This window comes from Geodermatophilus sp. SYSU D00698 (assembly GCF_054050335.1).
This window is the reverse complement of the sequence record NZ_JBJGZD010000030.1, coordinates 1-47,903: the sequence shown is the minus strand read 5'-3', so window position 1 is coordinate 47,903 and position 47,903 is coordinate 1. Positions and strand designations below refer to the sequence as shown.

At 77.0% G+C, this 47,903-nt stretch carries 51 protein-coding genes and 4 tRNA genes; 20 read left to right on the top strand and 35 right to left on the bottom strand.

Annotation, left to right across the window (positions count from 1 at the left end):
• Positions 1–390 (top strand): alpha/beta fold hydrolase (locus ACI8AB_RS20770; RefSeq protein WP_456951678.1); only part of this gene is annotated, 390 nt, incomplete at its 5' end.
• Positions 391–399: 9 nt separating this feature from the next.
• Here the strand turns inward: ACI8AB_RS20770 and ACI8AB_RS20765 are convergent.
• The 4 genes from ACI8AB_RS20765 to ACI8AB_RS20750 form a co-directional block, all read right to left on the bottom strand.
• Positions 400–1,791, bottom strand: a complete 1,392-nt coding sequence (locus tag ACI8AB_RS20765) for a neutral zinc metallopeptidase (RefSeq protein WP_456951677.1) — start codon at positions 1,789–1,791, stop codon at positions 400–402.
• Positions 1,792–1,985: 194 nt separating this feature from the next.
• Positions 1,986–2,915 carry a hypothetical protein gene (locus tag ACI8AB_RS20760; protein WP_456951676.1) on the bottom strand — a complete coding sequence of 310 codons (930 nt, stop codon included), beginning with the start codon at positions 2,913–2,915 and terminating at the stop codon, positions 1,986–1,988.
• Positions 2,915–3,181 carry a hypothetical protein gene (locus ACI8AB_RS20755; RefSeq protein ID WP_456951675.1) on the bottom strand — a complete coding sequence of 89 codons (267 nt, stop codon included), beginning with the start codon at positions 3,179–3,181 and terminating at the stop codon, positions 2,915–2,917. Before ACI8AB_RS20755 ends, ACI8AB_RS20760 begins: the two co-directional genes overlap by 1 nt.
• Before the next feature lie 618 nt (positions 3,182–3,799).
• Positions 3,800–4,411 carry a hypothetical protein gene (locus tag ACI8AB_RS20750; protein ID WP_456951674.1) on the bottom strand — a complete coding sequence of 204 codons (612 nt, stop codon included), beginning with the start codon at positions 4,409–4,411 and terminating at the stop codon, positions 3,800–3,802.
• Positions 4,412–4,796: 385 nt separating this feature from the next.
• Between ACI8AB_RS20750 and ACI8AB_RS20745 the strand changes: the two genes are divergently transcribed.
• On the top strand, positions 4,797–5,165 hold the full coding sequence (locus ACI8AB_RS20745; protein WP_456951673.1) for a GNAT family N-acetyltransferase: 369 nt from the start codon (positions 4,797–4,799) through the stop codon (positions 5,163–5,165).
• A gap of 7 nt (positions 5,166–5,172) precedes the next feature.
• Positions 5,173–5,673, top strand: a complete 501-nt coding sequence (locus ACI8AB_RS20740; RefSeq protein WP_387988295.1) for a VOC family protein — start codon at positions 5,173–5,175, stop codon at positions 5,671–5,673.
• A 10-nt stretch (positions 5,674–5,683) separates the two neighbouring features.
• On the opposite strand, the gene ACI8AB_RS20735 is transcribed toward ACI8AB_RS20740, so the two are convergent.
• From ACI8AB_RS20735 to ACI8AB_RS20685, 11 genes are all read right to left on the bottom strand, one after another.
• Complete coding sequence (locus ACI8AB_RS20735) at positions 5,684–7,150, bottom strand: serine/threonine protein kinase (RefSeq protein WP_456951672.1); 1,467 nt, start codon at positions 7,148–7,150, stop codon at positions 5,684–5,686.
• A gap of 72 nt (positions 7,151–7,222) precedes the next feature.
• The gene (locus tag ACI8AB_RS20730) at positions 7,223–8,359 is read right to left on the bottom strand and encodes an FAD-dependent oxidoreductase (protein WP_456951671.1); all 1,137 of its coding nucleotides are present in this window, start codon (positions 8,357–8,359) and stop codon (positions 7,223–7,225) included.
• Entirely contained in the window at positions 8,356–9,138 is a 783-nt protein-coding gene (locus ACI8AB_RS20725) for a hypothetical protein (protein ID WP_456951670.1), read from the bottom strand. Before ACI8AB_RS20725 ends, ACI8AB_RS20730 begins: the two co-directional genes overlap by 4 nt.
• The gene (locus ACI8AB_RS20720) at positions 9,135–10,082 is read right to left on the bottom strand and encodes an ABC transporter ATP-binding protein (protein ID WP_456951669.1); all 948 of its coding nucleotides are present in this window, start codon (positions 10,080–10,082) and stop codon (positions 9,135–9,137) included. The genes ACI8AB_RS20725 and ACI8AB_RS20720 overlap by 4 nt, the downstream gene beginning before the upstream one ends.
• On the bottom strand, positions 10,079–10,324 hold the full coding sequence (locus tag ACI8AB_RS20715; RefSeq protein ID WP_387988290.1) for a helix-turn-helix domain-containing protein: 246 nt from the start codon (positions 10,322–10,324) through the stop codon (positions 10,079–10,081). The genes ACI8AB_RS20720 and ACI8AB_RS20715 overlap by 4 nt, the downstream gene beginning before the upstream one ends.
• Entirely contained in the window at positions 10,324–10,818 is a 495-nt protein-coding gene (locus ACI8AB_RS20710) for a DUF2975 domain-containing protein (protein ID WP_456951668.1), read from the bottom strand. Before ACI8AB_RS20710 ends, ACI8AB_RS20715 begins: the two co-directional genes overlap by 1 nt.
• Positions 10,819–10,991: 173 nt before the next feature.
• Positions 10,992–11,423: a heavy metal-responsive transcriptional regulator gene (locus ACI8AB_RS20705; RefSeq protein WP_456951667.1), complete on the bottom strand. Its 432-nt coding sequence runs from the start codon at positions 11,421–11,423 to the stop codon at positions 10,992–10,994.
• 63 nt (positions 11,424–11,486) lie between these two features.
• Positions 11,487–12,608 (bottom strand): hypothetical protein, encoded by a 1,122-nt coding sequence (locus ACI8AB_RS20700; RefSeq protein ID WP_456951666.1) that lies wholly within the window; start codon positions 12,606–12,608, stop codon positions 11,487–11,489.
• Between the two features lie 10 nt (positions 12,609–12,618).
• Positions 12,619–13,815 carry a hypothetical protein gene (locus ACI8AB_RS20695; RefSeq protein WP_456951665.1) on the bottom strand — a complete coding sequence of 399 codons (1,197 nt, stop codon included), beginning with the start codon at positions 13,813–13,815 and terminating at the stop codon, positions 12,619–12,621.
• The gene (locus tag ACI8AB_RS20690; protein WP_456951664.1) at positions 13,812–14,324 is read right to left on the bottom strand and encodes a hypothetical protein; all 513 of its coding nucleotides are present in this window, start codon (positions 14,322–14,324) and stop codon (positions 13,812–13,814) included. The genes ACI8AB_RS20695 and ACI8AB_RS20690 overlap by 4 nt, the downstream gene beginning before the upstream one ends.
• Positions 14,324–17,740, bottom strand: coding sequence for an ATP-binding protein (locus ACI8AB_RS20685; RefSeq protein WP_456951663.1), 3,417 nt, complete (start codon positions 17,738–17,740; stop codon positions 14,324–14,326). The genes ACI8AB_RS20690 and ACI8AB_RS20685 overlap by 1 nt, the downstream gene beginning before the upstream one ends.
• Positions 17,741–18,007: 267 nt before the next feature.
• Between ACI8AB_RS20685 and ACI8AB_RS20680 the strand changes: the two genes are divergently transcribed.
• Positions 18,008–19,072 carry a DUF2332 domain-containing protein gene (locus tag ACI8AB_RS20680; protein ID WP_456951662.1) on the top strand — a complete coding sequence of 355 codons (1,065 nt, stop codon included), beginning with the start codon at positions 18,008–18,010 and terminating at the stop codon, positions 19,070–19,072.
• 173 nt (positions 19,073–19,245) lie between these two features.
• Here the strand turns inward: ACI8AB_RS20680 and ACI8AB_RS20675 are convergent, their stop codons facing one another.
• The 3 genes from ACI8AB_RS20675 to ACI8AB_RS20665 all read right to left on the bottom strand — a co-directional run bounded on the left by ACI8AB_RS20675 (position 19,246) and on the right by ACI8AB_RS20665 (position 20,440).
• The gene (locus ACI8AB_RS20675; RefSeq protein WP_456951661.1) at positions 19,246–19,659 is read right to left on the bottom strand and encodes a VOC family protein; all 414 of its coding nucleotides are present in this window, start codon (positions 19,657–19,659) and stop codon (positions 19,246–19,248) included.
• Positions 19,656–20,282: a dihydrofolate reductase family protein gene (locus ACI8AB_RS20670; protein ID WP_456951660.1), complete on the bottom strand. Its 627-nt coding sequence runs from the start codon at positions 20,280–20,282 to the stop codon at positions 19,656–19,658. Before ACI8AB_RS20670 ends, ACI8AB_RS20675 begins: the two co-directional genes overlap by 4 nt.
• Before the next feature lie 85 nt (positions 20,283–20,367).
• Positions 20,368–20,440 (bottom strand) — tRNA-Lys (locus ACI8AB_RS20665).
• Between the two features lie 460 nt (positions 20,441–20,900).
• Between ACI8AB_RS20665 and gvpJ the strand changes: the two genes are divergently transcribed.
• Both gvpJ and ACI8AB_RS20655 read left to right on the top strand, forming a co-directional pair.
• Positions 20,901–21,269 (top strand): gas vesicle protein GvpJ, encoded by a 369-nt coding sequence (gene gvpJ, locus ACI8AB_RS20660; RefSeq protein WP_456951659.1) that lies wholly within the window; start codon positions 20,901–20,903, stop codon positions 21,267–21,269.
• 76 nt (positions 21,270–21,345) lie between these two features.
• A complete protein-coding gene (locus ACI8AB_RS20655) occupies positions 21,346–21,699 on the top strand; it encodes a phage holin family protein (protein ID WP_387988279.1) in 354 nt (117 codons plus the stop codon).
• Between the two features lie 493 nt (positions 21,700–22,192).
• Here ACI8AB_RS20655 and ACI8AB_RS20650 read toward each other — a convergent pair whose 3' ends face one another.
• The 4 genes from ACI8AB_RS20650 to ACI8AB_RS20635 all read right to left on the bottom strand — a co-directional run bounded on the left by ACI8AB_RS20650 (position 22,193) and on the right by ACI8AB_RS20635 (position 24,700).
• The gene (locus ACI8AB_RS20650; protein ID WP_387988278.1) at positions 22,193–22,324 is read right to left on the bottom strand and encodes a hypothetical protein; all 132 of its coding nucleotides are present in this window, start codon (positions 22,322–22,324) and stop codon (positions 22,193–22,195) included.
• A gap of 178 nt (positions 22,325–22,502) precedes the next feature.
• Positions 22,503–23,360, bottom strand: coding sequence for a hypothetical protein (locus tag ACI8AB_RS20645; RefSeq protein WP_456951658.1), 858 nt, complete (start codon positions 23,358–23,360; stop codon positions 22,503–22,505).
• Between the two features lie 22 nt (positions 23,361–23,382).
• Positions 23,383–24,264: a Rieske 2Fe-2S domain-containing protein gene (locus tag ACI8AB_RS20640; protein ID WP_387988276.1), complete on the bottom strand. Its 882-nt coding sequence runs from the start codon at positions 24,262–24,264 to the stop codon at positions 23,383–23,385.
• A 10-nt stretch (positions 24,265–24,274) separates the two neighbouring features.
• On the bottom strand, positions 24,275–24,700 hold the full coding sequence (locus ACI8AB_RS20635) for a VanZ family protein (protein ID WP_456951657.1): 426 nt from the start codon (positions 24,698–24,700) through the stop codon (positions 24,275–24,277).
• A gap of 183 nt (positions 24,701–24,883) precedes the next feature.
• Between ACI8AB_RS20635 and ACI8AB_RS20630 the strand changes: the two genes are divergently transcribed.
• From ACI8AB_RS20630 to ACI8AB_RS20615, 4 genes are all read left to right on the top strand, one after another.
• Positions 24,884–25,363 carry a GtrA family protein gene (locus tag ACI8AB_RS20630; protein ID WP_387988274.1) on the top strand — a complete coding sequence of 160 codons (480 nt, stop codon included), beginning with the start codon at positions 24,884–24,886 and terminating at the stop codon, positions 25,361–25,363.
• Between the two features lie 118 nt (positions 25,364–25,481).
• Complete coding sequence (gene wrbA / locus ACI8AB_RS20625) at positions 25,482–26,084, top strand: NAD(P)H:quinone oxidoreductase (RefSeq protein ID WP_387988273.1); 603 nt, start codon at positions 25,482–25,484, stop codon at positions 26,082–26,084.
• 95 nt (positions 26,085–26,179) lie between these two features.
• Positions 26,180–27,697 (top strand): metallophosphoesterase family protein, encoded by a 1,518-nt coding sequence (locus ACI8AB_RS20620; RefSeq protein WP_456951656.1) that lies wholly within the window; start codon positions 26,180–26,182, stop codon positions 27,695–27,697.
• Positions 27,698–27,720: 23 nt separating this feature from the next.
• Positions 27,721–28,044 (top strand): hypothetical protein, encoded by a 324-nt coding sequence (locus ACI8AB_RS20615; RefSeq protein ID WP_387988271.1) that lies wholly within the window; start codon positions 27,721–27,723, stop codon positions 28,042–28,044.
• A 4-nt stretch (positions 28,045–28,048) separates the two neighbouring features.
• Here ACI8AB_RS20615 and ACI8AB_RS20610 read toward each other — a convergent pair whose 3' ends face one another.
• Positions 28,049–28,708: an AMIN-like domain-containing (lipo)protein gene (locus ACI8AB_RS20610; protein WP_456951655.1), complete on the bottom strand. Its 660-nt coding sequence runs from the start codon at positions 28,706–28,708 to the stop codon at positions 28,049–28,051.
• Positions 28,709–28,823: 115 nt separating this feature from the next.
• Between ACI8AB_RS20610 and ACI8AB_RS20605 the strand changes: the two genes are divergently transcribed.
• From ACI8AB_RS20605 to ACI8AB_RS20590, 4 genes are all read left to right on the top strand, one after another.
• A tRNA-Glu gene (locus ACI8AB_RS20605) sits at positions 28,824–28,896 on the top strand.
• A 24-nt stretch (positions 28,897–28,920) separates the two neighbouring features.
• A tRNA-Asp gene (locus tag ACI8AB_RS20600) sits at positions 28,921–28,994 on the top strand.
• 26 nt (positions 28,995–29,020) lie between these two features.
• Positions 29,021–29,094: transfer RNA gene (locus ACI8AB_RS20595), tRNA-Phe, on the top strand.
• A 29-nt stretch (positions 29,095–29,123) separates the two neighbouring features.
• On the top strand, positions 29,124–29,615 hold the full coding sequence (locus ACI8AB_RS20590) for a GNAT family N-acetyltransferase (protein ID WP_456951654.1): 492 nt from the start codon (positions 29,124–29,126) through the stop codon (positions 29,613–29,615).
• Here the strand turns inward: ACI8AB_RS20590 and ACI8AB_RS20585 are convergent.
• Together ACI8AB_RS20585 and ACI8AB_RS20580 are read right to left on the bottom strand one after the other, a co-directional pair.
• Positions 29,576–30,574 (bottom strand): hypothetical protein, encoded by a 999-nt coding sequence (locus ACI8AB_RS20585; protein WP_456951653.1) that lies wholly within the window; start codon positions 30,572–30,574, stop codon positions 29,576–29,578. The genes ACI8AB_RS20590 and ACI8AB_RS20585 overlap by 40 nt on opposite strands.
• A 148-nt stretch (positions 30,575–30,722) precedes the next feature.
• Positions 30,723–31,406 (bottom strand): phosphodiesterase, encoded by a 684-nt coding sequence (locus ACI8AB_RS20580; protein WP_456903542.1) that lies wholly within the window; start codon positions 31,404–31,406, stop codon positions 30,723–30,725.
• A gap of 132 nt (positions 31,407–31,538) precedes the next feature.
• Here ACI8AB_RS20580 and ACI8AB_RS20575 point away from each other — a divergent pair, with 132 nt between their 5' ends.
• Positions 31,539–31,754, top strand: coding sequence for a hypothetical protein (locus tag ACI8AB_RS20575; RefSeq protein ID WP_456951652.1), 216 nt, complete (start codon positions 31,539–31,541; stop codon positions 31,752–31,754).
• Positions 31,755–31,817: 63 nt separating this feature from the next.
• Here ACI8AB_RS20575 and ACI8AB_RS20570 read toward each other — a convergent pair whose 3' ends face one another.
• The 5 genes from ACI8AB_RS20570 to ACI8AB_RS20550 form a co-directional block, all read right to left on the bottom strand.
• Entirely contained in the window at positions 31,818–33,326 is a 1,509-nt protein-coding gene (locus tag ACI8AB_RS20570; RefSeq protein WP_456951651.1) for a class I adenylate-forming enzyme family protein, read from the bottom strand.
• Between the two features lies 1 nt (position 33,327).
• Positions 33,328–34,305 carry a phosphotriesterase family protein gene (locus tag ACI8AB_RS20565; RefSeq protein WP_456951679.1) on the bottom strand — a complete coding sequence of 326 codons (978 nt, stop codon included), beginning with the start codon at positions 34,303–34,305 and terminating at the stop codon, positions 33,328–33,330.
• Positions 34,306–34,398: 93 nt separating this feature from the next.
• On the bottom strand, positions 34,399–35,919 hold the full coding sequence (mftG, locus tag ACI8AB_RS20560; RefSeq protein WP_456951650.1) for a mycofactocin dehydrogenase MftG: 1,521 nt from the start codon (positions 35,917–35,919) through the stop codon (positions 34,399–34,401).
• Entirely contained in the window at positions 35,916–37,217 is a 1,302-nt protein-coding gene (locus ACI8AB_RS20555) for a class I adenylate-forming enzyme family protein (protein WP_456951649.1), read from the bottom strand. The genes mftG and ACI8AB_RS20555 overlap by 4 nt, the downstream gene beginning before the upstream one ends.
• Positions 37,214–38,080, bottom strand: coding sequence for an MBL fold metallo-hydrolase (locus ACI8AB_RS20550; RefSeq protein ID WP_456951648.1), 867 nt, complete (start codon positions 38,078–38,080; stop codon positions 37,214–37,216). The genes ACI8AB_RS20555 and ACI8AB_RS20550 overlap by 4 nt, the downstream gene beginning before the upstream one ends.
• Positions 38,081–38,139: 59 nt before the next feature.
• Here ACI8AB_RS20550 and ACI8AB_RS20545 point away from each other — a divergent pair, with 59 nt between their 5' ends.
• A complete protein-coding gene (locus tag ACI8AB_RS20545; protein ID WP_387988261.1) occupies positions 38,140–38,676 on the top strand; it encodes a hypothetical protein in 537 nt (178 codons plus the stop codon).
• Between the two features lie 59 nt (positions 38,677–38,735).
• Here ACI8AB_RS20545 and ACI8AB_RS20540 read toward each other — a convergent pair whose 3' ends face one another.
• Positions 38,736–39,893: an MFS transporter gene (locus ACI8AB_RS20540; protein WP_456951647.1), complete on the bottom strand. Its 1,158-nt coding sequence runs from the start codon at positions 39,891–39,893 to the stop codon at positions 38,736–38,738.
• Positions 39,894–39,986: 93 nt separating this feature from the next.
• Between ACI8AB_RS20540 and ACI8AB_RS20535 the strand changes: the two genes are divergently transcribed.
• Positions 39,987–40,910 (top strand): LysR family transcriptional regulator, encoded by a 924-nt coding sequence (locus ACI8AB_RS20535; protein WP_456951646.1) that lies wholly within the window; start codon positions 39,987–39,989, stop codon positions 40,908–40,910.
• Here the strand turns inward: ACI8AB_RS20535 and ACI8AB_RS20530 are convergent.
• The gene (locus ACI8AB_RS20530; protein WP_456951645.1) at positions 40,897–42,216 is read right to left on the bottom strand and encodes a M23 family metallopeptidase; all 1,320 of its coding nucleotides are present in this window, start codon (positions 42,214–42,216) and stop codon (positions 40,897–40,899) included. The genes ACI8AB_RS20535 and ACI8AB_RS20530 overlap by 14 nt on opposite strands.
• A gap of 217 nt (positions 42,217–42,433) precedes the next feature.
• Between ACI8AB_RS20530 and ACI8AB_RS20525 the strand changes: the two genes are divergently transcribed.
• Positions 42,434–43,498 carry a Glu/Leu/Phe/Val family dehydrogenase gene (locus ACI8AB_RS20525; protein ID WP_456903550.1) on the top strand — a complete coding sequence of 355 codons (1,065 nt, stop codon included), beginning with the start codon at positions 42,434–42,436 and terminating at the stop codon, positions 43,496–43,498.
• 188 nt (positions 43,499–43,686) lie between these two features.
• Positions 43,687–43,908 carry a DUF3073 domain-containing protein gene (locus ACI8AB_RS20520; protein ID WP_456951644.1) on the top strand — a complete coding sequence of 74 codons (222 nt, stop codon included), beginning with the start codon at positions 43,687–43,689 and terminating at the stop codon, positions 43,906–43,908.
• A 72-nt stretch (positions 43,909–43,980) separates the two neighbouring features.
• On the opposite strand, the gene purM is transcribed toward ACI8AB_RS20520, so the two are convergent.
• Entirely contained in the window at positions 43,981–45,045 is a 1,065-nt protein-coding gene (purM, locus tag ACI8AB_RS20515; RefSeq protein ID WP_456951643.1) for a phosphoribosylformylglycinamidine cyclo-ligase, read from the bottom strand.
• Positions 45,042–46,625, bottom strand: coding sequence for an amidophosphoribosyltransferase (gene purF, locus ACI8AB_RS20510; protein WP_456951642.1), 1,584 nt, complete (start codon positions 46,623–46,625; stop codon positions 45,042–45,044). Before purF ends, purM begins: the two co-directional genes overlap by 4 nt.
• 161 nt (positions 46,626–46,786) lie before the next feature.
• On the opposite strand from purF, the gene ACI8AB_RS20505 reads away from it, so the two are divergent.
• Positions 46,787–47,128 carry a hypothetical protein gene (locus ACI8AB_RS20505; protein WP_456951641.1) on the top strand — a complete coding sequence of 114 codons (342 nt, stop codon included), beginning with the start codon at positions 46,787–46,789 and terminating at the stop codon, positions 47,126–47,128.
• A gap of 18 nt (positions 47,129–47,146) precedes the next feature.
• Here the strand turns inward: ACI8AB_RS20505 and ACI8AB_RS20500 are convergent, their stop codons facing one another.
• Complete coding sequence (locus tag ACI8AB_RS20500; RefSeq protein WP_456951640.1) at positions 47,147–47,770, bottom strand: MBL fold metallo-hydrolase; 624 nt, start codon at positions 47,768–47,770, stop codon at positions 47,147–47,149.
• Positions 47,771–47,903: the final 133 nt, after the last annotated feature.

Here is a 47,903-nt window from a genome sequence, read left to right as displayed (position 1 = left end):
TCGCACATGCGCGCGCGCGGGCGGCACCGCGACGGCGGGTGGGCGCGGCGGAGCGCGCCGACCAGCTGCGGGGGGGCGGGCCCCCCCGCCCCCGAGCGGGCCGCCCGGGCGCTGCACGCGCACGAGCGCACCGGCCCGCGGCGCGGCTACTACTACCAGCTGGCCGCGAGCTCGGGCTGGAGCAGCCTGCCGTTCCTCTCCCTGGTGCGGCAGCCGACGCTGGTGGTGGCCGGTGACGACGACCCGATCGTCCCGCTGGTCAACGCCCGGATCATGGCGCGGCTGATCCCCGACGCCCGGCTGCACGTGTACCGCGGCGGGCACCTGGCGCTGGTCACCGAGGCCGACGAGCTCGCGCCGGTGGTCGAGGACTTCCTCGACACCGACTAGAGCAGGCGCCTAGAGCCCGCAGGCGTCGCCGCCCTCGACGAAGCCCTGCCGGAAGGAGTCGACCAGCTCGAAGCCGGACAGGCCCGACTCCGGGACGACGGTCGGCTCGGTGGCGTACCGCAGCAGCACCACCGCCGCCTCGTCGACGTCGCCGGGCGAGAGGTCCAGCGGCGCGCCGTCGAGCGCGCCGAGGTGGGCCTCGCGGGCCAGCCAGCCGGTGGCGCACACCGCGCTGGTCACCGCCTCCGGGTCGTCCACCGACAGCCCGCGCTGCTCGCGGACGGCCAGCGCGTAGGGCAGGCCGAGCAGCGTCGTCACGGCGAAGTCGCCGACCTCGTGGAAGGCCGGCTCGAGCAGGCCGGCGGCGTCGTAGCGGACCGAGCCGTCCCCGGGACAGAACTGCAGGTCCAGCTCGGCGCCCTCGCCGGTGCACACCGCGCCCGCGCCGTCGGCGGCCCGGACCTCGGGCGCGGCGAACGGGCCGCCGAGCGGGCCGGTGCCCGGGAAGCCGCGGGTCAGGGCCTGCTGCCAGAACCCGGCCAGCACGTCGTCGGCGCCGTCGACCACCGCGCGGTAGGACCGGTCGCGCCCGCCCGGGCGCGGGAGGACCTCCTCCTGGGTGAACACGCGGGACCCGTCGAAGGCGGCGCAGGCCCCCGGACCGTCGGCGTAGCCCTCCTGGAAGGCCGACAGCTGGTCGAACAGCGACCCGTGCGCGTCCTCGGCGTCGGGCGGGGTGCCGACGGCGTCACCGAAGTACAGGTAGCCGAGCAGGTACGGGTCGAGCTCCTTGGGCCGCACGGCGAAGTGCTCGGAGTGCCCGGTGACCACCCACTTGGTCCACGCGCCGGCGAAGCACTCGGCCTGCGTCTCCGCGACGATCGAGGGGTCGTCGAGACCGGCCTGCGCCTGGACGGCGTGGCTGATCTCGTGCGCCATGATCTCGGCGACGATGAACGGCCCGTAGTCCCCGACCAGGTCGGCCAGCCAGGCCCGGTCGTAGACGACGACGTCGTCGTCGCCGCAGTAGAACGCGTTGTCGGCGAGGTCGTCGACGTCGTCGGGGAAGCAGACGCCGTCGGGCAGGGCGGCGGGGTCGGTCTCGGCGGGGTCCACCGACCAGAAGCCGCCCTCGATCGGCCCGAACCGCCCACCGAACACCTCCGGGTAGGTCCGCTCCCACCAGGCGAGGACGTCGGCCACCGCGTTGCGGGCCACCCGGTCGGCCGGGTCGCCCTCCTCGGCCAGGTGCACCCGCACCTCGACGTCGGTGGCGTCGGTGGTCGCCGTCCCCGTCGGGGAGGCCGTACCGGGGACGACGGAGGTGCAGCCGCCCGCCAGCACCCCCGCCACCAGCAGGACGCCGGCGGCCGGGCGGCGCGGGCGGGCGGCGGCGGGCATCGTGGCAGCGAGGCTCCCCGGCGGCGACCCCGCGGTCAACGGCGCCGCGCGCCGGGCCGGGGCGCCGGCACCGCCCGCGGCGCGCCGTCGCTGCGCGGGGCGGGCACGCCCGCCGCGACGACGGGTCGGGGGCGGGCCGGGGGCGGGCGCCGGCCCGGCACGGTCCCGCACGGCCCCGACCCGCCATCCGCCGGTCAGTCCCCGAGGGGGTGGGTGCGGATCGCGGTGACCAGGGAGCAGCCCTCCGGCCCGAACGGGTCGACGACGAAGCCGAACTGCACGAGCACGTCGGCGAGCAGCGCGTTCATGGTCCGCTGCACGGCCGTGTCCAGCGCGGCACCGCGGACCTGCTGCACGCTCATCCGGTCGTGCTGGCGCCAGCTCACCAGGACCCCGCCGTGGGTGGTCTCCGGCGTCAGGCACACCCCGCCGGCGGCGGCGGTCCCCGGGTCGGTGGCCGAGCAGTCGTGCAGCGACAGGCCGGCCTCGACCAGTGCGGCGGCGACCTCCACGACCAGTGTGGTCAGCGCGTCCTCGTCGGTGAGCAGCTCGTCCCAGTCCTCGGGCAGCCGGTCGAGCTGGGTGCCGAGCTCGGTCAGCCACGCCCGGTCCTGCGGCGAGGGGCGCCGGGCGACGGTGCCGTCCTCGCGGAGCACGCCGTGCACGGTGCGGACCGCGCCGTCGAGCTCGCAGGCCACGGCCGCCCAGTCCGCCTCCACCCGGTCGTCGAACGGCCCGGCGAGCGCGACGGGCCGGTCCCCGGTCCCGTCGGCCAGCCACCACGCCGTCGGCGCGCCGGCCGAGGCGCTGCGCCGCCCGGCGGGGTGGGTCGCCAGCCCCACGGCGGTGCGGGCCGGGGTGGCCGTCGCGACGGCGCCGGCCGCGGCGGTCTCGCCGCCGCCGGTCGGCAGGGCCGGCACCGGGGCCTTGAGCAGGACGGGGACGGTGTCGTCACCGCCCGCCGCGACCGGCGCGGGCGGGCCGGCCGGCGGCTCCCGCCGGCTCGCGGCGTTGCGCTCGAACTCGTAGCGGGCCGTCGAGCTGCGGCCGAGCGCGACGACCAGCCCGGCCGTCGCGAGGAACCCCAGGACGGCGACCACCGGCCAGAGCAGGACGGCGGTCATCACCACGCGCACCAGGACCGCTGCGGACCGGCGCCCCAGTCGGCCGCCCGTCGCACCCAGCCGCGCACGACCGCCACCGGGTCCACCGGCACGCGGACGGCGGGGCCGGGGAGGGCGGGGGCGTCGAGGGCGGGGGCGTCGGCGGGCCGGCCGGCGTCGGACTCGAGGCCGAGCAGGTCGAGCAGGTCGGCGATGCCGAGCCCGTCCCCGGGCGGTAGCGGGGACGGGGAGGTCCGGCGGGGTGCCGGCAGGGTGGGCGCGCTCACGGTGTTCCTCCTGGACGACGTCCCGGCCGGGGAAGTGCCGGGGACACCGAGAGCATCGGGCCCGGGCGCCCCGCGGGACCCCTGCTGGACACGGCTCCCGCGGCGGCGTCACGTGATCGTTGTGTGCGCCCGTCCGCGGGGGTGGTGACCGTGGGCAACCGACGACGTCTTGTCGACTCGCGGTGCGTCCCCCCGCGTGGACGGCGCCCGCGTCCGGTCGGTGATCCCGGGCGGCGGCGTGTCGGGCGCGGTCAGCCCCGGGTGGCCGTCTCGCAGGGCGCGCCGCTGCTGTCGCAGGTGGTCCACTCGCCGGTCGGGCGGCCGCGGTCGGACCACCCGGAGCACAGCTCCGTCCCGTCGAGGCGGAACCACTCCCCGCAGCCGTCGGGCTGCCCGCCGACGACGTGCCCGCGGGCGCGCAGGGACCCGTCGCGGTGCCGCTCCGCGTGCGGTCCCTCGGTGGACCCGGCCTGGGGGCGTCCGCCTCCGTCCTCGCCGTCCCGGGTCGCGCGGAGCCTGCGACGGGGTCCGGCGGACGGCGGGACCCGGGAACGACACCGGGACGCCGTCGGTGTCGACGGCGTCCCGGGAGGGCGTGCTGTGTGGCGCGTGCGGCGCTTACTCGGCGTAGCGGACGACGTGTCCGCCGGCCTCCTCGCCGAGCGGCGTGACGTCGAGGCCGCGCAGCCAGAGCACGTCGGCGAGCGCGCGGTTCATGACGGCCTGCACCGAGATGTCGGCGACCAGGCCGTGCACCTGCTCGACGCTCATCCGGTCGTGCTGCCGCCAGCCGACGACGACGCCGTCGAGGGCGGGCTCGGCGCTGACGCAGGCCCCGCCGAGCGCGGCGCCGTCACCGGCGGCGTCCCACAGCGGCAGGCCGGCCTCGACCAGTGCGGCGGTGACCTCGACGACCAGGGTGGCCAGCGGGTCCTCGTCGGTCAGCTCGGCGTCCCAGTCCGCGGGCAGCCGGTCGAGCTGGTCGCCGAGGTGGCCCAGCCAGGCCAGCTCCTGCGGGGAGGGGCGGCGGTGCAGGCCGCCGTCGGGCCGCAGGACGCCGTAGACCGGCCGGGCGTCGCCGGCGTGCATCGAGGCGGCCCAGGCCGCCTCCGACCGGTCGGGGAAGGGACCGTCGACGAGGCGGTCGCGTCCCTGCCCGTCGTCGACGACGAGCCACCAGCCCAGGCGTGCCTGGCCGTCGACCCTGATCTCACTGCTGCGGAGTGCCACTGGTTCCACCGTTCATCCCGTCCATGGGGCCGCCGCGGGGGAAGCGCGACGGCGGCCGCGCCCACCGGGTGAGGGCGGAGCGGGTGGCAGAAACGTAGGGGCGCGGCGCGCGGCGCGGGCCCCGGTGCGGCGCTCGCGTGACACGGCGTAGTCGGATCGTTGCGAAGGCCACCGACACGGACGGTGACCGGCTCCTCCAACCGCCCACATGTCGACCGTTCCGCGCTCACGCGTGCGTGGGGATGTGCCGAAACCGCACGACGACGCCGTTTCGGCTCAACCCCCGGCGCGTCCCGGCGGTGGCGCAGGCGGACCGGGACCGCGCCCGGCCGGGATGCGCGATCATCCCCGGGACGAACGGAGGAGACCCGTGACCGACAGACCCGTGACCGACAGACCCGTGACCGACGGCGCACCGGTGGTCGTCGACGACACGGCGGCCAGCCGCTTCGAGGTCCTCGTGGACGGCGCGGTCGCCGGCTACGCCGAGTACCGGCGGACGGCGTCGGCGCTGTCGTTCACCCACACCGTCGTCGACCCGGCCTTCGAGGGCCGCGGGCTCGGCTCCGTGCTCGCGCGCGGCGCCCTCGACGCCGCCCGCGAGGCGGGTGCGCGGGTCCTGCCGTTCTGCCCGTTCATCCGGGGTTACATCCGGCGGCACCCGGACCACCTGGACCTCGTCCCCGCCGACCGCAGGGCACAGTTCGGGCTGGCGCCGGCCGCCGACCACCCGACCCCCGACGACCCGAGGTGAGACCCCGATGACCGAGACCCGCGACCTGAGCGCCCTGGAGGCCGAGCGCGACCGCATCCGCGCCGCGCACCTGAAGCCGGCCGGCGAGCGCCCGCCCTCGACCGCCCGCGGCCTGCACCACACCGCGCTGATCAGCAGCGACGTCGAGCGGACCGTGCGCTTCTACCAGGAGGTCCTCGGCTTCCCGCTGACCGAGCTGGTCGAGAACCGCGACTACCCCGGCTCCTCGCACTTCTTCTTCGACATCGGCAACGGCAACCTGCTCGCGTTCTTCGACTTCCCCGGCCTGGACGTCGGCCCCTACGCCGAGGTGCTCGGCGGGCTGCACCACATGGCCATCAGCGTCGAGCCCGAGCGCTGGCACGAGCTGGTGCGGCGGCTCACCGACGCCGGGGTGCCGCACGAGGTGCACAGCGGCGTCTCGGTCTACTTCCGCGACCCCGACGGCGCCCGCATCGAGCTGATCGCCGACCCGCTCGGGGAGATGTACGGCCTGTCCGTGCTCTGAGGCCCGGGCGTCAGTCGTCGCCGCCGTTGCCGTTCCCGCGGCCCCTGCCGTTGCCGTTCCCGTTCCCGTTCCCGTTCCCGTTGCCGTTCCCGTTGCCCTCGTCGTCCCCGCCCTCGTCCTCCTCGTCCTGCACCGGGGGCGGCGTGGCGTAGGTGACGGTGACCGTCGACCCCACGACGACCGGGCCGGTGGGGTCGACGGCGACCACCTGCCCCTCCGGGACGTCGCCGGTGACGACCGTGCCCGGCTGCACCTGGAGCCCCAGGGCGACCAGCTCCGCCTGGACGTCGGGGAAGGGGCGCCCGACCAGGGCGGCGGCCACGACGTCGACCGTGGGGGGCGGCGCGGGCTGGGTCGTGGTCGGGGCGGACGGCGACGGGGCCGAGGACGAGGTCACGGGCTGCGCCGCGGACGGGGAGGACGACGGCGCCGCGGACGGGGAGGGGTCCCCGCGGGTGCCGAGGACGACCGCCACCCCGACGACGGCGAGGACGAGCAGCGCGAGCGCACCGGCGAGCAGCCGGCGGCGCCGCGGCCCCTCCCCGGGGACGTCGGAGGGCGCCGTCGCGTCGGCCGGGAGGACGGTCGTCTGCTGCGGGGCCGCGACGGGGAGGACGAGCGTGGCCGACGACGCGCCCGGGGCCGGCCGGCCGGCGAGCACCGCGTCGACGGCGTCGCGCAGGGCGGCGCCGTCGGGGAAGCGGGCTGCCGGGTCCTTGGCCATCGCCCGCTCGACCAGCGCGCGGACGTCCGCCGGCACGTCGGCCGGCAGCGGCGGCGGCTGCTGCTGGACGTGCATGAGGAGCACCTGCACCGGGCTCTCGGCGTCGAAGGGCACCCGTCCCGTGAGGCACTGGTGGGCGACGACGCCGAGGCCGTAGACGTCGCTGGCGGGCGAGGCCTTGGCGCCCTGCACCTGCTCCGGGGAGATGTACTGGGCGGTCCCCATCACCTGCCCGGTCTGGGTCATGTGGACGCTCGACGCCGACCGGGCGATCCCGAAGTCGGTGATCTTGACCCCGCCGTCCGGCACGACGAGCACGTTGCCCGGCTTGACGTCCCGGTGGACGACGCCGGCGGCGTGCGCCGTGGCCAGCCCCGCGGCGGCCTGCCGCACGATGCGCAGCGTCTCCGTCGCGTCCAGCCGGCCGGCGCGGGCGAGCACCGCCGACAGCGGCTCCCCGGCCACCAGCTCCATCACGAGGTAGGCCAGCGGCTCGCCGTCCGGGCTGACCGTCTCGCCGTAGTCGTGCACCGCGGCGATGTGCGGGTCGGACAGCTGCGCCGCGTGCCGCGCCTCCGCACGGAAGCGCTGCAGGAAGGACGGGTCGCCGGTGTACTCGCTGCGCAGGACCTTCACCGCCACCGGCCGGTCGAGCAGCGCGTCGTGCCCCCGCCAGACCCGTCCCATGCCGCCGCTGGCGAGGACGGAGTCCAGCCGGTAGCGGCCGCCCAGCAGGTCGCCCGTCGGGCGCATCGGTCCTCTTCCCCCTCGTCGTCCGGTGGCCGGTCCCCCGGCCGCCGGACGCCGCGGCGGGGACGACCGGCCTCAGGAGACGGTACGTCGCGCGGGGTCGGGGAAGGAGCGGTCCCCGAAGAGCACCCGGCGTGCCGCGGCGCGCCCGGGCGCCGTGCGCAGCACCGGGAAGGCGGCCGCCGCCATCGCCGGGGTGCGCACCGCCGCGAGCCCCCGGCGCAGCAGCAGCCGGCCGCGGAACGCGGCGCGCAGCGCGGCGCCGTCGTAGTGCCGCAGCGCGTCGGCCCGGCCGGTCCGCAGCGCGTCGTCGAGGACGTCGGCGGCGTGCCGGGACAGCCGCAGGCACGGGTCGAGGCCGCCGGCGGTGAGCGGGGAGACCGCGCCCGCGGCGTCGCCCACGAGCAGCCCGTCCGCGCAGCCGATCCGGCGCAGCAGGCCGCCGACCGGGATCGGCCCGCCGCGCCGCTCCACCTCGCCCGGCCGGCCCGCGGGTAGGCCCGGCGCCCCCGTCGCGAACCGCCGCAGCGCCGCGCGCACGCCGTCCGGGAAGCGGGCGGCGTACCCGGCGACGCCGACGTGGGCGTGCCGGCCGTCGTCGACCACCCAGGCCAGGTAGCCGGGGGCGAGCGAGGGGTCGAGCACGCAGTGGAACGTCGGCGGTCCCCCGCCGTCCGCGACCGGGAACACCTCCTCGGCGCCGACCAGCAGGTGCGTGTTGCGGTCCAGGCCGAGGTCGCGGGCGACGGCGGACCGGGCGCCGTCCGCGCCGACGACGAACCGCGCCCGCACGCGCGCGACCCCGTCCGGGCCGGCCAGCAGGGACCCGCCGTCCGCGCGCCCGGCGTAGCGGGTCCCCAGCGCGAGCCGCACGCCGGCGTCGGCCGCCTCGCGGGCGGCGGCCGGGTAGAGCGCCCCCATGTCGCCCACGCGGTACTCGTCGCGGTCGCTGTCCAGGACCACCGGCCGGCGCCGGTCCGGCGGGTACAGCACCACCCGCCGGATCGGCGGGCCGAGGCAGTCCGGCGGCAGCGCGAAGTCGTCGAGCGTCTTGCGGACGAAGATGCCTGTGGTGCGGATCGCGCCGTCCAGGCGCCGCCGCCGGTCGGCCAGCAGCACGTCGTGGCCGCGGCGGGCGAGCAGCGTGGCGGTGTGCAGGCCGGCCAGCCCGGCGCCGACGACGAGCACGTCGGCGGTGTCGCGGGCGCTCACCGGTCGGCGTCGGCGCGGACGAGGCGCAGGAGGCCGAGCAGCAGCGCACCGGCGGCCCAGGCGAGCAGCACGGCGACCGACGACGCCCGCGTCATCCCCGGCACCTCCCCGCCGAGCAGGAGGAACGCCGCCCCCGACCCGGGCAGCACCTCGGCGACCGCCGCCGACCAGCCGGCGCCGACCGCCGGGAGCAGCAGCGGCAGCACCAGGAGCAGGAGGAAGGCGGCGACGAGGGCGCCGGCCGTGCTGCGCAGCAGGAAGCCGAGCCCGGCGGCGAGGGCGGTGCCGGCGGCGAGCACGAGGGCGACGTCGGCGAGCACGCCCGGGCCGTCGTCCCAGGACAGGGTGATCTCCGGGTGCGGCGCGGCGAACGCGGCCATGGCGCCGGCCAGCGCGATCGCCACCCCGAGGACGGTGGCGACGGCGACCGGCACGAGGGTGCGGGCCGCCAGGAGGACCCCGCGGCGCGGCGTCCACTGCAGGGTCGGGACGATCCCGCCGGTGGCGTGGTCGGACGTGACCGCGAGGAGGACCAGCGTGAGCAGCGCGAACTGCGCGGGCAGCACCGGCACGGCCACCGCCGCCCAGGCGCCGCTCCCCGACGGCGGGTCCGCGGCCGCCTCCGCGCCGGCGACGGCGTCGATGCCGGCCGTGGTCACGGCGGCGGCCGCCAGGCACCACCAGGTGGCGCGGACGGTCCACAGCCGGGTCCACTCGGCGGCGGCGGTGCGGGCGAGCAGGCGCCCGGTGCCCACCCCGGGGACCGACGGCGCGGTCACCTGGCCCCCTCCGGCGTCGCCGCGACCGGCCGGCCGGGGTGCTCGACGGCCTCGCCGGTGAGCGCGAGGCCGGTGAGCGCGAGGTAGGCCTCCTCCAGCGAGGCGGCCGTCTCGGACAGGTGGTGCAGCGGGATGGCGGCGACCGCGGCGAGGTCGCCCACCTGCGCGGCGGTGCCGCCCTCGACCTGCAGCTCCGCTCCCCCGGCCGGCTCGGCGGAGAGGCCGTGCCGCCGGAGCAGCGCCGTCAGCGCCTCCGGCTGCGGGCTGCGGACCCGGACCCGGGGCCGCCCCGGCCCGCGCAGGAGCTCGTCGGTGGTGACGTCGGCGACGAGGCGGCCGCGGCCGATGACGACCAGCCGGTCGGCGATCGCCTGCACCTCGCCGAGCAGGTGGCTGGAGACCAGCACGGTGCGGCCCTCGTCGGCGAGCCCGCGCAGCAGCCCGCGGATCCAGCGGACGCCGTCGAGGTCCAGCCCGTTGACCGGCTCGTCGAACAGCAGCACGCGGGGGTCGCCGAGCAGCGCGGCCGCGATGCCCAGCCGCTGGCGCATGCCGAGCGAGTACGCGCGGATGCGGCGGCGCGCGGCGCGCTCCAGGCCGACCTGCCCGAGCACCTCGTCGACGCGGCGGGCCGGGATGCCGTTGGTCCGGGCCGCCACGCGCAGGTGGTCGCGCCCGGTGCGGCCGGGGTGGACGGCGCCGGGGTCGAGCAGGGCGCCGACCTCGCGGAGCGGCTCGGTCAGCTCCGCGAACCGCCGTCCGCCGACCAGCGCCGTCCCCGCGGTCGGGCGGTCCAGGCCGAGGACCATCCGCATCGTCGTCGACTTGCCCGCCCCGTTGGGGCCGAGGAAGCCGGTCACGGTCCCGGGCACGACGTCGAAGCTCAGGTCGTCGACGGCGAGGACGTCGCCGTAGCGCTTGGTCAGGCCGCGGACCTCGATCACCGCGAGGCCTCGTGCGCCGGCTGCGGGGCCTCCTGCCCGTCGGGCACCCACTCCAGGATGTCCCCGGGCTGGCAGTCGAGCACCCGGCACACGGCCTCGAGGGTGCTGAAGCGGATCGCCTTGGCCCGCCCGTTCTTGAGCACCGCGACGTTCGCCGGGGTGAGCCCCACCCGCTCGGCGAACTCGCCCACGCTCATCTTCCGCCGGGCCAGCTCGACGTCGAGACGCACGACGATGGGCATCAGATGACCGCTTCCATGTCGGTGCGCAGGACGGTGGCCTGCCGCAGCAGCGCCCGCATGACGACCACGAGCAGCCCGACCACGGCGCCGACCAGCAGCAGCACGACCAGCAGCGCGGGGAGCACGGGGTCGTCGCTCACCTCGTCGACGACGAAGTAGTAGGAGCAGACGAAGGCGCCGAGGAGCATCAGCCACCCGGCGGCCATCGCGCCGACGATCGCGTCCACCCACGGCTGGGAGCTCGCGCTGAAGATGCGGTCGGCCGTGACCAGCGTCAGCAGCTGCCAGGTGCAGACGATGACGACCTGGACGCACGCGAGCGCGAGGACCAGGACCGTCCACATGACCCAACCCACGACCGTCTGCTCCAGAGACGGGTCGGCGACGTCCGGCACGAGCTCCGGCACGGCCCGGAGCTGGGCGGCGGCCAGCGCGGCGAACACGACGACGAGCAGGACCCGCAGGGGCACGACCACCCGGTGCATGCGTGACATGCATCGACTCTCGCGCATGATCCATCGAATGTCGATAGACAGTTGTCGACGGACGAGAGGTCGGTCGGCTGTGGAGAGCGCACCGGTCCCGGGCCCGGCCGCTCTCGCGTCAGGCGCGCGCCGTCAGCAGCAGTCGCACGTCTCGTCGCAGCAGTCGTCCTCGATCGGGTCGCTCACGGTTCGTCACCTCCCCTCGCGGACGGGCACCAGGTGCCGGGGCTGGGCGGCGGGCACTGCGCCGAGGGCAGGGCGTCGGCCATCGCCCGCATCTCCGTGCGCAGGGCCACGAGGCGGGCGATCTCGGCGTCGACCTCGTCCAGCCGACGGCGCAGCAGCTGCTCGGCCGGCTCGCAGGGACACGTCCCGGTGTCGCGCACGGCCAGCAGGGCGCGGATGTCGGACAGCCGCAGGCCCAGGCGCTGGGCGCCGCGGATGAAGTGCAGCCGGTCGACGGCGCCGGCGTCGTAGCTGCGGTAGCCCGCCGCGGTCCGCTCCGGCTCCGGCAGCAGGCCGACGCGCTCGTAGTAGCGGACGGTGTCCGTCGGGACCCCCGCCGCGGACGCCAGCTCGGCGACGCGGAGCCCGCGGACGGCTGTCGCTGTCATGCGGCCGACGCTAGGCCTGTGACCCGGGTCCAGGGTCAAGCCCGGCGCCCGGCGGAGGAGTCCTCAGCCGGCGAGGGTGCGGCGCAGAGCCGCCGCCAGGGTCCCCGCGTCGAGCGTCTCGAGGGACCCGGGCACACCGAGCAGCGCCCAGGTCAGGACGCTCCGCTCCTCGGGCGTGAGGTCCCGGCCGAGGACGGGGACCAGGAGGGGCGCGGCGACCTCGTCGACCACGATGTCCCGCCCCCAGAACGGCAGCGGGACCGCCGGCAGGACGGCCGCCCCGTGCCGGGCCACCGCCGCCTCGGCGGCCGCGCGGAAGTGGAGGTCGTCGTAGCGGCCCAGCCGGTGGGCCCAGTCGTCGCCCCGGGCGACGCTGCGGCGCCGGCGGCGGATCGCCGGGTGCGCGACGGCGTCCAGGGACTCCGCCTCCCGGTCGGTCTCCCGCACCTCGTCCCGGGGCAGCGCCGCGGCCAGCAGGCGCAGGGCGCCGGCCACCGCGGGGGCGGCCAGCACGGCGGCGGTGTCCTCCAGCAGCGAGGCGGCGTTCCGCCACTCCGGCGCGCCGGGCGCGGCGGTCGACAGCAACGCGACCAGCCGGTCCCCCGCCCGGACCGGGTCCTCGGCGATCCCGAGGAACCCGGCCGCGCCCTCGACCGCCACCTGCACCCAGCCCCGCCGGTCGGCGAGGTACCCGCGGGCCGCCTCGACGCGCCCGGCCTCGTCGAGGCCCGCGGCCAGCCGCGCGGCGACGTCGGCCCGCGCGGCGGCGAGGGCACGCTCGCGCCGGAGGTCCGGGTCGTCGTCGCGGGCGAGCCGCAGCGGTGGCTCACCGTGCCGCGGGCAGTCCCGGTCGAGGCCGGTGAAGACGCGCCGGTCGGGGGGCGCGTCGGCGTCCCGGTACCAGGGGCCGAAGGGGCCACCGGGCCAGTCGGCCGGGTCGAACCGGCCGCCGCCGGTCGTCAGCAGCGGTCCCGCGCCGGGCTCCTCCTCCCAGCCGGCGAGGACGCCGTCCACGACGTGCACGTGGCCGCCCGTGTGCATCGCGACGGTGTAGGTGCCCGTGGGGCCCAGCCCGCCGCGCGGGAGGCCGACCCGGTCGCCGACGTGCAGGTACCGCAGGCCCTTGCCCCACAGCTTGACCTGCTCGTAGCGGTCCCCGTGGTGCACGGTGTCGTACGTCCCCATGTCGCTCCCGTCAGCGGCGGCGGAACCGGTCGAGCAGGGCGCCCAGGTCGGGCTCGTCCCCGGGCAGGTGCACCTCGGTGACCTCGCGGGTGCCGCGCCGGTGGTGCCCCGCGACCGGCATGCGCTTCAGCCCGCCCTCGAGACGCCAGGCCCGGGCCGCGGCGAGCAGGTGGTCCTCCTCCGCGGGGTCCCAGCTGCTGGTCAGCACGCGCACCTCGTGGCCGCCGTCCCCCAGCTCCTCGGCCGCGGCCAGCAGCAGGAGCGTGTGCATGTCCAGCGGCCGGCTGCCGGAGCGGTCGCAGGCGAAGCGGGCCTCGGTGACGCGCGTGGCCGCCCGCCGGTAGACCCGCCAGGGGGTCGCCCAGACGAAGGCGCGGCGCTGACCGCCGTCGAGGCGGCCCGTGGTCAGCAGCCGCCGCAGCCGCTCCTGCACCTCCGCGAGCTCGGCCGCGTCGGGCTTGCCGTCCTCGCCCCGGCGGACGCCGAAGGCGGCCAGCTGCGCGGCGCGGACCAGGGTGGACGACAGCACGACGAGGACGTCGTCGGGAGCGCCCGCCCGCGGCAGCCGGCCCTGGAGCAGCGTGACGGCGCCCTGCAGGGACAGGAGGTGGACGGTGCGCCCGGCCGCCGGGTCGGGCAGGTCCCGCCCGACCCGGTCGGTGGGCTCGTGGGGCCGCGGCTGCTCCGGTGGGCCGTCGAGCAGCGCGAGCCCGAGCCGGCCGGCGGCCTGCTGCAGGTCGTGGTCGCGGGTCACGAGGACGGCCTCGTGCGCGGCGGCGGTCAGGACCCGGACGACGTGCGCGATCTCGAAGTCGGCGTCCCCTGGCACGCACCGCGTCGACCCGGCGGCGGCCTGCATCAGCTCCGGGTCGCCGCTGTCCTGGCAGAGCCGGACGACGTCGGCGCGGGTGAGCATCGCCCGGCGGGCGCGCGGGATCCCGAACAGCTGACCGGGGTCGGTCAGCGCCAGTGCGGCCCGCTGCTGCGTCTTGTACGCCGACTCGTCCCCCTGCAGGAACCGGGTGGCGGCCACGCGTGCCATCTCGGCGACCACCCGCCCCGGCAGGACGACGGTGCCGTCCTCGCCCAGCCACGCGGCGACCCGTTCGCGGAAGTGCCCGTGCCAGCGCCGGCCCTCCAGCACCGCGCAGGTGTCGACGACGGCCTTGCGGCTGGAGGGTGACGAGGTGAGCAGCGCGGCGGTCACCGCTCCTCCCCGACCAGCACGTCGTCGTCGGCGCCGGCCTCGAGGTCCTCGTCGGCGCCGAGCAGCGCCCGGCGCAGCGCCTGCTGCTCGAACAGGTCGCGGAAGTCCAGGAAGGCGTGCTCGGCCTGCCGCACGACGTCGACGATGTCCACGTCGTCGTTCTTGTGGGTGTACGAGCTGGGCGAGACGAGCTGCCGCCCGCGCTGGGCCGCCAGGAAGTCACCTCCGTCGATCCGGCCGCTGTAGTAACAGATCGGCAGTGCCGGCCCCCAGGGGTGCGCCGAGCGGAGCAGCTCCGTCAGGTCGAACCCGGTGCGGCCGTCCGGCCGGTCGAAGTCGTGGTCGACGACGAGCACGAAGGGCTCCGTGCGCTCGAGGAGCGCCCGCGCGGCCGCATCGATGTCGTCGTACGTGTCCACCGTCCAGCCCTCGTACTCCAGCAGCTGCCGCAAGGGGTCCAGCAGCTCGTGCTTGTCGTCGACGACGACGACGGGCAGGCCTGCGCTCATCACATCTCCTCCACTCGGGCGCCGCGGTGGGCGGCTCTGGCGTTGCGGCGCGCCGCGGAGGGCAGGCGGAAGCAGAAACGGCTCCCCTCGGCGACGGACGTGTCGATCCACAGCTGGCCGCCGGACTGGCGGACCATGTTCTCGGTGACCCGGAGCCCGATCCCGGCGCCCTGGCCGGGCTGCCCGGGGATGGACCAGTTGGCCACGTTGTCGGGCAGGTCCTCGGGGACGCCGTCCCCGTGGTCCCGCACCGAGAGCACCACCCACCCGTACGGGGCCACGGCGAGGTCCTCGCGGGTGGACTCGCCGAAGGTCGCGAGGATCTCGACGACGCGTCGCTCGTCGCCCTTGCGGCGGGTGTGGGCCTTGATCGCGTTGGACACGAGGTTGTGCAGCGCGAACTGCAGCAGCGTCGCGTGGCCGCGCACGGCCATGCCGCCACACCCCTCGCGGTCCAGCAGCCGGACCTCGGTGTGCGCGGCGACGGCCTCGGACTCCAGCTGCTCGACCACCGACTCCACGGTCGCGAGCACCGGGACGGCGCCTGCGGAACGCCGCTCGAGGTCGGCGGCGGCTGCGATCTTCGCGATGCTCCGCTGCTGCAGGTTCTGCGACCGCCGCAGGGAGGCCACGACGTCGTCGAGCGCGGCGAGGTCCCGCTCGAAGTCCGTGGCGACCTCGTCGGGCAGTCGCCGGCGCAGGTTCCGCGTGACCGCCCGCAGGAGCTCCGTGCTGGCCCGGCTACCGCGCAGGTGGTTGGCCAGCTCGTGCTCGAGCAGGGAGTTGTAGGCGGCGAGCTGCGCCGTCGTCCACACCGGCCCCTGCTCGGCCGCGGCCGGCGCCTCCGGGCGCTGCGTGGTGAGCAGGCTCGCCTGCGCGGCGGGGGACAGCGACAGGCCGCGGCTCTCCGCCGCCCGGCCCAGCTCCTGCGCCGACTCGGACTGGCCGGCCTCCGCGAGCGCGAGGGTGGCGGCGCTGAGCAGCGCCTCCGCGGGCTCCTCGTCCAGCGCGGCGTCGTCCGTGCCGTCGAGGACCCCCAGCACGGCCTCGACCGAGCCGGTCGCGGCCAGCGCCCGCCCGGCCGCCTCGGCGACGACCGGGGCCGCGAGCGCGCCGCGGGCGGCCTCGGCGGCCGCGACCTCCGGCACGGACTCGGGCCGGCCGGCCAGCGCGTCGAACAGCGCGGCCGTCAGCTCCGGGGGCCGGCCGAGGCCGCGCTTGACGGCCGCGGTGCGCAGCCGCTTGACCCCCTCCGGCAGGAGGGCACGGGCGTGGGCCGCGGCGACCGCGCCGAGGAACGCCGCGAACTGCTCGTCGGGCTCGGTCTCGGCCGCCACGCGCACCTCGACCACGCTGTCGAGCTGGGCGTAGGGCCGCCGGGCCAGCGGGTACGCCCGGGCGATCTCCAGCAGCTGCGCCGCGGTGAACCAGCCGTCCTGCGCCGCGCGCGCCCCGGCTCGCGGGGTCAGGCTCTCGACCGCCTTGACCAGCAGCCGCTCGCCGGCGCCCACGGCCCGCTGCGCGTTCTCCCAGGCCGCGGCCTCCGCGTCCGTCCCGACCCGGTCGGCCGGCACCTTGTCCGGCTGCAGCGCCCCGACGATCGCAGCGGTGTGGAAGGACGGCGTGGGGACGACCTTGTCGGCGCGCATGGCGGCCCGCGCGTACACCAGCCGCGCGGCGCGCTTGTGCCGTGGGACGGCGTACAGCCACTCGGCCCAGACGCCGCCGCTGCAGCCGCCGCCGGCCTCCCGCATCTCCCCCATGAGCTGCTCGATGGCCCGGGAGTTGCCCTTGTCGCGCCGGTGGGCCCGGGCCAGCGCCTCCCACGCCTCCACCGGCCAGGTGGCCGGGGAGTGGCGCCGCAGCCACCGCTCGGCGGCATCCGTGCCGCGCCGGACGGCCAGCCCTCGGACGACGCGGGTCACGAGGGCCGGCGGGTACGGCATCCGTGGGTGCGCCGTCTCCGCGGGTTCGGTCCCGGCACCGTGCTCGAACAGCTCGCAGCCACGGAGGGCACCGTCCAGGTCCCCGGCGTCCAGGTGGGCGGCGACCAGCGCCTCGACGATCGCGGGCGCGGGGCACTCCCCCGCCGTGGCCTCCGCGGCGACGAGGTCCCCGGTGGCGATGTGGGCCCGGACCAGCGGGAGGGCGAGCCGGGGCAGCGCGTCCCCGGCGGCCCGCACCACCTGCCGCAGCGCCTCGACGACCTCCTCCGGATCGCCGCCGACGGCCATCTCCACCAGCGCGTCCAGCTCGTGCGCGGTCGGTGGCACCCCGGCGTCGGCCGCGGCGGCGAGCGCCTCCGCGTACGTCGGCACGGACAGGGTCCGCTGCGCGTGGCCAGCGAGGATCCGGCGGTGGGTGCCGTTGAAGGTGAACGCCCCCGCGCCGCCCCGGAACACCTCGAGCAGGAGCGTGATGTCGTCGCGGGCGAGTGCGGTCAGCGCAGTGGCGAGCACGTTGGCCGGTGGGTCGGTGACCTCCCCGGCGCGGACCGCGCGGGCCCAGTCGAGAAGCGCGGCGGAGAGCTCGGCCGTCCGGTCGGTCAGCGCCAGGGCGGCCACGTGCACCCGGCGGGCACGGGCGTTGGCGGGGAAGCCGTCGTCGAGGTACGCCTGGTAGGCCGCGAGCGCGTCGTCGAAGCGCATGGCGTTGGCGAGCGCGGTGACGAACAGCAGCCGGTGGTCGGCGACCAGCGGCACTCCCGCCGCCTCCGCCCTCGCCAGCACGGTGCGGCTCTCGTCCGCGGCCCCGAGCTCGGAGAGCACGATCAGCGCGTCGTTGACGACCCGCGGCGTCACGGCCGAGGACGCGATCGCCAGGTCCACCAGGCGCAGCACGTGCTCGGGTCGTCGTCCGTGGGCGGTGCGCAGGATGCCGAGGGCGCGGCCCGCCGCGACGACGTCGGGGAAGCCGCCCGCCCGCTCGAGGCCGTCGACGGCGGCGTCGAGGTCGGTGGCGGTGCGCGCCTCCTGCAGGCTCTCGAGGAGGGCCGAGGGGTCGAGCTGGTGCGCCATCGGGACACCGGCGGCCTGCAGCCGGTCCACGTAGGCGGCCGCGGCCCGGGAACCGTGCCGGCGGAGGAGCTTCCACGCCAGGACCGGGTGGGTGTCCTTGAAGCCGTCGGGGTGCTCGGCGTGCGCGGTGACGACCAGGTCGGCCGCGCCCTCGGCGTCCCCGAGGCGGGCGAGCAGGTTGGCCTGCAGCACCAGGATGCCGCGGCCCCCGACGCCCGCGGAGCGGGCCGCGTCGACCACGCGCTGGGCGGCAGCCCGGCAGTCGCCCGGCTCGGCCTGCCTGGTCATCCGGTCGAGGGCGCGCAGGAGCTCCTTGGCGCCGTCCGCCGTCAGCGCTCCGGCGGCGGCCTCCGCCTCCGCCTGCAGCGCCACGTCCTCGGGCCGGTCCGCGTCCGCCACGCGGCCGTCTCCGTGCCCCGCCCGCGCGGGCTGGTCCACCGCCGGGGCGGCTGTCTGGGTCGTCACGAGTAGTCCGTCCGATGCCTCGCTCGCGCGGCCTCGTGCCGCGCACCGGGGGCATCGGCCGAACGGAGGACCGACTTGAGGAACCGGATCTCCCGCCAAGGGGTGCCTTCCGCCCGGTGGGTCCCGCCGCAGGAGGCGAGGGCGTGGTCCGGGTGGCTAGGGTCGCCGGGTGCCGGGGACGACCGCGGGAGGCGCCTGACCGTGGCCGGGGCCCGCACGCTCGCCCAGGCGTACCGGCGCTTCGCCGAGGTCGACGCCGCCGGGACGTCGCCGCTGTACGAGCGGGTCGCCCTCGCGCTGAGCGGGTCCGACGAGGCGCTGGGCGCCGTCGCGACCCTGCCGGCGCGCAGGCGGAGCCCCGCCGTCGTCCTCGCCGCGCTGCACGACCTCGCCCTCGCCGGGCGCGCCCCCGCGCTCGCCGCGGCCCACGCCGCCGGGGACGCCGACGCCGCCGCCGGCGCGGCGGTCGACACGCTGCTGCGGATGACCGACGCGGTCGCGGCAGTCGCCGCACGCCGGCCGGTGCGCGCCGACGAGACCGGACACGGCGCCGTGCTGTACCCGCTGGTCGCCGAGGCGGCGCACCGGGCGGGCGCGGCCGCGGTCGGGCTCGTCGACGTGGACTGCGGCGCCGGGTTCGACCTGTCCGTCGACCGCGTCGCGATCGCCTACGGCGACGGGCGGACGCTGGGCGACCCGTCGTCCCCGCTGCGGACGGCGTGCCGCGTCGTGGGGGACCGGCCCGTCCCGGCGCGGGCGGTGCCCGCGGTCGTCGCCCGGATCGGCGTCGACCGCGACCCGGTGGACGTGACCGACCCCGACGACGCCCGGTGGCTGCGCGCCTGCCTGCCACCGGACCGGCCGGATCGGACAGCGCTGCTCGAGGCGGAGATCGCGCTGGCGGCGACGGCTCCTCCCCTGCTGCTGCGCGGCGACGCCGTCGAGGCGCTGCCCGACGCCCTCGCCCGGGTGCCCGCGGACGCGCTGCCCGTCGTCACGACGACGTGGGCGCTGTCGCGCCTCCCCCTCGATGCCCGGCTGCGCTTCCTGCAGCGCCTCGGCGAGGCGGCGGCCGACCGGACGGTGGCGTGGGTGTCCGCGGAGGGGGTCGGCGTCGCGCCCGCCGTCCCGACCTTCGGCGACCGCCGCGCCTCGGGCCACAGCGTCCTGGGCGTGGCGGTGTTCGACGGCCCGACCGTGCACGTCGAGGCCGTCGGCCGGTGCTGGTCGCGGGGCCGGACCCTGGCCTGGCTGGCGGGCTCCTGACCCCGCGCGGTCAGCCCGGTCGCCGGGCGGTGAGCACCACCTGGGGTGCCCGGACGCGTCCGTCGGCAGCCGCAGCTCGGACACGGGCTCCGGACCGGCGTCGGCGGAGGACCGCAGCAGGCCGGGACCGTGGGGACCTGCCGGCCGCCGGGAGGTGCACGACACCTGGGCGGTCACGACCAGTCGGCCGCGGTCAGACCGTCGGGGTGGCCGGGGGGCCACTGGACCAGCTCGATCCGGTTGCCGTCGGGGTCCGTGATCACGGTGGTCCGGAAGTCCGCGGAGCCGTCGGGCGACCCGGGGTCCGCGACCTCGATGCCCTTCGCCCTGAGGTCGGCGACCGTGGCGTCCATCGACTCCACCGAGACGACGAGGTGGCTGAGGCCGGTGCCCCGGGCCCTCCCGGTCTCGCGGGGATCGAAGACCAGCTCGACGCTGACGACGTCGTCGCCCGGCAGCTTGAGCATCGTCAGCCGGCCGATCGGCGTCTCCGGGACCCGTCCGACCACCTCGTAGCCCACGGCCGTGTAGAAGGCGACCGCCCGCTCGGGATCGGCGACCCGCAGGCCGACGTGCAGGGTCCTCACCGTCCCGCTCCCGCGTCGTGACCGGCCGGCGGCCGCCGTACGCGGTAGCGCAGGTGCAGGACCCGGTGCTCGGGGTCGGTGTCCGCGGCGTTCGGCTCACGGACCAGCTCGAGCTCGGTCCGCTCGGCGGGCAGGTGGTCGAACAGCCGTCGTCCCCGTCCGAGGAGGACGGGGACGACGTGCAGTTCCATCTCGTCGAGCTCGCCGGCCCGGAGCAGCGCCTGGGCGGCCCCGGCGCCCAGCACCAGAACGTCGGCGTCGCCGGCGGCGGCACGGGCCCGCGCGGCGCAGGCACGGACGTCGGTCGCGTACTGCACGCTGCCCGGCGGCGGCTCCTCCGGCACGTGGCGGGTGAGCACGACGACCGGGACGCCGTCGCGGTGGTCGCCGTTCCAGCGGTTCGCGTGCTCGTAGGTGCGGCGGCCCGAGATGACGGCCCGGGTCGCGGTCGCCTCGGCGACCACCCGACCGTTCGGACCCGGGTCGAGGCGGTGGTCCAGCCAGGTGAACAGACGGAACTCGCCGAGGCCCATCGGCTCCTCGGGACCGTCCTCCGGCCCGACGACGAGCCCGTCGAGGGACACGGTCATGTCCAGCCGGATCGCCTGGGTCCCGGTGCTCATGTGGTCCTGACGCACGACGGGCGCAGAACTCATCGGGGATCCCGCCCCACGCCGCCGCGTCGCGCAGCCGGCCCGGTCGGCACGGTGGGCCCCGTGGGGATCGAACCCACAACCCGCGGATTAAAAGTCCGCTGCTCTGCCAGTTGAGCTAGAGGCCCGGCGCCGCCGAGTCTCCCAGACGGAGCGGGCGGTCACCGGCCCCTGGAGGTCAGCGTCGGCTCCGCAGGCCTTCCAGGAAGCCCTTCCACAGCTGGCTGCCGAAGGACTGCTTCCGGCCGGTGTCCGCCGTCGCCTGCGGCTTCGACGCCCTCGGCGGCGCCTGCCGCGTCGAGCTCAGACGTCGCTGGGGTGGCTGGGCCCGGCGTCGGGTTCCCTGCGGCATGGCGGCACCCTCTTCCGTCCGCTGCCGCCCGCGCGGGGCCGCGGGCGGGTGCGGCACCCGCATGGTGCCCCGGCCGGGAGCGCCGGGGCCGGCCGCCGGCGGCCCGCCCCGCCGGTCCGCGATCCCGTGACCGAGCGCGACCGTCCGACGACACTCGGCGCGACCGGGGCGACATCCTCTGCGGACCGGCGGGCGGCGGTCCATCGTGGGAGGCAACCGCAGACCTGGGGGAGCTCATGACCGTGTCGACCGTCAACCGCGCGCCCCGGCCCAGCGGCCTGGCCGACGTCCTCGACGTGGTGCTGGACAAGGGCATCGTGCTCGACGCGTACGCGCGCGTGGCGCTGCTGGGCATCGAGCTGGTGACCGTCGACGCGCGGGTCGTCATCGCCAGCGTGGACACCTACCTGCGGTTCGCGGAGGCGGTGGACCGGCTCGACCTGTACCCCGACAGCGAGCCCAGGGGCCTGCCCGGGCTCTTCGAGGACACCCTCGAGGGCGGCGCCAAGATGGTCGTGAAGAAGAAGCTGAGCGGTCCCGCGGAGAAGATCGAGAACTTCGTCGAGAAGATCACCGGCCGCGGGAACGAGGAGCGCGAGCGGTAGGACGCTCCCGCCCCACGGCGGGCCCGGCCGGGCCGACAATGCAGGCACCGCGACCGTCGGGACCGGGGAGGGTGCCATGACGTCGCAGATCCCGGGACTTCCCGGCCGTGACCTGCTGCAGCCGCTGACCGAGGAGATCGGCGCGGCGGTGCACCGCGAGGTCGAGCGGGTGCGGGACGAGGTCACGCGCCCGTACCGCGACTCGCGGGAGGGGGTGCGCCTGCTCGGCGGCTCGGCCGTGCTCGGCTCGATGGCGGCCGGTGGCGCGACGGCGCTGCTGATCCGGCTGCTGGACCGCCGGCTGCCGCCGACGGTGTCGGCGGCGCTGGTCACCGCGGCGCTCGGCGCGGGCGCCTCCGCCCTGGCGCGCGCCGGCCGCGCGCGGATGCCCTGGGCGTCTCCGGGCGCTGCCCCTCGCCCCGGGACCTGACCGGGGACGCGGCGCGACCGGCGGGTCCGACCGGCGCGCCGCGTCGTCACGGCTCAGGCGTCGGCGCGCGCGGCCCGTGCCGGGGCCCTGCGCTCGTCCTCCTCACCTCTCCGGACGGCGGGGATCTCGCGCAGGCCGGGGCGGCGCCGCTGGTCGGGTTGGGCTCGTCGGGGAGTCTGGTCCTGCATCGGTGCCCTCCGATCTCGTCGGCGCACGTCCGTGCACGCCTGGGGTTCCGAGGGCGCCGATCCTGTGGCTGCCGCCCGGACCACCCGTCCCGGACACGCCGGTCCCGCCCGGTCCCACGGCGCTGCGCAGCGGGGCGCTGTCCCCCGGTGCACGGCCCGTCACCGGCCGGGGGTCACCACCCGGCCGCTCCCACGCCACTCCACGAGGACTCCGCCGGCCTCCCCCACCGCCGCGACGGCGGCCCGGAGTCGGGCCCGGTCCGCCTCCGCAGCGGCCGCCAGTACCCCGAGGACCCCGGCGTCGGTCACAGCACGTCGAGCACCAGCAGCACGACCAGGGTCAGCACCGCCGACACGAGCAGGGATCCCAGGCAGCCCAGGCGGTTGGAGAAGAAGAGGAACACCCGGTCGAGGTGCCCACCGTGCGCCGTCGGCAACCGTGCGTCACCACGGGAGCGCCACCCGGTCGGGGGCGTGCACCCGATCGGGGGATCGTGGCACCGGGGGCCACTACCTACGGTCATCCCAGCGCGCCGGTCACGACCGCGCGCGACCGCTCCGGCCCGGCCGTCCCGTTCCCCCCGGGACAGCCGGGCCGGTCCCTTCTCCGGCCCGTCAGCAGGCGGTGGCGACCAGTCCGGAGAGGACGTCCCGCTGCGCCTGGTCCAGCGGCAGGTCCGCCGGCACCTCGTCGTCGTCCCCCACCTGCAGCCCGAGCAGGAACAGGTGGGGCTGCTTGACCTCCGCCAGCGCGTGCGGGTCGCAGCGCGCCATCGCGAACTCGACCGGGACCTCCAGCGTCGGGTCCCCCGCCCCCAGGGTCCGCGGCAGGTCGTCCGCGGCGACGTCGTAGAGCACGTTGCCCTCCAGGCGGGTCACGGTCACCGGGCGGTCGTCGTCGCCGGACCGGGTCAGCACGAGCGACCCGGTGACGGCGTCGCCGTCCGACGCGAGCCCCGTGACGGTCACCCCCGCGACGGCGAGGACGGCGCGGACGGCACAGCGCTCCTCGTGGATGCGGCCGAGCGTCTCGGCGGCCAGCGGCACGCGCAGGTTCTCGGTGCGCCCGTCGGGCCGGACGACGGTCAGCCGCGCCGCGGCGGGCTCGGCGGCCCGGTCGCACACCACCTCGCCGTAGGGCGTGGGCAGGTCGATGGTGCGGCCGGGCGCGTAGGCGGCGGTGAGCGCCCGGTCCGGCAGCGGCGCGAAGCCGGGCGAGTCGATCGCGACGGCGGTGACGGTGAACGGCTCGGTGCCGGTGTCGGTGACCCGCACCTGCACCTGGCCGCCGACCGCCGCGTCGGTGCGCAGCTCCACCGCCTCGGCCTCGATCCCGGCCACCGGCGGCACGGCCGGACCGGGAGCGGGCGTGGACGACGGCGGCACCGGCGGGGCCGGCTCGGCGGCCGACGGCCCGGCGGAGCCGCACGCGGCGCACAGCAGCACGACGAGCCCCGCCGCCGTCCGCCGCACGCGGCGAGCGTAGGGCGGCGGGCTACTGGTGGCGGGAGGGCAGCCGCGCCATCACCCGGCCGGCCTCCATCCGCACCTCGAGCTTCTCCTGGGGGTTCGCCGCCGGCCCGCGCCGCGGCTCCCCGTTCTCCAGGTCGAACGCCGAGTCGTGCCACGGGCAGACCAGGCAGGTGTGCCCGCGCACCTCCTCGACGGTGCCCTCGTACAGCGGCCCGGCCAGGTGCGAGCAGGCGCCCACGAAGACGTCGACCCGCGCGCCCCGGCGGACGGCGGCCAGCGGCGCGGCGACCCCGCTGCCGCCCGCGGTGCGCAGCGCGGGCCGGCCCTCCGGCAGGTCGTCGAGCGGGCCGAGGTCGATCCAGTCCGAGGTCAGCGCGCGGGCCGCCGTCGCCGCGTGCGAGGCGCCCGAGGACTGGGCGTAGGACATGTGCCCGCCGATCGCCGCGGACCCGGTGGCGATGCCCAGCCCGGCGTAGGCGAGCACCCGGCCGAGCGTGCCGCGGCCCCTGGCCCGGGCGACCAGGGAGCCGACGTAGAGGCTCAGCGCGGCCACGTTGGAGACGGCGTGCAGCGCGCCCAGCCGGCGGACGCCGACCTCCTGCTCCGACCAGTCGGCCGCACCGGACATCGCCGCGGGCACCGAGACCACGACCCCGGTGGCGATCAGCACGGTGGCCGCCGGCCGCAGCGGTGGGACGGCGTCGAGCAGGCCGGCCGAGGTCCAGCTCCCGACGGGGACCTGCACGAGCACGGGGTGCAGCGGGTGGCCGAGCCAGGTGCCGTGCAGCGCGTCCTTGAGCACTCCCGGCCGCAGGACCGCCTGGACCGCCTTGCGGGCCGACTCGATGGTCCGGTCGAAGGTGCTCACGTCGGCGAGGCGGTCGAGGATCCCCATCAGGCTCATGCGCGGGTCCCTACCCCCGCCGGGTCACCCTGACGCCACCGGCCAGGGGGCTGACCAGCGCGGTCACGAGGAGTCCCGCGGCGACCGCACCGGTCGCGTTGAGCAGCGCGTCCAGCGGCGAGACGACGCGGCCGAGCGGCAGCAGCCACTGCTGCACCTCGATCGCCGCGCCCGTCGCGACGGCCGCGCCCGCGAGGACGGCCGGCCGGCGCAGGACCGGGAAGCGGAGGACGGCCACCGCGGCGACCGGCGTCAGCAGCAGCAGGTTGCCCAGCAGCTGCCGCACGGTGGCGGGCGAGTCCAGGCCGGCGAGGTACCAGTGCGCCTCGACGGCGGGCGAGCCCCAGGCCCAGCCCGCGTCGCCGGTGGGCAGCAGCGTGAGCGCGGCGACGACGGTCAGCGCCACGGCGAGGGCGGCGGACAGCAGCGACCTCATGGCCCCGACCGTGACGCACGTCCCTGGCAGGCCCCTGGGAGCGAGCTGCGATTACCCGGAGTGAGGGGACGCACACCCGACACAGCGACCCGCGCGGAGTAACTCGCTCGCCCCCAGGTAAGTGTCAGGAGGATCCTGGACAGTGATCCCCGACGACGCCGTGAGCAGCGAGGAGGTGCGCCCGTGACCTGCCCGTCGCTGCTGCACCGCCCCGCGGTCGTCGACGTCGTCGCCGACCTGGCCGCGAGCCTGAACACCCTGGTGCGCTCCGACCGGGCGCTGGGCCAGTTCGCGCGGTTCGTGATGGTCGGCGGGTTCTCCAGCGCCGTCTACGCGCTGCTGTTCTGGCTGCTGCGCGACCTGGGCGGCGTGCAGGCGAACGTCGTCGGCTCGGCGCTGTCGTCGATGCTCGCCAACGAGATGCACCGGCGGCTGACCTTCCGCGCCGGCGAGCGGGTCGGCTGGTTCGCCGCGCAGTGGGAGGGCGGCGCGCTGGCGATCGCCGGCATGGTGGCCACCAGCCTGGCGCTGAGCTGGTTCAACGCCACGGTCCCCGAGCCCCCCGTCGTCGCGGAGCTGGCGGTCATCGCCCTGGTCACCGCGACCATCGGGACGCTGCGCTTCCTCGCCCTGCGCTGGGTCTTCCGCCCGCAGCCCGCCTGATCCCCCGGCCCGGTCGCCCGCCGCGTGTTTGGCGCGTGCGTGTCGCGAGCACACAGCCCGGTAGTGGTTGAACACGCAACCACGAGACCGCGTACGCGACACGAGAGCCGAGGGAACCGTGGCGAAGATCGCCGTCATCTACTACTCGTCCACCGGGAACGTGCACCAGCTGGCCGCCGCCCTGGCCGAGGGTGCCGAGGAGGCCGGCGCCGAGGTGCGCCTGCGCCGGGTCCCGGAACTGGCCCCCGAGGAGGCCATCGACAGCAACCCGCTGTGGCGGGCGCACGTCGACGCCACCGCGAGCGAGGTCCAGGAGGCCACGCCGGCCGACCTGGAGTGGGCCGACGGCTACGCGCTGGGCAGCCCCACCCGCTTCGGCACGCCCGCCTCGCAGATGAAGCAGTTCATCGACCAGCTCGGCGGCCTGTGGTTCACCGGCAAGCTCGCCGACAAGGGCGCCACCGCGTTCACCAGCGCGCAGAACGTCCACGGCGGCAACGAGTCGACGATCCTCACGTTCTTCAACGTCTTCTCGCACTTCGGCGCGGTCATCGTGCCGCCCGGCTACACCGACCCGCTGCTGTTCGAGGCCGGCGGCAACCCCTACGGCGTCTCGAACGCCTCGGGCGGCAAGTCGGCCACCGCCTCCGACGCCGAGATCGCCGCGGCCCGCTACCAGGGCCGCCGGCTGGCCGAGGTGACCGCGAAGCTGGTGGCCTGACCTGCACGGACACACCGCGACGGCCGGCCGGGACCCCTCCCGGCCGGCCGTCGCCGTCCCGGCAGGGGTGCCCGCCCGGAACTAACCTCGGCGGGATGAGCGGGCCGACGACGCGGGCGCCCGGGCGCTGGAGGCGTCCGGCGCGGGTCGCCGGGCGCTGGGCGGTCCGGCTCGCCGTCGCGGCCGCCGGCGCACTGCTGGGCATCCTGCTGCTCGGCCGCGTCGAGGCGCCCATCGGCCCGTTCGACGCCGGCCTCGCCCTGACCCCCACCGGCGGCGGCGCGACCGTGGAGGTGCCGCCGCTCGGGACGCTGGAGGTCGACGCCTACGACGGCCCGCTCGGGCTCGACGTCCAGCTGCGCCGTGTCGACGAGACGCGCGTCCAGGCGCTGGTGAGCGACCCGGCCCGGCTCGACGGCGTGGTCGACCAGGTGAGCGCCGACCTGCAGGACGCCGTCGTCCGGCTCGCCTGGACCACGGCCGCCGCCGGGGTGGGCGGCGCCGCCGTCGCCTCCCTGCTCATCCACCGCCGCTGGCGCGAGCCGCTGGTGGCCGCAGGCGTCTCGGTGGTCCTGCTCGCGGGCACCGCCGGACTGGGTGCGGCGACCTGGCGGCCCGAGGCGCTGTCCCAGCCCACCTACACCGGCCTGCTGGTCAACGCGACCAGCCTGATCGGCAGCGCCGAGGACATCGTCGCCCGGTTCAGCGCCTACCGGGAGTCGCTCGAGGAGCTGGTCACCAACGTCGGCACGCTGTACTCCGCGCTGTCGGCCCTGCCGGCGCCGGGCGGGCCCACCGACACCGTGGCCCTGCTGCACGTCTCGGACGTCCACCTCAACCCGGCGGGCTTCGACCTGGTGGCGCAGGTGGCCGACCAGTTCGACGTCGACGCCGTCCTCGACACCGGCGACATCACCGACTGGGGCAGCGAGCCGGAGAACCGGCTGATCGGCTCCATCGGCGCGCTCGGCGTCCCCTACGTGTACGTCCGCGGCAACCACGACTCCGCGACCACCGCCGCGCTGGTCGCCTCCCAGCCCAACGCCACCGTCCTCGACGACTCCGCGACGGAGGTGGCCGGCCTGACCGTGGTCGGCGCCCGGGACCCCCGGTTCACCCCCGACAAGGACGCCACCGGTGACGGCGAGTCGCTGGAGCAGACCGGCGAGGACCTCGCGGAGGTCGCCGAGGAGCAGGCGGAGACGCCGGCGATCGCGATGGTGCACGACCCCGAGCAGGCCGGGCCGCTGGACGGCGTCGTCCCGCTGGTCCTGGCCGGGCACACCCACGAGCGGGAGGTCGAGACCCTCGACGGCGGGACGCTGCTCATGGTGCAGGGGTCGACCGGCGGCGCCGGCCTGCGCGGCCTGCAGGGCGAGTACCCCGAGCCGCTGACCTGCACGGTCCTCTACCTCGACCCGGACACCGGGGCGCTGGTCGCCTACGACGACATCACCCTCGGCGGCCTGGGCGAGACCGAGGCGACGATCGTGCGCACCGTCGTCCCGGAGCGGACCGCCGACGACGTCCCCGCCGACGTCCCCGCCGACGCCCCCGCCGACGGCACGCAGGACGGCACCGGCGGCGGGACGCCGTCCTCCCCGACGGACTGAGCCGCCCGTCCTACGCTCGCGCCATGGCTCCGACTCCCCGCCTTGCCGCCGGCGTCCTCGCCGGGGCCCTGGCCCTGGTCCCCGTCGCCGGCTGCTCGTTCACCTCGAACGGCTTCTCCTGCTCCGGGTCGACCTGCACGATCACCCTGGACGGGGAGGGCAGCGAGGTCGAGGTCCTCGGGACGACGGTGACGCTCGGGAGCGTGCAGGACGGGCGGGCGTCGATCAGCGTCGCCGGGGCCAGCGTGTCCTGCGGGGAGGGCGAGTCCGTGAACGCCGGGAGCCTGTCCCTGGAGTGCACCAGCGTCTCCGGCGACTCGGTGGAGCTCACCGCCAGCCTCGGCTGAGGCCTCAGCCGGCGTCGGCGACCTCGACCACCACCCGGGTCGGGTCCTCGAGCGCGTAGACCCGGAACGGCGCCTGCGAGCGGGTGCCGACGAAGGCGACCGTCGTCCCCTCGAAGGTCGCGTCGAAGACCACCTCGGTGACCGTGGCGGTGCCCTGGCCCGGCAGCGGGTCGGGGCCCGCGTACTCCTCGACGCCGGTGTCGTAGGGGTAGCCGGCGCCGGTGATCGTCACCTGCAGGACCGCCTCGCCGGCCACGTCGACCTCCTCGCCGCTGCCCTGCGAGCTCGCCACGTCGACGTAGCGGACGTCCCAGCCCGGCGTCCCCGTGCCGCCGGCCTCGAACACCACGCGGTCGAAGCCGTCGTGGCGGCCGGTGCGCACGTCGCGCACGGTCACCGACGCGTCGGCGGAGGCCTCGGCGGTGTCGGGCCGCGTGTCGGCGGGGGACGACGGCGCGGCGGTACCGGTGTCCCCGCCAGTGTCCCCGCCGGTGTCCCCGCCGGTGTCGCCCCCGGTCGGCGAGGCCGGCCCGCCGGCCGACGACGTCGTGGCGGACGACGGAGCGGTCGAGGGCGCGGCCGCCGCCGGCCGCTCCTCCGCGCCGCAGCCGGTCAGCAGGAGCGCCGCGGTGAGCAGGGCGGGGATGAGGGCGCGGCGGGACACCCGCGGATCGTGACAGCCGGCCGGGCCCGGACGGGCCCGCCACGCCTGGCCGAGGGGTGGTGTCGGGGGCCCTCCGGGGGCCGTGTATCGTTCTCCCTGCCCCCGGCGAACACGAGCCCCCATCGTCTAGCGGTCCAGGACGCCGCCCTTTCAAGGCGGTAGCACGGGTTCGAACCCCGTTGGGGGCACGGCACCACCAGCAGTACCAGCAAGGCCCTGTAGCGCAGTTGGTTAGCGCGCCGCCCTGTCACGGCGGAGGTCGCGGGTTCGAGTCCCGTCAGGGTCGCTTCCCCGGTGCAGCGTCACCGGGAGGGGCAGGTAGCTCAGTCGGTACGAGCGCTCGCCTGAAAAGCGAGAGGTCGGCGGTTCGACCCCGCCCCTGCCCACACACTCCTCCTCTCCCCCCGGGAGCCCGGTGGTCGTCGAGTCGCGCGACCCGGCCCGGGACGCCGGCCTCGCCGCCCGCCTGCTCGAGGTCCAGCACGCCGCCTACGCCGTCGAGGCGCGGCTCATCGGCGACGACCGGATCCCCGCCCTGCACGAGGACCTGGCCGGCCTGCGGGCCGCGGGCCTGTCCTGGCTGGTCGCCTTCGACGGCGCGACCGTCCCCGGCGCCCTCGGCTGGCGGGACACCGGCGACGGCGTCGACGTCGACCGGCTCGTCGTCGACCCCGCGCACGCGCGCCGCGGCACCGGGCTGGCCCTGGTCGCCGCCGTGCTGGAGCGGGCTGGGCGGCGCCCGGTCACCGTCTCCACCGGCCGCGACAACACCCCGGCCCGCCGGCTCTACGCCCGGGCCGGGTTCGCCGAGGTGGCCGAGCACGAGGTGCTGCCCGGCCTGTGGGTGGTGGACCTGCTCCGCCCGGCTCAGACGCCGACGACGCGGTCGGCCGCCACCTGGTCGTAGACCTGCTCGTGGACGGCCTGCACCGCGGCGCGCTGCTCCGCCCGCCAGGCGCGGTCGGCCGGGCGCGGCATCGGCCGGGCCAGCGCCGCGCCGACCGCCACGCCGAGCGACACCGGGTCGAAGCCGCACCCCTCGTCGTCGCCGTAGCCGACGACGTCGGACCACTGGTCGGCGAACCACCCGCAGCGGGGCGCCACCACCCGCGTGCCGACGTCGCGGCACACCTCCAGGTCCCGCGAGTGCGTGCCGCAGCGCTGCGGCAGCACCGCCACGTGCAGCTCCTGCAGCTGCGTGGCCCAGCGCGCCGGGTCCCGGGTGACCACCTCGAGCCCCTCGGCGCGGGCCAGGTCCGGGTCGAGGGCGACTGCCCGCCCGGGCTCGAGGAACACCCGCAGCCGCCCGCCGCCGGAGACCGCGCCCGACAGCGCGGCCCGCACCATCGCGACCGGGTCGGTGACCTCGGCCCCCGGGATGCCGAGCGCCAGCCCGACCAGGCCGCGCTCGGCGCCGGTGTCCGGGTCGGCCGCGGCGACCGAGGGGTGGGCGACGACGATCGCCGTCCGCCCGAAGCGCTCGGCGATCTCGTCGGCGGCCCCGGGGGTCAGCGTGAAGACGACCTCCGCGGTGGCCAGCAGCGCGGCGAGGTGGGCGTCGTGCCGGGCGGGCCGGGCGGGGTCGCGCAGCTGGTGCACGCTGACGACCAGCGGCACCCCGGTGCGGCGCAGCGCCTCGGTCCAGCTGACCACCTCGTCCTCGTGCAGGTGCCCGCAGCCGGTGTGCAGGTGCACGACGTCGACCAGGCCGGCGTGCGCGGTGAGGTACGCCGGGTCCAGCCACGGGCTCGGGTCGTGGGCGGGCCCCACCCGCACCGCGGAGGCGGGCAGCACGGCGTCGACGTAGGGATCGGCGTGCGGCACCGTCGCGACGCGGGTCCGCGCGGAGGTCGGTAGTGCGTGCATCACTCGGGCGGCCACTCCTCCTGCGGTCGAGCACTGCGACGGCAGGGGCGGTGCTCCTCGATGAACTCCGGGGAGTTCCGGTACCCCAGGATGGTGCCGCACAACCGTGTGGAGGCTCACCGAGTGGCCTGCATCACCCGATGGGGGTTCAGCCGGCGCCGCTGCGGCCCTCCCGCGCGGCGGCGTAGGCCGGCGCCCGGAACCGGGCCATCGGGCCGTCGGCGACCAGGCCCGGCGGCGGGTTGCGGACGGCGTCGAAGCGCAGGTCGGGGTCGAGGCCCTCGACCGGGTCCCCGAGGGTCAGCCGGCCGAACGGCACCCACTCCCCCGCCCCGCGGGCGACCACCAGGCGGAACGCCGTCCCGGCGGCCGCGGCGGCGACCGGCGCCGGGTCCGACGGCAGCTCCTCCGGCCGGTCCGGGACCGCCGCCAGCCGGAGCGTCCCGGCGGCCGAGCGGTAGCCCATGATCGACGAGTAGGTGGTCGCGGCGTCGACCCGGGGCACCGGCAGGAGCCGCGTCCAGCGGCCGGAGCCGGTGCTCGACAGCAGCAGGTCCACGGGCCGGCCGCCGTCGGGCAGCCGGACCGCGAGGCCCAGGACGTCGGGCAGCGGGGCGGGCAGGCCCGCCCCGCGGGACAGCCGCACGACGGCGTCCTCGCGCGCCGGTCCCTCCAGCCACGGGACGCCCCAGGAGCCGGGGACGCCGGTCCGCTCGAGCACGGCCGCGACGACGGCGCCGCGGGGGTGCATCGGCTTGCCGCGGCGCCGGCGCGCCAGGGCGCCCAGCGGCACCGCGGCCAGTCGTCCGGCCAGCCTCGCGAGGTCGAGCACGCCGCTGCCCTACCCGCGCTCCCGGGCCGTGCACGTGCCGCTCGTCAACCGGCAGGACCTGCCGGTGACCGGGCGGGATGTCCGTCGTTCCTTGCCTGTGACACGGAGCAGTTCGCCGCATACGGTCAGTCAGTGCTCACGACGCTCCTGGTCACCGGCGGGGTCCTCGCCGGACTGCTCCTGCTGCTCGCCCTGATCGTCGCCCTGAGCTCCCGGCCCGCTCCCCGCACCGCTCCGCGGCCCGGCGAGCGCACCGCCGGGTGGGTGGCCGACGCCGGCCGCCCGCACCCCGACGCCTGGTCGCCGCTGACCACGACCACGACGTCGGAGATCCGCCCGGTCCGCTGACCGGGCCCCAGGTCCGGCGTCCCGGCGGCTGCGGACGGCGCGCCGCCGGGACGACCCGCCGGCTCAGCGCCGCACCGGCGCCCACTCCGACTCGGCGCGCAGCACCGGCTTGAGCACCTTGCCGCCGGGGTTGCGGGGCAGCACCGCCGACCGCACGGACACGAACTGCGGCACCTTGAAGTCGGCCAGGTGGGCACGGGCGTGCGCCAGGAACGCCTCGAGGTCGAGCTCGGTGCCGGGCACCGGCACGACGACGGCGCCGACCTTCTCCCCCATCACCGGGTCGGGCACCCCGACGACGGCGACCTCGAAGACCCCTGGCGCGGCCGCCAGCGCGTTCTCCACCTCGACGCAGTACACGTTCTCGCCGCCGCGGTTGATCATGTCCTTGGCGCGGTCGACGACGTAGGTGAACCCGTCGTCGTCGATGCGCGCCAGGTCCCCGGAGTGCAGCCAGCCGTCGGTGAACGCCTGCGCGGTCGCCTCCGGCTTGTTCCAGTAGCCCTGGACGACGTTGGCGCCGCGGATGAGCAGCTCCCCGACACCGGTCTCCGGGTCGGGGTCGGCCACCTGCAGGTCGACCACCGGGGCCGGGAAGCCCACCGAGTCGGCGTGCGTGCCGGCGTACTCGTGCGGCAGGAACGTCGAGATCGACGACGTCTCCGACAGCCCGAACCCGTTCCCCACCCGCGCCGCCGGGAACGCCTCCTTGATCCGCGCCACCAGCTCCGGCGCGATCGGCGCCCCGCCGTAGGTGGCGAACCGGACGCCGCCCACGTCGGTGTCGACGAAGGCGGGCTGGTTGACCGCCAGCCAGAACACCGCGGGCACCGAGGTGACGACCGCGATCCGCTCCTCGGGGATGACCCGCAGGAACCGGCCGACCTCGAACGCCGGCATGACCACCGCCGCCGCGCCGCCCTCCAGCGCCGGCAGCAGCTGGCTGTTGCAGCCGGTGACGTGGAACAGCGGCACGCTGATCAGGTTCCGCAGCGTCGGGTCGTGCCGGCCCAGCCCGACCACCCGGCGCGCGTTCTCCGTGTTGGTCAGGAAGTTCTCGTGGCTGGTCATCGCGCCCTTGGGGAAGCCGGTCGTCCCCGAGGTGTAGAAGATCGCCGCGAGGTCGGACCGGGTCAGCCCCTCCTCCACGTACGGCGCGCCGTCGGGCAGCGGCTCCCCCGGCGCCAGCACGACCCGCGCGCCGCTGTCGTCGACGACGTACTGCGCCTCGGGCTCGGTGAACCGGGTGTTCACCGGTACGGCCACCCCGCCGGCCATCAGCGTGCCGAGGAAGCCCAGCACCCAGTCGGCGCCGTTGCCCAGCCGGATCGCCACCCGGTCGCCGCGGCCGACGCCGGCCCCGCGCAGCCCGCCGGCGACCCGCGCCGCGCCGTCCCACAGCTGCCGGAAGGTCAGCCGGGGGCCGTCGACCTCCACGACCGCCTCGCCGTCCGGGTCGCGCTCGACCGAGGCCCGCAGCATCGCGACGACCGACCCCGGCAGGTCGGTGTAGTGCTTGACGCCGGCCGCGTCGCGCTCGACCCCTGCCTCGTCGAAGGGGTGCAGCGCCATCTCAGTAGGTCCCGGTGTTCTCGAAGTACCGGCGCGGGACGTCCACCAGCATCGTGGTGATCTGCTCCTCGGTGACGCCGCGCTCGCGCACGTAGGGGAGGACGTCGTCGTGGATGTGCGTGTAGTGCCACTGCGGCAGGAGGTCCATGACGCCGGGGGCCAGCCAGTCGATGTAGCAGGAGGCGTCCTGCGAGAGCACCATCCGGTCGGCGTAGCCGCGGCGGCACATCTCGACCAGCGTGTCGGCGCGGGCCTCGAAGGTCGTGTCCAGGTTGATGCCGAACCGGTCCATGCCGAGGACGAAGCCCGCGTCGGCGAGCTCGGACAGGTGGTCGACGTCGGTGGTGTCGCCGCTGTGCCCGAGCACGACGCGGCCGGGGTCGACGCCCTCGTCGTCGAGCACCTTCTGGACGTCGAGCCCGGTGTGGCTGTCCGGGTGGGTGTGCACGGTGATCGGGGCGCCGGTGGCGCGGTGGGCCTCGGCGACGGCGCGCATGACCCGCTCCACGCCCGGGGTCAGGCCCTGGTGGTCGATGGCGCACTTGAGGAACGCCGCCCGGACGCCGGTGCCGGCGATGCCGTCGGTGATGTCGCCGACGAACATGTCGACCATCGGGTCGGGCACCTCGGCGCCGACGGCCTCGTCGAGCGCCGGGCCGCGGTAGTGGAAGAAGAACGGGACGTCGTCGTAGGTGTAGCAGCCGGTCGCGACGACGATGTTGAGGTCGACCTGCTCGGCGATCCGCTGGATGCGCGGGATGTAGCGGCCGAGGCCGATGACGGTGGGGTCGACGATGGTGCGCACGCCGGTCGCGGCCAGCCTCGTCAGCTTCTGCACCGCGTCGGCGACCCGGTCGTCCTCGCTGCCCCACTCGCCGGGGTAGTTCTGCTGGACGTCGGCGTTGAGCACGAACACGTGCTCGTGCATGAGGGTCGGGCCGAGTTCGGCGGTGTCGACGGGGCCGCGAACGGTCTGCACCTGGGGCAACGGGTCCTCCTCTGGGCCGGTGCCCGGACGACGCCGTCCGGGCACCGGCACGCTAGCGGGGACGTGACCTGCGTCGCACTCGGGTCAGCCGCCGGTCACCAGTTCCGCGGCCCGCTCGCCGACCATCACCGCGGTCGCCGCCGGCCCGCGCGAGGGCGCCTCGGGCAGCACCGACGTGTCGGCGACCCGCAGCCCGTCGACGCCGCGCACCCGCAGGTGCTGGTCGACGACGGCGCCCGGGTCGCCGTCCGGGCCCATCCGGGCGCTGCCGGCGAGGTGCACCGCCGTGGTCAGGTGCGCGCGGACCCAGCCGTCGAGGGCGGCGTCGTCGGCGAGGACGCCGGCCGGCGGGCCGGGGCGGGCGGCGACCAGCGGGGCCAGCGCGCGGGTGCGCAGCAGGCCGTCGGCCAGGCGCACCGCCTCGCGCAGCCGCCGCCGGTCGGTCGCGGTCGCCAGGTACCGGTGCTCGATCCGCGGCGGCGCCCCGGGGTCGGCCGACGCCAGCGACAGCCGGCCCCGGCTCTCCTCGCGGTACAGCCCGGCGGCCAGCGAGAGCGTGCGGTCGTCCCCGCCCCCGCCGGGGACCACCCGGCCCCAGGGCCGCAGCCACGGCAGCACCTCCAGGTCGCCGGGCACGGGTGAGTCCGAGGAGGTGGCGTTCAGCGACCCGTGCAGCGGCAGCGGCCAGTCGCCCTCGGGCAGCCCGGCCACGGGCACCCAGGGCAGGTGGACCAGCGGGTGGTCGGTCAGCCCGGCGCCCACCCCGGGCAGGTCGGCGACGACGTCGAGGCCGTGCGCGCGCAGGTGGTCGGCCGGGCCGACGCCGGACAGCAGCAGCAGGTGCGGCGAGCCGACGGCGCCCGCGGCCAGCACCACCTCGGCGGCGCGCACCGGGCCGGCGTCGGTGTCCACGCCCACCGCGCGGCCGCGCTCGACCAGCACCCGCCGTACCCGCACCCCGCCGCGCACCGTCAGTCGCGGCGACCCGCGCCGCGGGGACAGGTAGGCCATCGCCGCGTTGACCCGCAGGCCGCCGTCGACGGTGAACGGCACCGGTCCGTAGCCGGGCGGGCCGCCGGCGTTCTTGTCCGGCTCCTCCGGGACGCCGAGCTCCGCGGCCGCCGCGGCCAGCGCCTCCGTCAGCGGCGAGCCGCCGACGGGCCGGGTGACCGGCAGCGGGCCGCCGCGGCCGTGCCCCGGCCGGTCGCCGTACTGGCGGTCGTCCTCGAGCCGGCGCCAGGCCGGCAGCGTGGCGTCGAGGCTCCACAGGTCGTTGCCCGCGGCGGCCCAGCCGGCGTGGTCGGCGGGGGTGGCGCGGACGAAGTAGCCGCCGTTGACGGCGCTGGACCCGCCCACCACGCGCCCGCGCGGCAGCGGGGCGGTGGCGCCCGGGGTCAGCTCGGTGGTGAACGACCAGTTCGCCGGGTGCCCGGGAACGGTGGCGCGCAGCGTGGCGGCGTCGCGCAGGTCGGGCGGGAAGTCGGCGGGCCGGGGGTGGTCGGCGCCGGCCTCGAGCAGCAGGACGCGGCGGCCGGCGTCGGCGAGGCGGGCGGCCAGCGCGCAGCCGGACGATCCGGCGCCCACCACGACGACGTCCCAGCTCACAGGCCGAGGACCCCCGGCAGGTCCAGCCGCCGGACCTTGCCGGTGGAGGTGCGCGGCAGCTCCCGCACCGGGTGCAGGCTCTTGGGCCGCTTGGCCGGGGACAGCCGCTCCCGTGCCCAGGCGCCGAGGGCGGCGGGGTCCGCGGCGCCCACGTAGGCGGCGACCACCCGCTGCCCCCACTCCTCGTCGGGGACGCCGACGACCGCGCTCTCCACCACGTCCGGGTGCGCGTCGAGGACCGCCTCGACCTCGGCCGGGTAGACGTTCACGCCGCCGGAGACGACCAGGTCCTCGCGACGGCCGTCGAGCCAGACGGTGCCGTCGGCGTCGACCCGGCCGAGGTCGCCGACCGTGACCCGGTCGCCGCGCCAGGCCGCCGCGGTCTTCTCCGGCGCGCGCCAGTACTCGAACCGCGCCCACCGCGGCACGGCGCACCACAGCTGGCCGCGCGCGTCGGTCTCCAGCCGCCGGCCCGGCCGCGCGCGGCCGACGCTGCCGGGGTGCGCCAGCCAGTCGTCGGCGGAGCAGACGGTGAACTGGGCCTCGGTGGAGCCGTAGAACTCCCAGACGCTGCCCGCCGGCAGCGCGTCGAGCACCGCCCGCTTGAGCGGCTCGGGGCAGGGCGCGCCGGCGTGCGCGAGCACGCGGAGGGAGGACCAGTCGACGTCGTCGCGGGCGAGCAGCCGGCGCAGGTGGGTGGGGACGCAGAACGTCGTCGTGGGGGCGAGCGTGCTGACCGCCGCGGCCGCCCGGGCGGCGTCGAACGGGCCGGGCAGCAGCACCTCCCCGCCGGCCAGCAGCGTGTGGACGGCGAACCGCAGCGGCGCCGAGTGGTGCAGCGGGGAGAGCACCAGGTGCCGGTCGGCGGCGGTGAAGCCCCAGAGGTCGATCTCCTCGGCGGCCAGCGCGCGGGCGTCGCCGTCGTCGAGGACGCCGGACCACACGCCCTTGCGCCGCCCGGTGGTGCCCGACGTGTAGTGCATCGGCCGGGCCAGCGGCACGTCGGCGAGGTCCGCCTCGTCGTCGCCGGTGAGCAGCCGCTCGGGCGCCGGACCGGCGTCGAGGACCGCGTCGGCGTCGTCGGCGAGGGCGGCCCGCTCGGCGGCGGGCAGCGCCGGGTCGAGCACCACGGGCACGATCCCGGTGCGCAGCGCCCCGAGGACGACGGCCAGCAGCGCCGGGGAGGACGCCGCCGAGACCAGCAGCCGGTCGCCGCGCCGCAGCCCCGCCGCCCGCAGCGCCGCCGCGGCCCGCCGCTGGTCGCGCTCGCTGTCGGCGGCCCGGACGACGGCGGTCACGGCAGTCGCACCCGATCGCCGTCCACCACGACGTGCCCCTCGGCGGCGAGCTTGGCCAGCGTGGCGCGGGTCGACTGCGCGGCCGCCGGCCACAGCGCCCGGGGCACCTCGGCGTAGACGTCGGCCACCACCGCGTCGACGGTGCCCGCCCCGCGGACCAGCGCGGCCAGCAGCTGCGACTCCCGGAACGCGCGGTGGGCGAGGTAGAAGTCGAGCACGGCGCCCGGGTCCTCGGTGAGCTCCGGTCCGTGCCCGCAGTACAGCGCGCTCGGCCCGAGGTCGTGCACCCGCCGCAGCGACTCCAGGTAGGCGACGACGTCGCCCTCCGGGTGCGTGACCACCGACGTCCCCCGGCCGAGGACGTGGTCGCCGACCAGCACCGCCCCGGACTCCAGCCGGAAGGCCAGGTGGTCGGGGGTGTGCCCGGGCGTCGGGACGACGTCCAGCGCGGTGCCCGCCAGACGCAGCCGCTCCCCCGGCTCGAGCAGCCGGCCGCCGGGCCCCGCGACGGCGGCGTCGGCCGCGGCGACCGGCGCACCGAACCGGGTCCCCCACGGCTGCGCGGCCTCGGCGTGGTCGCCGTGGTGGTGGGTGACCAGCACGGCGACGCAGCGGGCGTCGCGGGCGGCCAGCGCCTCCTCCACCGCGGCGAGGTGGGCGGGGTCGTCGGGACCGGGGTCGACCACGACGGCCTGCCCGCTGCCCGGGGCGCCGACGAGGTAGGTGTTGGTGCCGTCGAGGGTCATGCCCGACGGGTTGGGGGCCAGCACGCGGGTGACCAGGGGCTCGAGGTCCGCCGTCCGCGGCAGCCCGCCGGGGGCTGGGAGGTCCCAGGTGACGCGTGGGTCGACGGGGGCGCGCACGACCGCACGGTAGTCCGCGCCCGCACGCGGACCGCCCGACCGGCCGTTAGCCTCCGAGCATGCGATCGATCGCGCACCTGTCCCGCTCCGCCGTCGTGGCGGCGGCCGCGGCCGTCCTGCTCACCGCCTGCGGCGACGGGGGCGACGGGTCGGGCAGCGGGGAGGCCGCCGAGTCCACCGCCGCGAGCACCTCGAGCTCCGCCGAGTCCAGCGGCGACCCCAGCGGCTCGTCCTCCGCGGGCAGCGACGACCCCGCCGTCGCGGCGTTCTGCGAGCAGGCCGCGCAGTACGAGGAGCTCGGCAACCAGCTCTCGGCCGCGACGACCGAGCAGCTGCCGGGCCTGCTGCAGCAGGCGGCCGCCGCGTTCGACTCCGTGCAGCCGCCGGCCGAGATCGCGAGCGACTGGCAGGTCGTGGGCGACGCCGTGCAGGCCTTCTCCGACACCGCCAACTCCGTCGACCTCAGCACCCCCGACGGCCAGGCCCAGCTGCAGACCGCCGCCCAGCAGTTCGTGACCGTCGCCCAGGGCCCGGAGGCGACCAACGTCACCGAGTTCGGCGAGCAGAACTGCGGCGCCGCCGCTCCCACCTCGTAGCCGGCACGACGACGGCCCGCTCCCCGCTCGGGGGCGGGCCGTCGTCGTGTCCGGCCCGGTCAGCGGCGGGCGGGGACGGTCCCGGCGAGCACCGCGGCGGCCAGGCCCGCGAGCACGACGAGGACCAGCGCGGCGGACAGCCCGACCCCCTCGGCGAGCACGCCGACGGCGGGCGGCCCGGTGGCCGAGCCCAGGTAGCCGACGGTGGTGACCGTGGCGATGGCGGCTGGTGCCGGGATCCCGGCGCCGCCGCGGTGCGGCGCGTCCGGCGCGGCACCGAGCACGACCGGCGCCAGCGGGGCCACCGCCAGCCCGACGAGCGCCCAGCCGGCCAGCGCCCAGCCCGCGGTGGGCGCCAGCGCCGCCAGCCCCGCCCCGGCCGCGACGGCCAGCCCGCAGCCCCGGACGACGGCGGCGCGGCGGCACCGCAGGAGCAGCCGGTCGCCGGGGAGCCGGCCCACGACCAGCGCAGCGGTGACGGCGAGCAGGCCCGCGGCGGCCAGCCCCGGCCCGGCGCCGTGGTCGGCCCGCAGGTGGACGGCGACCCACTGGGTGGCCGAGGCGTCGACGAGGAACGCGCACGAGGCCACCGCGCCCAGGCCGAGCAGGCCCCGGCGGGACCCGGCCGATCGCGGGCGCGCGGGCGCCGGGGGCTCGCGCAGCAGCAGCCGCGTCGCGGGACCGCCGGCGACGAGACCGGCCGCGGTCGCCGCGCCCAGGTGCACGCCGAGCGGGACGTCCGCGGCGGCGGCCGCCGTCGCCCCCAGCGCGCCGGCCAGCAGCCCGACCCCCTGGGCGGCGTGCAGACCGGAGAGCACCGGGCGCCGGCACCGCCGCTCCAGCGCCACGCCCTGGGCGTTGAGCGCGACGTCGACGACGCTGTTGGCAGCGGCCCAGCCGGCCAGCGCGGCCGCCAGCCACGGCAGGGACGGCGCCGCCGCCGCGACCGACAGCAGCGGCGCGTAGCCGGCCAGGCCCAGCGCCGCCCCGGCGCGGCTGCCCCGGCGGGTGACCAGCGCGCTGCCCAGCGGCAGGCCGAGCAGCGCCCCGCCCTCGACGGCGAGGACCGCGACCGCCAGGCCACCCGGGCTCAGCCCCAGCCGCTCCTGCACCGCGGGGACCCGCCCGGCCCAGCTCGCGGCGAGCAGCCCGGTCAGGAGGAAGAGGACGCGGGTCGCCGCCACGGCCCGGCCCGCGGTGGGCTGCTCGACGGTCACCCCTGGGACATCGGCTGCCGGGGCCGTGACCATCCATCAGGATCGGCTGGGACGGTTCTGACGTCCGGTCATGGCAGGGGCAGACTGCGGGCCGTGCTGGACACGACGAGGCTCGTGACGCTGCACGCCGTCCTCACGCACGGCTCGTTCACCGCGGCGGCGGCCGCGCTGCACCTCACCCAGCCGGCGGTCTCCCGCCAGGTGAGCCTGCTGGAGCGGCAGCTCGGCACGCTGCTGGTGCACCGCACGCAGCAGGGCGTGCGGCCCACCGAGGCCGGCCGCCTGCTGTTCGCCCACGCGGAGACGCTGCTCGCGGGCCTGGAACGGGCCGAGCGCGAGGTGCGCGACCTCGCCGGCCTCACCCGCGGCACCGTGCGGCTGGGCTCCTTCCTCTCCGCCCTGGTGCACCTGTCCGCCGAGCTGGCCGCGGCGCTCGGCGAGCGCCATCCCGGCCTCGTCGTCGTCGACGAGCTGGTCGACCGGGCCGCGGCCCTGGCCCGGCTGCGCCGGGGTGGACTCGACCTCGCGCTCGTCTGCGAGCCCGACCTGGAGCCCGCCCCGCCTGCCGACGACGTCGAGCTGCACGCCCTGTTCGACGACCCGCTGCGCGTCGCGCTGCCGGCCGGTCACCGCCTGGCCGGCGCCGCCGCGGTGCGGGTGCGCGACCTGGCCGCGGACACCTGGATCCGCCCGCACGACGGCTCGGCCGCCCGCCGGCTGGACGCGGTGCTCACCCGCGCCGGGGTGACGCCGCCACTGCTGCTGGCCGGCCACGGCGACGAGCCGGTGGAGACCCAGGCGCTGGTGGCGGCCGGCCGCGGCGTCGCGCTGACCCACGACCTCACCGTGGTCGTCGGCGGGCACGACCTCGTCCTGCGCCCGCTGGCCGACGAGCCGGGCTCCCGCCGGGTGCAGGCGGCGGTGCTGCCGGGACCGCGCCCACCGGCGACCGCCGCCGCGCTGGCCGCGCTGCAGCGGATCGGCACGGCCCGCCGCGCCCGGCTCAGCAGCCGCTGATCGACACCCCGCGGGCGCGCAGCCACGGCACCGGGTCGACCTGGCCGCCGTGGAGGGCGCCCGAGGGGTGGACCTCGAAGTGCAGGTGCGGGCCGGTGGACTGGCCGCGGTTGCCGACCTCGGCGATCGGCTCGCCCGCGACGACGCGCTCGCCGGTGCCGACGTACTCGGCGTTGACGTGGCCGTAGACGGTGACCGCCCCGTCGTCGCCGCGGATGTAGACCGCCAGCCCGAAGCCGGTCGCCGGGCCGTGCCGGACGACGACGCCGGAGGTGGCCGCGTAGATCGGCGTCCCGATGGGGGCGGCGATGTCCACGCCGCCGTGCAGGACGCCCCAGCGGGCGCCGAAGCAGCTCGAGGTCCGGCCCGAGGTCGGCTTCACGTAGCCGGACCCGCTGACCTCGGAGGCGGCGGCCGTGCGGGACCCCGACGACGCCGCGGCGCGGGCGGCGGCGGCCGCGGCGGCGGCCTCCTCGGCGGCCCGGGCGGCGGCCGCGGCCGCGGCGGCCTCCTCCTCGGCCTTCTGCCGCTGCCACTCCTGGTAGGCGTCGCGGGCGCCCTGCAGCTCCAGCAGGTGGATCTGCGCCGCCTGCAGCTGCTGGTCCAGCGTCGCCTTGTTCGCCTCCGCCGCGGCGACGGCCGTCTGCTGCGCGGCCACCTGCGCGTCGGCCGCGGCCTTGGCGTCGGCGGCCTGCTGCTCGGCCGCCGCGGCCGCGTCCCGGGTGGCCCGCGCGGCGGACTCGGCGTTGGCCTGCCGGACCCGCGCGACCTCGAACTCCTCGAGCACGTCGACCTGGGTGTCGGCGACGTACTCCAGCAGCGCGGCCCGCTGGACCAGCTCGCCGGGGCCGGCGGAGTCCAGCAGCGCCGCCGCGGTGGCCAGGGTGGGGTCGTTGACGTAGCTGTCGCGGGCGAAGCCGGCGATGCGGTCGATCGCGGCGTCGACGGCGTCGGTCGCCGCCTGCAGGTCGGCGGCGGCCTGCTCGGCGGCCGCCTGGGCCTGGAGCAGGGCCTCCTCGGCGGCGAGGTAGGCGGTGCCGGCCGCCTCGGCCTGCACACCGAGCCGCTCGAGCTCGCTCTCGGCGGCGGCCACCTCGGCGGCGAGCCGGCCCACCTCGGCGGCGGCCGCCTCCTGGGCCGCCTGGGCGCCGGCGATCTCGCCGTCGCTCGGGTTCACCGGCGGCGGCGGGACGGCGAGGGCGGGCCCGGCGGTGCCGAGCAGGACCGCGCAGGAGAGCAGGCCGACCAGGGCGGCGCGGACGCCGCCACGGCGGCCGCGGGTCCGGGCGGGACGGCACTGCGGCATCGGGCGCTCCCTGGGGAAGAGGGGTGGTGCAGGTGCGGCGTCAGCGTCGTCCGGCGGACACGCGCCACAGTGGCAACACGCGGCACGGAAGTCACACCGTGACCGCACGACACAGTCACCGACATCCGTCACGTCACTTGTCGACACCCCGGGCGGCGGACTGGAGACCCCTCGGGGGTGACGGACGGCACGTCCGCACGTTCTAGGCTCGACGGTCGTGGACGTCTTCGGCTCCGGCGCTGAACAGGTGGTCTTCTGCTCCGACCCGGCGTCGGGCCTGCGGGCCGTGATCGCCGTGCACTCGACGGCGCTGGGCCCCGCGCTGGGCGGCACCCGCTTCCACCCCTACGCCACCGAGGACGAGGCGGTCGCCGACGCGCTGCGCCTGGCCCGGGCGATGACCTACAAGAACAGCCTGGCCGGCCTCGACCTCGGCGGCGGCAAGGCCGTGGTCATCGGCGACCCGCGCACCGACAAGACCGAGGCGCTGCTGCGCGCCTACGGCCGGTTCGTCGAGGCCCTCGGCGGCCGGTACCTCACCGCCTGCGACGTCGGCACGACCAACGCCGACCTCGACCTCGTCGGCCGCGAGACCCGCTTCGCGCACGGCCGCTCCGAGGTGTACGGCGGGTGCGGGGACTCCTCGGTGCTCACCGCCTTCGGCGTCTTCCAGGGCATGCGCGCCGCCGCCCAGCACCGCTGGGGCGAGCCGACGCTGTCCGGGCGCACCGTCGCCGTCGCCGGCGTGGGCAAGGTGGGCGGCTGGCTGGTCGACCGGCTCGTGGCCGACGGCGCCGACGTCCTCGTCACCGACGTCGACCCCGCCGCGGTGCAGCGGGTCCTCACCCGGCACCCCGGCGTCGAGGCGGTCGCCGACACCGCGACCCTGGTGCGCTGCCCGGCCGACGTCTACGCGCCCTGCGCCCTCGGCGGCGCGCTCGACGACGCGACGGTCGCCGCCCTGCAGGCCGAGGTGGTCTGCGGCGGCGCGAACAACCAGCTCGCCCACGAGGGCATCCCGGACCGGCTGACCGCGCGCGGGATCCTCTACGCCCCCGACTACCTGGTGAACGCCGGCGGGGTCATCCAGGTCGAGGACGAGCGGCACGGCTTCTCCTTCGCCCGCGCGGAGGCCAAGGCGGCCGGCATCTTCGACGTCGCGCTGCGGGTGTTCGAGACCGCCGCGGCCGAGGGCGTCTCCCCCGCGGTCGCCGCCGACCGGCTGGCCGAGCAGCGGATCGCCTCCGTCGGGCGGCTGGCGACCATCCGGCTGCCCCGCTGACCTGCGCCGTCGGCGGGGGCGTGGCGCGGACCACCGCCCCTGTCGGGGGACCGCGGGGGAGGACCCGTGCCCCCGCCTCGCTCGTGTCGTAGGCTGGGTCAAGACACAGTCACTCAGTCGGGGTCGCCACGCGGGCCGTCCAGCCCGTGAGCTGGACTCCCGTTCTCCGTCACGAGGGGGTCGAGCCGATGGGGCGCGGCCGAGCGAAGGCCAAGCAGACACGCGTGGCCCGTGAGCTCAAGTACAGCTCACCCAACACCGACCTCTCCGCGCTGCAGCGCGAGCTGGCCGGTTCTCCGTCTCCGTACACCGCGTCGCGTGCCGACAAGGACGACGACGAGGACGACGACGAGTACACCGACCGGTGGGCGGACGACGACTCCGAGGACGACTGGGCAGCCAGTCGCTGAGGGTCGGTCCCGCGCCGGTCTGATCGACACGACACACCGCCGTCCCTCGTGGGGCGGCGGTGTGTGCCGTGGTCAGCGGTAGGAACCCACCAGCCGCGCGCCGGTCCCGCCGGCGCCGACGGTGCCCGCCACCCAGGCCGGCACCCCGCGGCCGGTCAACAGGCCCACCGCCCGCTCGGCCGCCTCGGCCGCGACGACGGCGACCATGCCGACGCCGCAGTTGAACGCCCGCTCGGACTCCTCGCGCGGCACGCCGTGCTCCTCGAGCAGGGACACCGCGGCCGGCAGCGCCCAGGTGCCGCGGTCGAGCACCGCCTCCAGCCCGTCGGGCACCACCCGCGCGGTGTTGCCGGCGAGCCCGCCGCCGGTGACGTGCGCGAACGCGTGCACCCCGTCGACCCCGACCCCGTCCACCAGGGCGAGGCAGTCGAGGGCGTAGATCCGCGTCGGCTCGAGCAGCACGTCACCCAGCGGCCGGTCCAGCCCGGCCGGGGTGGCGGCGAGGTCGAGCCCGGCGGCGGACACCACGCGGCGCACCAGCGAGTAGCCGTTGGAGTGGAACCCGCTCGAGGCCATCGCGACGACGACGTCGCCGTCGCGGACCCGCTCGGGCCCGAGCACCGCGTCGGCCTCGACGACGCCGACCGCGGTGGCGGCCAGGTCGTACTCGTCGGCGGCCATGAGGTCGCCGTGCTCGGCGGTCTCCCCGCCGACCAGCGAGGCCCCGGCCTGCTCGCAGCCCGCCGCGATGCCGGTGACGATCGCGGCGATCCTCTCCGGGACGACCTTCCCGCAGGCGACGTAGTCCTGGAGGAACAGCGGCTCGGCGCCGCAGGCCACGAGGTCGTCGACGACCATGGCGACCAGGTCGATGCCGACGGTGTCGTGCCGGTCCAGCTGCCGCGCCAGGGCGATCTTGGTGCCCACGCCGTCGGTGGACGAGGCGATCAGCGGGCGCCGGTAGCGGGTCGTGTCGAGCGCGAACAGCCCGGCGAAGCCCCCCAGGCCGCCGACCACCTCGGGCCGGCGGGTCCGCTCGACCGCCGTCCGCATGAGGTCGACGGCCCGCTCGCCGGCGTCGATGTCGACGCCGGCGTCCGCGTAGGTGAAGCCGCCGCTCCCGGGCGCCCGGCTCACGGACGGCGCAGGGCGTCGTCGGCGCCGCCGGGCACCGCGGGGCTGCCGGCCTGCTGGCCGGTCCAGCCGGTGACGGCGCGCTCGGCGTCGTCGACCCGCGGCATCGGGGTGCGGGCCACGCCGGCGGGGAGGCTGCCCTCGAGCACGTGCTTGCCGAGCACCCCGGACTCGCCGAGCGGGATCGGGTACCGGCCGGTGAAGCACGCGGTGCACAGCCGGTTGACCGGCTGCTCCGTGGCGGCGACCAGGCCCTGCTCGGAGACGTAGCCGAGGGAGTCGGCGTTGATGGAGGCACGCACGCCGTCGACGTCGAGGCCGTTGGCGATGAGCTCGGCGCGGCTGGCGAAGTCGATGCCGTAGAAGCACGGCCACTTCACCGGCGGGCTGGAGATGCGCACGTGCACCTCGACCGCGCCGGCCTCGCGCAGCATGCGGATCAGCGCGCGCTGCGTGTTGCCCCGCACGATCGAGTCGTCGACGACGACCAGCCGCTTGCCGCGGATGACGTCGCGCAGCGGGTTCAGCTTGAGCCGGATGCCCAGCTGCCGGATGGTCTGCGACGGCTGGATGAACGTGCGGCCGACGTAGGAGTTCTTGACCAGCCCGAGCCCGTAGGGGATGCCGCTGGCCTCGGCGTACCCGACGGCGGCCGGCGTGCCGGACTCCGGGACCGGGATCACCAGGTCGGCGTCGGCGGGCTGCTCCTTGGCCAGCCGGCGGCCGATCTCGACGCGGGCGGCGTGCACGCTGCGGCCGCCGATCGTGGTGTCGGGGCGGGCGAGGTAGACGTACTCGAAGACGCAGCCCTTGGGCTCGGCCGGGGCGAAGTGCTGGCTGCGCAGGCCGTTCTCGTCGATGGCCAGCAGCTCGCCGGGCTCCACCTCGCGGACCACCGAGGCGCCGACGATGTCGAGGGCCGCGGTCTCGCTGGCCACCACCCAGCCGCGCTCGAGCCGGCCGAGGACCAGCGGGCGCACGCCCTGCGGGTCGCGGGCGGCGTAGAGGGTGTCCTCGTCCATGAAGGTGAGGCTGAAGGCGCCGCGCAGCTGCGGGAGCACCTCCATGGCCGCGGCCTCGACGCTCATGTCGGGGCGGGCAGCGATCAGCGACGTGACCAGGTCGGAGTCGGTGCTGGCGGTGAAGGCGCCGGGCACGCCGGCGTCCACGGCCCGGCCGGCCAGCTCCGCGGTGTTGACCAGGTTGCCGTTGTGGCACAGCGCCAGGCCGGTGCCGGCGTCGGTGGTGCGGAACGTCGGCTGGGCGTTCTCCCAGGTGGACGCGCCGGTGGTCGAGTACCGGGTGTGCCCGACGGCGAGGTGGCCGCGCAGGCTGCCCAGCGTGGACTCGTCGAACACCTGGCTGACCAGGCCGAGGTCCTTGTAGACGACCACCGAGGCGCCGTCGGAGACCGCGATGCCCGCCGCCTCCTGACCGCGGTGCTGGAGGGCGTACAGGCCGAAGTAGGTCAGCTTCGCGACCTCCTCCCCCGGAGCCCAGACGCCGAAGACGCCACAGGCGTCCTGGGGGCCGGGAGCGTGGGGGTCGAGGTCGTGCGTCAGCCGTCCGTCACCGCGAGGCACACCGACGAGCGTACCGGCGCCCTGCGGGGTACCTCCTGCCCGAGCCGTGATCGTGCCCACCCCGGCGGCGGGTCCGCACAGGCCGGCCGGGCACTCCGGGCGGGCGGAACCGCAGCAGGGGTCCGGCGCGTTGACTGACGGTCCACCTGAGAGGAACCGACATGAGCAGCGACCGGCCCGACCCGAACGACTTCCTCGAGATGGCCCAGCGCATGCTGCGCGGGCTGTTCGACCCGTCGCGCGGCGACGACGACGGCGACGACCCGTGGCGGCGGGCGACCGACCACGACACGCGGCAGCGCCGGCGCGAGCCCAGCGCCGAGGAGCGGCGGGAGAACCTCACGTTCGCCCTCGCCACGCGCGCCGTCGAGGCGCTGGAGGACCTGGCGCTCAACGTCGCGGCGATCCGTCAGCGCCTGGAGCGCTCGGGCACGCCGGAGCCCCCGGCCGCGGAGGCCGGGAGCGACGGGACGACGGCCGGGGGGAACGCCGGCCCGGCGTGACACCGGGCTTGCGCCGCCCTACCGGACGGTGCTGATCTCGGCGGAGATGCGGGTGTCCTCGCCGTGGCCGGTGTGCACCACCGTGTCGCCGTGCAGGGTCAGCAGCCTGCTGCGGATCGACCGCACGATCGTCGGGTGGTCGCTGAAGCTGCGGCCGGTGGCGCCGGGGCCGCCGTGGAACAGCGTGTCGCCGGTGAAGACGGCGGCCAGGTCGGGCGCGTGCAGGCACGTGCTGCCCGGGCTGTGCCCCGGGGTGTGCAGCGCGGTCAGCGACGTGCCGGCGACGCGGAAGCGGGTGCCCTCGGCCAGTGCCTCGTCGGGGTCGGCGCTCTCGTGGACCATCTCCCACAGCACCCGGTCGGCGGGGTGGAACCAGACCGGCGCGCCGGTGGCCTGCCGCAGGTCGACCGCGGCCGTGATGTGGTCGTTGTGCCCGTGGGTGAGCACGATCGCCGTCACCCTCCGCCCGCCGATCGCCTCGAGGATCGGCTCGGCGCGGTGCGGCGCGTCGATCACCAGCACCTCGTCGTCGTCGCCGACGAGCCAGACGTTGTTGTCGACGTCGAAGTCCTGCCCGTCGAGGCTGAACACCCCGGAGACGACGGCCTTCTCGATGCGGACGCCTCCCGTGGACCCGGCCATCAGAGGACCACCACGGAGCGCAGCACCTCGCCGTTCTGCATCTTCTCGAACGCGGCCTCGACGTCGTCGATGCCGACGGTCTCGCTGACGAAGTCCTCCAGCGGGAAGCGGCCCTGCCGGTAGAGGTCGACCA

Bases quoted from the DNA above. Each gene is read 5' to 3' on its own strand.
- gvpJ (WP_456951659.1), top strand. From the start codon at position 20,901: ATGACCGTGTCGACCGTCAACCGCGCGCCCCGGCCCAGCGGCCTGGCC.
- ACI8AB_RS20740 (WP_387988295.1), top strand. From the start codon at position 5,173: ATGACCGAGACCCGCGACCTGAGCGCCCTGGAGGCCGAGCGCGACCGC.
- ACI8AB_RS20735 (WP_456951672.1), bottom strand. From the start codon at position 7,150: ATGCGCCCGACGGGCGACCTGCTGGGCGGCCGCTACCGGCTGGACTCC.
- ACI8AB_RS20760 (WP_456951676.1), bottom strand. From the start codon at position 2,915: ATGACCGCCGTCCTGCTCTGGCCGGTGGTCGCCGTCCTGGGGTTCCTC.
- ACI8AB_RS20570 (WP_456951651.1), bottom strand. From the start codon at position 33,326: ATGGCGCTGCACCCCTTCGACGAGGCAGGGGTCGAGCGCGACGCGGCC.
- ACI8AB_RS20670 (WP_456951660.1), bottom strand. From the start codon at position 20,282: ATGAGCACCGGGACCCAGGCGATCCGGCTGGACATGACCGTGTCCCTC.
- ACI8AB_RS20700 (WP_456951666.1), bottom strand. From the start codon at position 12,608: ATGGGGACGTACGACACCGTGCACCACGGGGACCGCTACGAGCAGGTC.
- ACI8AB_RS20505 (WP_456951641.1), top strand. From the start codon at position 46,787: ATGAGCAGCGACCGGCCCGACCCGAACGACTTCCTCGAGATGGCCCAG.
- ACI8AB_RS20715 (WP_387988290.1), bottom strand. From the start codon at position 10,324: ATGCCCATCGTCGTGCGTCTCGACGTCGAGCTGGCCCGGCGGAAGATG.
- ACI8AB_RS20640 (WP_387988276.1), bottom strand. From the start codon at position 24,264: ATGAGCCTGATGGGGATCCTCGACCGCCTCGCCGACGTGAGCACCTTC.
- ACI8AB_RS20620 (WP_456951656.1), top strand. From the start codon at position 26,180: ATGAGCGGGCCGACGACGCGGGCGCCCGGGCGCTGGAGGCGTCCGGCG.
- ACI8AB_RS20585 (WP_456951653.1), bottom strand. From the start codon at position 30,574: ATGCACGCACTACCGACCTCCGCGCGGACCCGCGTCGCGACGGTGCCG.
- ACI8AB_RS20765 (WP_456951677.1), bottom strand. From the start codon at position 1,791: ATGCCCGCCGCCGCCCGCCCGCGCCGCCCGGCCGCCGGCGTCCTGCTG.
- ACI8AB_RS20500 (WP_456951640.1), bottom strand. From the start codon at position 47,770: ATGGCCGGGTCCACGGGAGGCGTCCGCATCGAGAAGGCCGTCGTCTCC.
- ACI8AB_RS20545 (WP_387988261.1), top strand. From the start codon at position 38,140: ATGCGATCGATCGCGCACCTGTCCCGCTCCGCCGTCGTGGCGGCGGCC.
- ACI8AB_RS20520 (WP_456951644.1), top strand. From the start codon at position 43,687: ATGGGGCGCGGCCGAGCGAAGGCCAAGCAGACACGCGTGGCCCGTGAG.
- ACI8AB_RS20530 (WP_456951645.1), bottom strand. From the start codon at position 42,216: ATGCCGCAGTGCCGTCCCGCCCGGACCCGCGGCCGCCGTGGCGGCGTC.
- ACI8AB_RS20690 (WP_456951664.1), bottom strand. From the start codon at position 14,324: ATGAGCGCAGGCCTGCCCGTCGTCGTCGTCGACGACAAGCACGAGCTG.
- ACI8AB_RS20635 (WP_456951657.1), bottom strand. From the start codon at position 24,700: ATGAGGTCGCTGCTGTCCGCCGCCCTCGCCGTGGCGCTGACCGTCGTC.
- ACI8AB_RS20705 (WP_456951667.1), bottom strand. From the start codon at position 11,423: ATGACAGCGACAGCCGTCCGCGGGCTCCGCGTCGCCGAGCTGGCGTCC.
- ACI8AB_RS20655 (WP_387988279.1), top strand. From the start codon at position 21,346: ATGACGTCGCAGATCCCGGGACTTCCCGGCCGTGACCTGCTGCAGCCG.
- ACI8AB_RS20710 (WP_456951668.1), bottom strand. From the start codon at position 10,818: ATGTCACGCATGCACCGGGTGGTCGTGCCCCTGCGGGTCCTGCTCGTC.
- ACI8AB_RS20615 (WP_387988271.1), top strand. From the start codon at position 27,721: ATGGCTCCGACTCCCCGCCTTGCCGCCGGCGTCCTCGCCGGGGCCCTG.